Here is a 57671-nt window from a genome sequence, read left to right as displayed (position 1 = left end):
ACATTTTCTAGAAAATCTACTGATGATGAATCAGGAGTAGAAGAATTTATTAGCACATTTCGTTATTGTCAATTAAATACAGCGAATATAGAGGACTATCAAGATTTGTTGAGCCTTGTAAAGAGGCGTGAAACAGAATTAAACAATCCTGAAAACCGCATGTTTTACCTATCTGTTATACCAGAAGTATTTGATGTCATTGCTTTAAATATTAAGGAAAGTGGATTGTGGACTACAAAAGGATTGAACCGTCTTATTATAGAGAAGCCTTTTGGGCATCATATAACATCTGCTCACGAGTTTAACGGGGAATTAATTGAAGATTTTGATGAAACTGATATTTATTATATCGATCATTATCTTTGAAAATGAATGGTAACTCAGGATAAACTTAGAAAAGTATTACGAAATAAATAGTATTTAATTTAAGACATATTTATTGACGATAATAATTTATGTGGTTAATATACTAGACGTAAGATTATTTAATTACTAAAAGTAATTAGATATAAAATGTTTTGCAAAATTCTATAAATAAGTACGTTGTAGTAGAAACGCTTTGAATTGGCACTATTAATATTGGGGACAATTAGAAAGCGAAAGGTATAAAAGGAATTGGAATTTGATAACTCTTTGTTTTTTTATAAAAACAGGGGCTTCTGTACAATTCATTTTTAAAATATTGACAAGGATTATACAACAAGAGGGGGACTGAAATTGGAATCAATGACCTTTGTTTTATTTGGAGCGACAGGGGACTTAGCGAAACGCAAAATTTACCCCGCACTATATAACTTATATAGAGATCAAAAGCTTCCAAAGCAAATATCCGTTATCGGGCTTGGAAGACGTCAAGTATCTCACGAAGATTTTCAAGAAAGAATAAAAGAATCAATAGAGACGTTTTCTCGTCAGAGGGAAGAAGGTACTCCGGAACTGGAAGGTTTTTTAGATAATTTTCGCTATTGTCCATTAGATGTCAGTAAGCCGGAAGACTATGAGAGATTATTACAAGTCGTTCGTGAAAGGGAAGAAGAACTACATATAAAAGGTAATAGAATGTTCTATCTTTCAGTTGCTCCTGAATTTTTCGAGACGATTGCTTTAAATATTAAGGAAAGCGGACTTGATAAAACAGATGGATGGAAACGCCTGATGATTGAGAAACCGTTTGGGCACGACCTTGCATCTGCTCGTGAGCTGAATGATAAGCTTAGTCGCACGTTTGAAGAAGACGAGATATACCGTATTGATCATTATTTAGGTAAACCGATGATTCAAAACCTTGAAGCGCTAGAATTTGCAAATCCTGTTCTCCAGTCGATTTGGAATAAAGAACATATAGCGAATGTACAAATCACAGCTAGTGAAACAGTTGGGGTTGAAGAAAGGGCAGGATATTATGACCAGGCAGGAGCCATTCGAGATATGGTTCAAAATCATATGTTACAAATATTAATGATGACTGCTATGAATCTGCCGGAAAAGGTTAATGCATGTGAAATTCGAGAGGAAAAGCGAAAGGTAATGGAGACGCTTCGTAAAGTGAAAAAAGAAGACGTTCAAAACCATATCGTTCGCGGTCAATACGTTTCAGGAGAAATAAAAGGCGGACAAGTTGTAGCGTATAAAGAGGAGCCAGGAGTAAACCCTTCTTCTAACATAGACACATTTGTTGCTGCTCGCCTGTGGATCGATAATCCATTTTGGACTGGCGTTCCATTTTATATACGAACAGGAAAACGAATGAAAGAAAAGTCTACTCGTATTGTAATCGAATTTAAAAATACGTTAAAACAGCAATATCAAGATAGTAATCCAAATGCAGCACCTAACTTATTAATAATTGAAATTAGTCCAGGTGAGAACGTTTCATTACAGTTAAATAGTAAAAATCCATTGAAAAATGGAGAAATTGAACCGATGCGTATTAACTTTACTTGTGAGCAAGCGGATGTGGGAGTACCTGAAGCGTATGAAAGACTCATTCATGATGCGGTGAGTGGAGACGCTACATTCTTTGCACATTGGAGAGAAGTTGAATTGTCATGGGAATGGGTACAACCAATTCTTGAAGCATTCGAGGAGAACTTATTACCACTTCATGAATATGAGTCTGGTTCATATGGTCCAGATGCGTCTAATGAATTATTGCAAGAAAGTGGATTTAAATGGTGGTTAGATCAAGAGACGGAAAAATAAGTACTTTCTTTCATGAAAGCATGTAGGGGGACGATTACTATGACACAAAACATAAATCAATTAGCAGTGAATACAATTCGTACATTATCAATTGATGCTATTAATGCGGCAAATTCAGGTCATCCAGGTCTTCCGATGGGAGCAGCACCGATGGCTTATGCATTATGGGCGAATCATTTAAATCACAATCCTAATCACCCAGAATGGTTTAACCGTGATCGATTCGTTTTATCAGCGGGACACGGATCGAGCCTACTGTATAGCTTACTTCATTTAGCTGGATATGACGTTTCAATTGATGACTTGAAAAACTTCAGAAAGTTAAATAGTAAAACACCAGGACATCCTGAGTTTGGTCATACTCCTGGAGTTGAAGCGACGACAGGCCCGTTAGGACAAGGGATTGCTAATGCTGTCGGAATGGCAATGGCAGAAGCGCATTTAGCAGCGAAGTTCAATAAGGATGGTCACTCTATTATAGATCACAATACGTACGCTTTAGTCGGAGATGGTGACTTAATGGAGGGTGTCGCTTATGAAGCGATGTCAATGGCAGGACATATGAAACTTGGCAAGTTAATTGTACTGTATGATTCAAATGAAATTTCACTTGATGGTGAATTAGGCATTGCTTTCTCTGAAGATATGCAGAAAAGGGCAGAATCTGTACATTGGCAATATGTAAGAGTTGAAGATGGAAACGATGTCGATGCTATTACAAAAGCTATTCAATTAGCGAAAGAAAATACGGATCAACCTACTCTTATAGAAATTAGAACCATTATAGGTTATGGAAGTCCAAAAGTTGCTGGAACGAACAAAGCACATGGTAACCCGCTTGGAGTAGAAGAAGCGACAGCGACAAAACAAGTGTATGGTTGGCACTATGAGGAAGACTTCTTTGTGCCTGAAGAAGTAACAGCTCATTTTAATGAACTGAAACAAAAAGGTATTGAAAAAGAAAATGACTGGAATGAGCAGTTCAACTCATACAGAGAGTCGAACCCTGCACTAGCAGATGAATTAGAAAAAGCGATTACAGGTGATGTTTTAATTGAAGCGAAAGACATTCTATCTTTTGATACTGAAAAAACGATTTCCACTCGTGTTGCAAGTGGGGAAGCTATTAATCATTATGTGAAATCGATTCCTTCTATTTTCGGTGGAAGTGCGGATCTTTCTCATTCTACGATGACAGATATAAAAGGTGAAGCAGTATATGCAGTAGAATCATATGCTGGACGAAATATATACTTCGGTGTACGTGAACATGCAATGGGCGCGGCAGCGAATGGACTGGCTCTCCACGGAGGAGTAAAACCTTTCGTAAGTACATTCTTTGTATTTAACGATTACCTTCGTCCATCGATTCGACTGGCTGCACTGCAAAATTTACCTGTTACTTACGTATTTACACATGATTCGATTGCTGTAGGAGAAGATGGTCCAACGCATGAACCAATTGAACAATTGGCAGCGCTTCGAGCAATTCCTGGTTTAACAGTTATCCGTCCGTCAGATGCAAATGAAACAGCAAGTGCTTGGGCGTATGCTTTACAGCAAACGGATGGTCCAGTCGTTTTAGTACTGAGCCGTCAAAATTTACCGGTGTTTAATGAAACGAAAGCGAACATAGAGAATCTCTCTAAAGGAGCTTACGTATTAACACAAACAAATGAAAATCCGGATGTAATTTTAATTGCGACAGGTTCTGAAGTATCCTTAGCTGCTAGTGCGAAAGCAAAATTAGAAGAAGAACAAGTTTCTGTTCGCATCGTTGCAATGCCGAGCTGGGAGTTATTCGATCGCCAATCGAACGAATATAAAGAATCCGTTCTTCCGTCTTCTATAACGAAACGAGTATCTCTTGAGATGGGTGTATCTCTCGGGTGGGAACGTTATGTAGGACAAGAAGGAAAAATATTATCGATTGAAACATTTGGAGCTTCAGGAACTGGGGCTGAAGTCATGAATCTATTTGGATTTACGACAGAAAATGTTGTTCAAATTACTAAAAATGTATTGAATTCTTAAGCTATGACTGTGAATACCTTTCCGTACATATCAGTGCTGCAAGGTATTCCAGATTGTAGTGATATGAATTTTTAATAAAAGATGATTTGAGGAGGAATTATATTATGCAAGTAGGATTAATTGGTTTAGGTAAAATGGGATTAAACTTAGGGAAAAATTTAATGGATCATAAACATGAAGTAGCAGCATTTGATTTAAATGCAAGTGCAGTGGAAGAAATGAAAGAGTACGGGGCAACAGGTGCATCTAGTTTAAATGAACTTGTTCAGTCATTACAATCACCAAGAATTCTTTGGGTTATGGTACCACACGCTGTTGTAGATTCTGTTATCGATGAAGTTACACCACTTTTATCAAAAGGAGATATTTTAATTGAAGCGGGTAATTCACATTATAAAGAGTCTATTCGCCGATATGAGCAACTAAAGAAAGATGGCATTCACTTTATGGATGCAGGAACTTCTGGCGGAATGGAAGGCGCTCGTAATGGTGCTTGTTATATGATCGGAGGAGATCAAGAAGCTTGGGACATCGTTGAACCTATCTTCCGCGATACTGCTGTAGAAAATGGATACTTATATGCTGGAAAAGCTGGTAGTGGTCACTTCTTAAAAATGGTTCATAACGGAATTGAATACGGTATGATGGCTGCTATTGGTGAAGGATTTGAGATTCTAGAGAAAAGTGAATTTGACTACGATTATGAAAAAGTATCAAGAGTATGGAACAACGGTTCAGTAATCCGTTCATGGTTAATGGAATTAACAGAAAATGCATTTTCTAAAGATGCAAAACTAGATGAAATTAAGGGTGTTATGCATTCTTCTGGTGAAGGGAAATGGACAGTAGAAACAGCATTAGATCTTCAAACAGCAACTCCTGTTATCGCAATGTCTCTATTAATGCGCTACCGCTCATTAGACAATGATACATTTACAGGAAAAGTTGTAGCAGCTCTGCGCAATGAATTTGGCGGACATGCAGTAGAAAAGAAATAAATATCTTAAAAATTTAACTCATTGACGTTTAAAAAATGGAGGGAATAAATCATGAAGTTTTTTATTGATACTGCAAATCTTGAGGACATAAAAAAAGCATATAAACTTGGAGTTTTAGCTGGTGTTACAACGAATCCTTCTTTAGTAGCAAAAGAGGGCGTTAAGTTTGAAGACCGTATCGCAGAAATTTGTCAGGCAGTACCTAAAGTTGAGTCTGTTTCGGCAGAAGTAACGCCAGATGCTGTTACAGCTGAAGAGATGATTGCTCAAGCAGAGGAACTGATTAAGATTAACGGCGGCGATGAAAAAGTTACAATTAAACTTCCGATGACGTTAGCAGGATTAGAAGCTTGTCGCTACCTTACTGAAAAAGGTGTGAAAACGAACGTTACACTTATTTTCACAGTGAACCAAGCACTTTTAGCTGCTCGAGCAGGTGCAACGTACGTCTCTCCATTTTTAGGACGTTTAGATGATATTTCTGAAGATGGTGTATTATTAGTTGCTAAAATTGCTGAATTATTCGATGTTCATCAATTAGATACACAAATTATTGCGGCGTCTGTTAGACACCCAGATCATGTAACTCGTGTAGCGATGGCAGGGGCTCACATTGCAACAATTCCTTATAAAGTAATTGAACAACTTGCTATGCATCCATTAACAGATCAAGGTATTGAAAAGTTCGCTGCAGATTGGGCGAAAGCACCTAAATTATAATATATAAAAGTGGGGGAGGCTTTTCGAAAATTGCTTTTTATGAGAGGACAGATTCCTAGGTAACTTCATCGTTTAATTAGGATCCCGAGTTTGGCGTCTTACTACGTGAAAATAGCAAGAGAAGAAAGTGTCATTCACTTTTGAAGAAGGAAAATATACTTACGCGTAGCGTTTATCACAATAACATTATAATTATGAAAGAGAAATCCCCTTATCAGAGAGAGTAGGTAACATGTATCTCTGATAAGGGAGATTCTTTTTGTATAAATTATTATTTTGTGAAGATGATTTGTATATCGATATATAAATTCTTACTCATGAAAGAACTATATAGGTTCTCTTAATTGTATAGCAATTTTGAAAGGGTTTACATAGAGGGGTGGAATTGCGTATGAATATGTACCTTTTAATGATTACATTATTATCAATTGTAATTGTTATTTTAGGGGTGTCGTGGTGGAGATGGCATGCGTTTATTAGTTTAACGGTTGCAAGTTTGTTTTTAGCAATTATGTCTGGAATGCCAATGGATAAAATAGTGAGTGCTTATGAAACGGGAGTTGGGAGTGTTCTCGGGCATTTAGTAGGTATTTTAGTTTTAGGTACAATTTTAGGGAAAATGATGGCAGAGTCAGGTGCTGGAATGCAAGTGGCAGAGTTCTTTATTAAATCCTTTGGGATAAAAAACTTACCATGGGCGATGTTAATTGCAGGTTTTATTATTGGAATTCCAGTGTTTTTTGAAGTAGGTATTTTAATATTACTGCCATTAGTAATTTCAATTCATAAAACTACGAAACAAAATATTTTATTGATAGCATTACCAGCAATTGCTGGGCTATCTGTCGTACACGGCCTTGTTCCTCCGCATCCAGGGGCAATTGTTGCAATCGGTATTTATAAAGCGAATCTTGGGAAGGTACTAATGTATTCACTCATTATTACATTTTTTGCAGCGATTATTGCAGGTCCTATATTCGCTAAGTGGATTCACAAACGTGTAATTCCTGAAAATGAGCCAGAATTGATTCGTGTAAATACAAAATCAGCGAAATTACCAGGAATAGGAGTTTCATTTTTAGTTATATTGTTACCTGTTATGTTAATGGTTTTAGCTGCAGCAGCTCCTTATGTGCCTATGTCTAATACTTTGATGAAGATTGTCACATTGATCGGTAGTCCTATCATTGCACTATTGATTGCATGTTTTGCGGCGTTCTATTTTCTTGGATTTCGTCAAGGTATCGATAAAAAAGCTATTAAGAAGATAACAGAAGATAGCTTATTACCAATCGGTTCAATTGTTGCGATTATTGGTGCTGGCGGGGGATTTAAGCAAATTCTTATCGATAGTGGTGTAGGCAATGCTATTGCTCAAATGTCTGAGCATTTAGCTCTATCCCCAATTGTATTAGCATTTATAGTAGCAGGATTAATTCGAATTGCAACAGGGTCAGCGACAGTCGCTTTAACAACAGCAGCGGGTATCGTTTCGCCAATCGTTGAAAATACAACAGGTGTGAACTTAGAGTTACTCGTTATTGCAACAGGTGCAGGAGCATTAATGTTTTCACACGTAAACGATGCTGGTTTTTGGATGGTAAAAGAATACCTAGGTTTAACAGTGAAAGAAACATTTAAAACATGGACAGTATTAGAAACATTACTTTCATTTATCGCTTTTGGAGGAGTTTTACTACTCGATATGTTTGTTTAAGATAAAGATGTTTCTATTTAGATAATTGTGGCATACAAAGTTATCAATAGATAAAAGGAATGTATTTTTATGGTGGGATACTGTAACAATTTTTTGTTAGGAGGAAGAAATGGTGAGCTCAAAATATATGATTGGTGTAGACATTGGGACAACTAGTACAAAATCAGTTCTATTTTCTACTGATGGATCTGTTATTGCTAGTCATGGAATTGAATATCCTTTATATTCTCCTACGCCTGAAACAGCGGAACAAGACCCAGAAGAAATTTTTCGTGCAGTAATACATACGATTAAAGAAACTGTACGAATAAGTAGTGTACAGCCGAATGATATTCTTTGTGTCTCTTTTAGTGCGGCAATGCATAGTATCATTGCCGTAGATGAAAAGGGAGAGCCGTTAACGAGATGTATCACTTGGGCAGATAATAGAAGTGCAAGCTGGGCGGAGAAAATAAAGAATGATATGAATGGTCATGAAATTTACCTTCGTACTGGGACACCAATTCATCCGATGTCACCACTTTCGAAATTAGTTTGGCTACAGAATGAGCAGGCAGAGTTATTCGCAAAAAGTTATAAATTCATTTCTATTAAAGAATATGTTTTTTACAAGTTATATAAAGAGTATGTAATTGATTATTCTATAGCGTCAGCAACAGGTATGTTTAATTTGAAATCTTTAAAATGGGATGAAGAGGCTTTACATGTTGCGGGAATTACAGATGAAAAGCTTTCTAAACTTGTTCCAACAACGCACAGTTTAACAGGATTAGATGAAGAGCTTGCCAAAGAGATGAATGTACTTGTTTCTACGCCTTTTGTAGTAGGAGCGAGTGATGGAGTACTATCTAATTTAGGTGTAAATGCAATAGATCCTGGCGTTGTGGCTGTTACAATTGGTACAAGCGGTGCGATACGTGCTGTAACAAATCGTCCTGTAACAGATCCAAAAGGTAGAATTTTTTGTTATGCGTTAACTGAAGACCATTGGGTAATCGGTGGACCAGTTAATAATGGCGGTATGATTTTCAGATGGGCTCGTGACCAATTGGGTACTTCAGAGATTGAGCTTGCAAAGCGTTTAGGGAAAGATCCATATGAAGTACTTACTGAAATAGCAGCAAAAGTGAATCCTGGATCTGACGGTTTATTGTTTCACCCGTATTTAGCAGGGGAAAGAGCTCCTTTATGGAATGCAAATGCACGAGGATCTTTCTTTGGACTCGGATTGCATCATAAGAAAGAACATCTTATCCGTGCTGTTTTAGAAGGAGTAATTTATAATTTATATACGGTTCTTCTCGCTTTAAAAGAGTTAATTGGCGAACCGAAAAAAATTCAAGCGACAGGCGGCTTTGCAAGGTCGGAACTTTGGAGACAGATGATGGCGGACATCTTCCATCAAGACGTATATGTTCCGGAAAGTTTCGAAAGCTCTTGTTTAGGAGCTGCAATCCTCGGTTTATATAGTTTAGGTGAAATAGATACATTATCTGTAGTTTCTGAAATGGTAGGTGCAGATTTCCATCATGAGCCAAACATGGAAAGTGTGGAAAAATATAAAGATTTAACGCCAATCTATATCCGTCTGTCCCGTCAATTGGAAGAAGAATATGAAAGTATAGCAGCGTATCAAAAAAAGTGGGTTTAAAAGCTATTTACCAAGAAAATATGGTAACGTATAAAGAGGTACTCCGATTTTTTAGGATACTCTTTCAACATAAAATATTTTAAGAAGCATGATGAACGAAAAATATAGGGAGAGAGGGTTATGAAAATGAAGGATAACAAAGAGTTTATTGGATATGTTGGAACTTACACGAAAGAAAATAGCGAAGGAATTTATAAATTTACGCTAGATGTAGAAGCAAAAAAAATTAGTAATGTAACGCTTGCCGCTAAGCTGGATAACCCTACATATGTAACGATTAACCGAAATAATGAATATCTCTATTCCGTTGTTAAGGAAGGCGAATCTGGCGGTGTAGCTGCGTATTCCATTGATAGTCATACTGGAGAACTAAAAGCGAAAAATAGACAAGTAGTAGAAGGTGCTTCTCCTTGTCATATTAGTGTTGATAGTGGAAATCATACAGTAGTTACAGCGAATTACCATAAAGGAACGATTGAGTCTTTTGAAATAAATGAAGAAAATGGAACTGTAAATCCTGCTTCATCTATTATGGCACATGAAGGTTCAGGTCCGAATAAAGAAAGACAAGAAAAACCACATGCACATTACGCGGGGTACACTCCTGATGAAAAATATGTAGTGGGCGTTGATTTAGGGATAGATAAAATAATTACGTATGAAGTAAAAGATAGTACATTAACAGAAGTGAATCGTTTATCTGTAAATCCAGGAAGTGGTCCAAGACATATTACTTTTTATCCGAATGGAAAGTATGCGTATGTGATGACGGAGCTTAGTTCAGAGGTTATTGTGTTAACATATAATCCTACAGAAGGATCCTTTACAGAATTACAGTATATTTCTACTGTTCCAGAAGAGTTTGATGAAAATAATCAAGGAAGTGCGATTCATATTTCTTCTGACGGCTGTTTTGTATATGCAGGTAATCGTGGTCATAATAGTATCGCTGTTTATAGCGTAGATCAAAATTCAGGTCAGCTTACATTCGTTGAACATACATCTACAGAAGGAAATTGGCCAAGAGACTTTGTATTAGATCCTACTGAAAAGTTCCTTGTTGCTACAAATGAAAAGTCACATAATCTTGTGTTATTTTCAAGAGATGAATCTACAGGTAAGTTAACACTTTTACAATCTGATGTTGTTGTGCCAGAGCCTGTTTGTGTGAAGTTTGTAAATGTTTAAGTTGTATTCGATATAATTTCATAAACTCAGAAAATAATAAAAAGCAAAGCGATATCGCTTTGCTTTTTATTGTTTCTTTTTCGGCCTACGTACTAATTCGCCGCCGCAGTTTGGACAAACGTTATGTCTTTCTTCTGTACATGGTGCGCAAAATGTACATTCATATACGCAAATGTATGCTTCAGAATCTTGTTCGAGCGATTGATCGCAAATTTGACAGTTTGTTTTCATTTCTAGTGCCATAATAAGTCTCCTTTTTAGTTAGAAAATTTATAATTTAATTATAATTCATTAAATAGAAATAGTCCTTTTCAATTGAAAGGAAATCGAATGATAAAGTTATGAATTGAAACGAAAGATGCTGGTTTATTTTAAAATTGATTATTTATTACAGTTGGAATATTATGAAATAGTCAAAAGACAACAGGGGGTATAGATTTTGACTAATCATAACGATCATTTAAAAGCAAACTGCGAAAAATGCTTCGGTCTATGTTGCGTTGCATTACCGTTTGCAGCATCGGTAGATTTTGCAGTGAATAAAGATGGTGGTAAACCATGTTCCAACTTACAATCAGATTTTAAATGTAGTATACATAAAAATCTTAGAGGAAAAGGTTATAAAGGTTGTACAGTATTTGAATGTTTCGGTGCTGGGCAGAAGATTTCTCAGGGTACGTTTAAAGGGATTGATTGGAGGAAAGATGCAAAGCATGCAAGAAAAATGTACGATGCTTTTCCGGTTATGCATCAACTTCATGAAATGCTTTGGTATTTGAATGAAGCGATTCTTTTAAAGGCAACACAGCCAATTCATAAAGAGCTAGAGACCGCAATTGAGGAGACAGAGCGACTTTCGAATTTAAATCCAGATGAGTTAATGAAAATAAATGTTCCAATGCATAGGGCAGAGGTGAACATTCTTCTTTTAGAAACGAGCGAATTAGTATGGAAGGAAATGAATACTGCGCGTAAGAAACGAATTATTCACCGCGGAGCAGACCTTATGGGAGCGAATCTGAAAAAGAAAAATTTACAAGGTGCAAATTTAAGAGGAGCTTACTTAATTGCGGCTAACTTAAATGGTGCAGATTTAAGAGGAGCAGATCTCATCGGAGCAGATTTGCGAGATGCAGATATTCGCGGGGCTGATTTTACTAATAGTATTTTTCTGACGCAAGTTCAAGTTAATGCTGCTAGAGGGGACAAACATACGAAATTACCGAAATTATTGTCTCGTCCATCGCATTGGAGTGCGTAAAGAGTGAGGAGTATTTAGTGTGGATATATTTCAGTATTTAGAAGAGATGCAAGAGGATGTCTTTTCGTTAGCAGTAGAGCAAATAGAAGCGAAGTATTATGATATTTGTTGCATGTTGGCGTCTACAGAATATGCAGAACGAATTAAAGTAATTGATGTAGAGTCATATAAGGTAAGTATTCGAGTAGGTTTGGATGCAGCTGTAGAAATGGCTACTAATGAAGAAGCAAAAGCGATTTATTTTGAGTATGACCTTGATAACGAGTGGACTAGTCAGTTTTATATTTGTGAGGAGTATGCTCCACTTGAAGAAGAGGATGATGATTGGGCTTCTGAATGGACATATGATGTTGAGGGACCGGAGTCTGTAGAATTAGCGGATATGTATAATGAAAATGGCTTTGACACAAGTGAAAAAGCAATCGGTATCACTTTATATTTAATTGCTAAAACGCTGTGTAGTTTTATAAGTGTACGTAGTGAAGTGCAAAATAATATACCGATTTGTATTGGTTTTCACGACCAAGATCCAATAATGCGAACAGGCAGAGACTAAGAATCTCTGCCTGCTTTTTATTTCTTTTCAAAAGTAGTAATTAAAACGCTACATATAATAAGAATACCACCAATAAAAAAGTTACTATTTAATGTTTCATTTAATAAGAGCCAACCAAGTAACGATCCAACGATAGGTTGGAAGAAGAAAAATAAGGAACCTATGCTTGCATCCAGTAATTCTAATCCTTTATTCCAAAGGAAAAAGGCACCTGCTGTTGAGACGATTCCTAAATAAAGTATGCCTAATAGTACGTACATATTCATATGTTCAATAGGGTTTGATTGAAATTCCCATATCATAAAAGGTGTAATAAAAAAGAGTGAAAAGAAGATGGCGTACGTTGTAATCACTAAAGATGAAAATTTGGCTGAAGCAATTTTTACATAAATAGATAGTAAAGCCCACGTAATAGCGGCTCCAACTAATATGATTGTACCGATAAAATAGGAGCCAACTTCAATATCCCATCCGATTACGATTATGACACCGATTGTCGCTATTATAGTAGATAAAAGTCTACGAGCGGTTAGTTTTTCTTTCAAAATGAGCGCTGCAAATATAACCATACATGCAGGTGTAGCTGATGTGACTAAAGAGCCTGTATGGGCGTCGGATAATTTTGTTCCGATAAATTGGCATGTGATCGAAATGAAATAGCCGATAAATCCAATCCAAGCGAAGAGGAGCCAATCTTTTTTGCGGATGGTTACTTTTTTCTTTTGCTTTTTCTCAGCTAGTTTTAAAATGCCATACAAAACAACAAAAGCGATAATAAAGCGTAGCCAAACGAGTGTTAGTGGTGGGATAAAATCGAGTACGTATTTGCTAACAACATACATACCGCCCCATATACTTGCTGCTAGTGATAAATATATAGCTCCTAAAATTGTTTGTTTCATGTAAAGTACCTCCGTCTATTTTTAGGGTAATATGAGTTCCCTAAGACGAGGCATGGTGCACGTGTTATAAGCCCGTCTTAGTTTATAGACGGCCTACAGGTTGATCGTTTTCGAATGAAGTGTTGTAGTACATAGGTGCATTCCTCCTTCATATTTTATAATGATATTATAACTTAATTTTCAGTTTATTGGGATGTTTCTTTAGGAAATAGTGGCTGTCTAAGAAAGCGTAGTACATGGTAGAAAAACATATTTTTAAAATAAAAGAAACCAATGACATAGCAGATAAGTATATTAAGAGTAGGATGAAAAAGTAGATTAATAGAGAAAGAGGAGGAGATTGTTATAACTACAACTGTTATTTCTCATTTTTATAACGAAGAGTATTTATTGCCGTGGTGGCTTATACATCATACGAAACTGTTTGATCATGGCATTTTAATTAATAAAGGTTCTACGGATCGTTCGGTTGAGATTTGTAAAAAATTCGCACCGCATTGGGAGGTGCGAGATTCTGTAAATCCAGAGTTTGATGCATATGCGACAGATCATGAAGTGATGAGGATAGAACAAGAAGTACAAGGATGGAAAATGATTTTAAATACGACTGAGTTTCTTTGCGTGCAAGATAAAAATCAGTTTTGGAAATCGCTAAATGAATTGGGGGGGAGGATGTATTGGCTGGAAGGGCTTATTATGGTTGATGATCCTAACTACAACTATCCGGACCTTAACTTTGGAATACCTTTAATGAAACAGCGATTTCATGGTTATTTACCAGAAGATTGGCCGTTATGGAGAAGAGGTAGATTTATTCATAATCATGAGCATGGAAGTTATACGGTTGGAAGACATTTATCTGCGCATGAATCGATGATTTATCCACCTCTTGCCTGTATACTATGGTTTGGGTTTAGTCCGTGGAACGATGCGATGAGAAAGAGAAAGTTACAAATTGGTCCGACTCTTTCTGAAGCTAGTAAGCATGGGGGAATGGGGACGCAACATATTGTTACGTCGGAAAGATTAGAAGAATGGTATAAGGAATTAGCGAGAGGAACGAAGGATTTACGTTTTAATGATGCATATCGTTATGTTTTTGTATAAATGATTTCCACCATAAAATTGTTTCTTCAATTCCTGTATTTAGATCGTATGTTGGTTTCCAGTTTACTTCAGTTTTTAAACGTTCTACACTAACCCCGACAAATAAAGGTTCATCTTTAGAGAAAGGAATCGCGTCTAGTTTAATTAAATGTTCTTTTCCTATTTTTTTAGCGATGATAGAAGTTAGTTCTTTAATTTGTACAGATTGACCTGAAGCGATATTGATGGTGCCTGTAACGCCATGTTCTAATACTGTTACGAGAGCGTCAGCGACGTCACTCACATGGAGGAAATCTCTCGATTGTTTTCCATGTGTACATAGTGCCTCCTCGTTTTTTAATAAGGAAGTGATAATGTTAGAAACGAGCCGATTACCTTGTTCGTGAGGTCCATACATATGAAAAATGCGGCCCCAACACATGCTGAGGCCTGTTTGTTGTGCATACGTTTCTAGCCAGGAGTGCAGTGCATTTTTACATAAAGAATACGGGGTTTTATAGGAAAGGAGCGGTGAATCTTCAAATAATACGCCGTTAAACCATTCGTACTCTGCGCCAGTACCTGCAACGACAACACGCTTTCCACCGCATGTTGTGAAGTGTTGAATCAATGAAATACTAGACTTTAGCCAATAGTAATTATTAATAGATACATAGCATGCTGGTGGCACTGCTTCCCAAGCAAGGTGAATGAGATGGCTAGGCTGAACATCCGAAATGAATTGTTTTACTTCGTCATCGCGAAGCAAGTTTACTTTATGCCAATGGCAAGGGAGGTGAGAGGGTTTATTTTTATTATACGTGGCGTGCACTTCATATCCCTTTTGTATAAGTGAATGTACAACATATTTACCTATCCAGCCACTACCACCTGTTACAACAACTTTCTTCATGGCTCGATCACCTCAACTTCTGGAACCGTCACTAAAAATTTACCGCCCCATTCACGAATGAAAGAGCATTCTTTCATAATTTCGTCTTTCAAATTCCAAGGAAGTATGAAAATGTAATCCGGTTTTGTACGTTTAATTTCTGCTGGAGATTTTACTGGAATACGAGTTCCTGGTAAAAGGAGATTTTGTTTGTGAGGATTTTTATCTACTGTATAAGCTAGAAATTCTTTACCTATCCCGCAATAATTCAAAAGGGTGTTTCCTTTAGCTGGAGCACCGTAACCGATAATTTGTTTGTTTAAAGCTTTCGCTTCAATAAAAAACTTTAAAATATTTAATTTCAATTGTTCCACTTGTTTAGAGAAAAGGAGATAGCAATCTAATGTATCTAACCCGTGGTCAACTTCTTTTTGAATTAATTTTGTAACATTGGAATGGATAGTTGATTGGGCACTTAGATGGTTTACAAAAATCCGTAAGGAACCACCATGCGTTGAAAGTTCTTCCACATCAACAATTTGTAAATGATGATGAGTTAAAACTTTTTGAAGGCTTATAAGTGAGAAGTAGGAGAAGTGTTCATGATAAATAGTATCGAACTGCTTAAAAGATATGAGGTTTAATAGGTGCGGGAATTCAATTGTTATCGTGCCATCTTGTTTTAATAACGTTTTTAAACCTGCTACAAAATCATGTAAGTTCGGAACGTGTGCTAATACGTTATTAGCGATGATTAAATCTGCTTGTGGTAATTTTTTTGCTAAGTCATTACTGAAAAAATTCACATGAGTAGGAATTCCTTTATCGATAGCGATTTCTGCTACGTTTTTCGCGGGTTCAATTCCCAATGCCTCGATATTTTCTTTTTGAAAGTATTGTAATAAGTACCCATCGTTACTTGCAATTTCAATCACTTTTGAATGTTTCGTTAAGTTGAAACGCTTAATCGCTATTTCTACATATTTTTTAGCATGTAGCAGCCAGCTTGAGGAGTAAGAGCTGAAGTATAAGTAGTCATGAAAAATATTGTGCGGAGATTCAAATTCATCTAGCTGCACGAGTAAACAAGAGTGACAAACAAATGTGTGCAGCGGATAAAATGGTTCCATTTTATATAAGTTTTCTGGAGTTACAAATGAATTAGCGAGAGGGGAAACACCTAAATCTAAAAAAGTATTTGTGAGTAATGAGTGACAAAAACGGCATTTTTTCTGTTCCATTTTATAGCCCCCTTATAAATTTTTGAATGCATCGATTTGTTGTCGCGTGAAAGATTCTATATTTTCACCGGATGCATATTTTTTGTACCAATCAACAGTCCAAGCAATAGAATCATCTGTTGATAACTTAGGGGTCCAGCCGAGTTTGTTTACTGCTTTTGTACTGTTGAGTGTTAAAATTGGTGATTCATAAGGAGTTTTCGTAGAGGGAGAATGGATGGTGAGTCGTTTATTCCATAATTTCGTTACGGATTGAATGACATCATTTACGGTTTTGTTAGGTTCATTAATCGGTCCGAAATTCCATGCTTCTGCATATTTAGCATCGTTCCAAAGTTTCTCAGCTAAAAGGATATAGCCATGTAGAGGATCTAAAACATGTTGCCACGGACGGACGGCATATTTGTTTCGAATACACAAAGTATGATTGTGCAAATATGCCCGAATGATATCAGGGAATAATCGATCTTCTGCCCAATCACCACCACCAATAACGTTACCTGCTCTTACAGAAGCAAGCGAAGTAGTATTCGTGTGAAAAAAAGATTTGTGATAAGATGTTGCGACTAATTCAGCGCAAGCTTTACTAGCGCTATAAGGATCGAAACCTCCTAGCCGGTCTTTTTCCACGAACGCTCGGTCGCCACTACCATCATTCTCATAACATTTATCGCTTGTCACATTAATAATGGCACGTACGCTTTCGACGGACTTTGCTGCTTCTAGCACGTGGACAGTACCTAAAACATTCGTTTTGAATGTATCGATAGGATTTTTGTATGAAGCGGTTACGATTGGCTGAGCTGCTAAATGAAATATTATGTCGGGATTATGTTGTTTTAGGGCGTGGAATAAAGAGTCGTAATCAGTAATATCGCCATGAATTGTCATACACTCTTTCGCTACGTTACATTGTTCAAAAAGATTAGGAATGGATGGGGGATGCGAAGAAAAGCCCACTATTTCTGCCCCTAAAGAACTTAAGAAAAGGGTGAGCCAGGAGCCTTTAAATCCAGTATGTCCCGTAATAAATACTTTTTTCTTATTCCAAAAAGATGATGAAGCCATATTACCAAACCTTCCATGGAGCGTTATTACTTTCCCATAGCTCGACTAATTTATTTTTATCACGCAATGTATCCATTGGATGCCAAAAACCAGAATGTTGATATGCGGCCAATTCGTTTTTGTTTACTAACTGAACTAAAGTGTCTGTTTCAAAAACAGACTTATCTCCACTAATGTAATTGAAAACTTCAGGATTTAAAACGAAAAATCCACCGTTAACCCATCCGCCATCACCTAATGGCTTTTCTTGAAAAGATGTTACAGACTGTTTATCTAATATGAGAGAACCAAATCTACCAGGAGGTTGTACGGCAGTAACAGTAGCCATTTTTCCATGTTTTTTATGGAATGTAATAAGTTCTTTTATATTTACATTACTTAATCCATCACCATAAGTGAGACAGAAAGGTTCGTCTCCGACATAATTTTGAATCTTTTTCACTCGGCCACCCGTTTCGGTATTTACACCAGTATCGATTAGTGTAACTTTCCACGGTTCTACACGATGAGAATGGCTAGTAATTGTATTATCATTTAACTGTATTGTGAAATCAGACATGTGTAAGTTGTAATTTAGAAAGAACTCTTTAATTGCATATCCTTTATAGCCTAAGCAAATAATAAACTCAGTAATCCCATAGTGACTATACAAACTCATAATGTGCCATAGAATGGGTTTTGTTCCAATTTCAATCATAGGTTTCGGTTTTAAATGTGTTTCTTCCCCAATTCTTGTACCGTACCCACCAGCAAGAATAACAGCTTTCATTTTTTCCTCCTAAAATAAAAATTTATTATTTATACAGTATTCATGTTTTATGCAAATGAGATTGTTTTTGATTAAGCGAATGAAATTGTTTGAGGCGATGACAATGTAGAAAATATTACGGTTTGAATTTTGGGAATAATTCTTGGTATTCAGGGTTATTACGGAGGTCTTGTGTTAGGTTACTAAGCTCTAAAAAACGTATTTCTAGTACTTCAGGAGATTGACCGTAATGTGTTTGAAGCCCCATTTGAACACCCCTTTTTGAAAGGGTAGGTGTAATTTGTAATTTTCTTGCCTTTGACTGTTCATTCCAAGGGCTAAAATAAAATTTTAAAATAAATGAAGGATAGTCATAAATTATATATCCGTGCCGCGAATGATGTCTACCAGGTAAATATGCACCATCTAGATGATTGTGAATAAATCTCCAAGCACATCCGAGTTGTGGGTTGTAAGGGAAGACACCGTGGTATCGCTGTTCGACTAAGGGGATAGAATATCTAGGCTTTGAATAATTATAATTGTGATTATCTATCATTAAAATCATTCTAATCGCATACATGTTTTGGCCTAGTGTATGAAGAGATGAAAAAAAATCTTCAGTATTATTACAACAAAAGAATTCAGTAGTATTTAAAACGATTTTCCAACCTGAAACTTCTCTTTCAATTTCCATCACTTCAATATCAGTATTAGTTGGATCAAACTCAAGAAATCTGGAATTTCGTACTTCCCAGTGGGGTGCTAATAGTTTACAAATCTCTACGGAACGATCTGTAGACCCTCTATTAATTAAAATGCCGTGATCGAATATTTTCGTGTGATGCATAAGCCACCATGGAAGTAGGTATTCTTCATTATAAAAATGAGAAATGATTGTCTTTTTCATGTTAATTCCCTCCTATACAAGCAATCATTATTAGTAGGATATGCTTTTAAATAAGAAAGGTTAAAAGGTACAGACAATGTAGTGATTAGGTAATAGTTTAGTAATTTTATTGTATGAGTGACTCGTATTGGATAATAGTAGGGTGGAGCTTGGAATTTGGTATAAATCGTCAATAATAAACCGTCACGTTTGACTGTACAGTTTATGTATTGTATGATGTAAGTAATATAAACAAGGGGGGAAGATCGTTGGGAAGGTGTATCGAATCGGACAGTTGGCTCTCATGGCTCACGTGTCGAAACGAACGATTGATTATTATACGAATCTAGGTATCTTAAAAGCGGAGCGATCTCAATCTAATTATCGCTATTACGACGAAACAGCATTTGAGACATTACAATTTATTGAGAAGTGCAAAGAAATGCATATGCCGCTTTGTGAGATTAAAGAGAAAATCGAGGAGAAGAAGAAGCTGCTCGGTATCAATGAACACGTTTCGAAACAAGTGAATGAAGTGACAGACCATATTCATCGATTAGAAGTGGAGCTTACTGAGTTAAAACCGCTTTTAGATGAATTGACTGATTCACAACGTGAAAAAATATCGAAATCTTTATCAGGTCAAACGACAGCTTTAATACAGACACTTGCTCTATTATTATAGAATAAGTGAAATCCGACCTCTTTAATTTTTGTATCGGGCTATGTTTTCTAACAAACAAATAAGAAAACATTATAGTATACAGGAGGTGGACACCTTAGTTTTTTAACTAAGGGGATTCATTGGAAATATTTAATTTAGTCATGGTTGCGATTTTAATCGCATTTACTGGATTTTTCGTAGCAGCAGAGTTTGCGATTGTAAAAGTACGTTCAAGTCGTATTGATCAGCTTGTTGCGGAAGGAAAACGCGGTGCTTTAGCAGCGAAAAAGGTAACAACAAATTTAGATGAATATTTATCTGCTTGTCAATTAGGTATTACAGTTACAGCTATGGGATTAGGTTGGTTAGGTGAACCGACAATTGAAAAGTTATTACACCCGTTATTTGAGAAATGGAACTTAAATCCTTCTATTTCATCAGTATTAACATTTGGTCTTGCTTTTATGTTAATGACGTATTTACACGTTGTAGTTGGGGAATTGGCTCCGAAAACGATGGCAATTCAAAAGGCTGAAAAAGTAACATTATTATTTGCAGCTCCACTAATGATGTTCTATAAAGTGATGTACCCGTTTATTTGGGTATTGAACGGTTCAGCTCGTGTGATAACTGGTTTATTCGGTTTAAAACCGGCTTCTGAACATGAAGTAGCTCATACAGAAGAAGAATTACGTCTTATCCTTTCAGATAGCTATGAAAGTGGCGAAATTAATCAAGCTGAATACAAGTATGTAAATAATATTTTTGAATTTGATAATCGTATTGCAAAAGAGATTATGGTACCGCGAACAGAAATCGTTGGTTTCTACCTGGAAGATTCAGTAGAAGAACACATGAAAGTAATCCAAAATGAGCGATACACACGTTATCCGATTTTTGGAGAAGATAAAGATGATATTATCGGTATGGTCAACGTAAAAGATTTCTTTATTCGATATATGACCGAGGATCAAAAAGATTTATCATCTATTCGCTCGTATATGCGTCCGATTATTGAAGTGATGGAAACGACTCCAATTCACGATTTATTACTTCAAATGCAGAAGAAGCGAATTCCGATGGCTGTTTTATATGATGAGTACGGAGGAACAGCTGGAATTGTAACGCTTGAAGATATCTTGGAGGAAATCGTCGGCGAAATTCGTGACGAATATGATGAAGATGAAGCACCACCAATTCAACATGTGAACGAGCAACATATTATTGTTGATGGAAAAGTGCTTATCTCAGAAGTGAAAGATTTATTTGGATTACACATCGAAGAAGATGATGTGGATACAATCGGTGGATGGATTATGATGCAAAATCATGAAATCGAAGAAGGACAACACGTTGAGGCGGAAGGTTATGAATTTAAAGTGTTAGAAAAAGACGCTTACCAAATTAAACGTGTTGAAATTCGTAAGATGGAACAAGAACAAGAAGAAGAGAAAGCAGCAACTGTGTAAGTTGCTGCTTTTCTTCTAAAGTACAAAAAATGAGAACTTAGGAGCGGATATTTTGATTCAAGAAGCCTTACGTGTATATCGATTACAATTGTATGTGATCTTTAGTGGTTTACTACTTATGTGGACGATTACTCCGTTTGGAAAACAAGTGACAGGGTTCGGTATTGGATTAGCAGTAAGCGCCTATTGTCTTTGGTTATTAGCTCGCAGAGTGGAGAAACTCGGAAAAAGTATCGTAATGAAGAAAAAGGCTCCTGGATTAGGAGTTTTAAACCGATTTGCAGCTGCTATTTTAGGAGCTATCATCATGTATGAAATTGAGCATGAAATGGAAATGTGGGCATTCGGTACAGGTATTTTAGGTGGTCACTTTTTAATGATTGCAAATTTAGCTTATGCAAATATGCAGTTAGTGAAAGAAGAAGAGAAGCAAAGAGAACATGCTTCAAAAAACATAGAGCTATGATGAAAGGGACCTAATCAGGTTCCTTTTTTAGTTTAGCGATATGATACAAGTAATCAAATTAACGACAAATATAATACGCTTCTTTTTTGCGTTTTTCAATAGTATGAAAAATAATAAAAAAAAAATTAAAAACCCATCGATTTCTAAAGGTTATGTATGTTATTATGACAAAAGACTTTTTGAAAGAGGTGGATACCAATGTTACAAGCGCTACTTATTTTTGTGCTTCAAATTATTTACGTTCCAATTTTAACAATCCGTACGATTTTGCTTGTAAAGAATCAAACAAGATCCGCTGCTGGTGTTGGATTGTTAGAAGGAGCTATTTACATTGTCAGTTTAGGTATTGTGTTTCAAGATTTATCAAATTGGATGAACATCGTTGCCTATGTCATTGGCTTTAGTGCGGGACTGTTATTAGGCGGTTATATAGAGAATAAATTAGCAATTGGTTATATTACGTATCAAGTTAGTTTACTAGACCGTTGTAATGAATTAGTAGATGAGTTACGTCACTCTGGATTTGGCGTTACAGTATTTGAAGGCGAAGGTATTAATTCTATACGTTATCGCTTAGATATCGTCGCAAAGCGTTCTAGAGAGAAAGAGCTTTTAGAAATCATTAATGAAATTGCACCGAAAGCGTTTATGTCTTCGTATGAAATTCGCTCGTTTAAGGGTGGATATTTAACGAAGGCGATGAAGAAAAGAGCGTTAATGAAGAAGAAAGATGAACATGCATCGTAAAAAAGAGGAGTAGTGCTGCATTAAAAGTGCAGTATAAGTCCAAATGTAAAAGGGAGGAATCTATTTTGATGTAGATTCCTCTCTTTTTTATTGTTAATTGAAAAACTAAATCGTATAATTATTTTTTCTACTCATCCTCAAATTAATGATTAGCCATATAACTTGAAAAAATACCGGTATGATAAACGCGATTAATATAACGATAAGTGATATGGATTTAATTTCAGGTGTTTGAATAACACCAGCACCATCAACCTCTCGTAACCAAATAATAGCGGCCCATATTCCAAAAACGATAATCCAAAATAGGTTACCAATCCACCAAGAAATCCATCGTTTTTTCATGTTAGCACCCCTTACATTTATCTACTGTTAAAAGTATATTTTCGTTCGTTACATTTATAATGAAACAACTTTAAAATTAGTTTTTAACTGTATATCTAACTTGTTTGAAGGTTACTATTTCTCCATCATCATTATCATCTTTCGTTTGCAAAAGTTGAACTTTTGGTTTGTAGTCTGTCCGATGAGCGTGTTCGATATCTTTAATGTTAAGCTTGTAGGATTCACCATTCTTTAGCTTTTGTTCTAACACTTTTTTATTAGCAACATAAATAAAAGTTACTTTATTTTCATCAATGCCTTTAGTTTTAATTTCTAATTCATTATCTTTTGCTGTGATCGTTGGTGTTAATAATTCCATACTGCCTTTCCCGCTTTCTAAAGAATTCTCTGCTATAGTTGAACATCCTGATAATATGATTCCAGTGAATAGAAGAACAAGTAATTTCTTTTTCATAACATCCCCTCCATTCTATGTGATTTTTGATTTTGGTATTGCTAGATTACTAGTGTGGAGCGTAAATGTTTAGTTAGTACCCCCTTAATTGTACCATAATATGTAAATTAAAACAGGGTGTATATCCAATTTAAGGGAGATTGAAGAATTTACTGATTGTTGTAAATTCTTGTGTTTTAGCTTCTATTTCAATCGAAATGTAGACGAGAGAAAGAAATTTTTTTATAGAAATTACAATTTTTACATTTTACAATAATGATAGGGAATAGATGAATTCATTCACTTCGGAGGTAGTTATTTGAACATTAATGAGAAGGCAATTGAAATGTTTGAACAAAATAAATATGAGGAAGCAATGGAACTATTTCAACAAGCAGTACATAAATCTAGAGATGTACAATCTCTCAATAATCTGGCTTGGATGTACTTTTATGAGGAAGAGAATGATGAGAAAGCTCTTGAATTAATAAGAGAAGTTGTTAAGTTGAATCCTTCTTCATACTTTCCCTATAACATCTTAGGGGAAATTTATATAAAACAAAAAAAGTGGGAAGAAGCGAAGGAAGTATTACAAAAATCTATTTCGATTCAACCATCGGATGAAGCATATCATAATGTAGCTGTAGCTCATTATAAACTTGGAGAGCTGGAAAAAGCTTCGGAATTTTTTTTACGAGTTGCAGGGGATTCGGACTATATCATGTATAGCTATGTAAAATGTTTAATTGATTTAGAACGAACGACAGAAGCAAAAGAGAAGTTAGATACTTTTAACAGGGAAGCTGATAATTTTTTAGGGGAAATTAATGTAGCAGATTTATATGTTGAGTTGAATTGCTATAAAGAAGCAATTGAATGGTTCGAAAAGGGATACAAAGAATGCTGGAAAAGTCCTAATTGGATTGGTAGATTTGTGTATGCTCTATATAAAACGAATAATTTCTCCCGTATAAATGAAGTTATACGGGAATCTATCGAAGCGAAAACAGCAGAAATAGAAGATGTTCAGAATGAAGAAGTAGAAGAAAACTGGACAGAAAATGATAAGAAAGAGTTAATTGAGGAATATACAGAAGAGAATAATTGTTATAAAACAATGGTAGAACGTATCAAATCTGGATACGTTCCAGGATTAGAGTTTGAAACTGATTATATAGGGGCTTGCTATTTATTTGGTTGTAAAAGACATAATCACCTTGAATATGAAAAATAAAAAGATTCGACTGTCAAAGATGATGGTCGAATCTTTTTATTATAGGTCGCTTGTCTAAAAGTACCTTCTCAATTGTAATGTGTTACAGATGTTTCGTTTCATTACACAGGTATATATCCTCTTTAGAGTCCCCTTGTTTAATATTTAAAATATGAAGAGAAATAAAACCAATAAGTCCTATTCCGCCGAAAATAAGCCATGGTGTAAACATTCTGTTTAAGTTGGATGTAAACGATGTCCCGGTATAGTTACCGATGATAAAACCAAATGCGAGTGATAGTTGATAAAATCCGAAATAAGTAGCTGTATATGATTCATTACTGTAATTCGCAATAGCGATATCAGCGTTTGGTAATACGAGCGTTTCACCAATTGTAAATAAAATTACACAAATAAATAGCCAATATGGTTGTTGAAATAAAGGGATGAGTAAAAAGGAAGATCCCATTAATAAAACACCGTATTTAATAATCGAAAGTGTGTTGTATTTGTGAAATAGTTTGCGAAATAAAACCATGAATATGACGCCTGTTATTGCATTTATCGTAATAACTAATGTAGCAAGCTGATTGCTACTACTAATGTTTTTCATATGAAGTGGAAGTGCGACAGTAAGCTGAGTAAACATAATATAGAAGAAGATCATGATAAATGAAAACAAAAGGAAAGGTTTGTTTTGTAAAATAGCCTGTATTCCTAATGTAATAGATGTATTTTCAGAAGTGACTTGGAATTGATTTTTAAGTAAGTAAAAGATGAAAGCAAATAATAGCATAAGGGATCCTGTTAGAGAGAAAGCATAGATTGGATCGAGTAAGAGTAAGACACCTCCTGCAATTGGTCCGATTATTGCACCGCAATTAAAACTAAGGTTTAAATATGTAAATAAATTTTTTCTTATATGGGCTGGTTGTGAGCCGAAAATGGCGCGGGCAGCAGGTTCGTAAAATGCAGTTCCAAAGCCAATAAGTGCAGAAGAAATAGAAATTGTATAGAAATCAGAGCATATTCCTAAAGCGATAAATCCGATTCCTCTTAAAAATAATCCGACTATCATCATAATGATATAGCCTATTTTATCAGCAATTAATCCTGAGAATAAAGGGATAACTCGTGATGTAATTGTCATAACCGTCAACACTGTTCCTACTTGAACAGCTGAAAAATGGAGAAAGTTTAATAGATAAATAGCTAAAAATGCGTACACTGCAAAATATCCAAAAGACATAAAAAATGAAGAAATAAGCATGAAACGTATCGGTGTTGAGAAACTTTTCACAGAAACCCTCCTAATTATGTAACCAATAAAATAATTTGATGGTTAACGATTTTATACTATAATTATACATAAAGTCAGAAAAAAGTAAATTTTAAGAAGAAGGTGGAAGGAATTGAACCAGAACGCACCAGGTGAATTAGAGTATATTCGAGAATTTTTAAATACATGGAGAATACCAAATGATACGAGAGAAGCAATTGATTTGCTACAAACAGAAGATAATATAAAGCAATTTATGAATAAATATTTTCATGAAGAGTTTCCGTTTCATACGATAGAGGAATTAAGAGATTTTCGAGAAGATATTCGGATGACAATTGAAGGCGAAGGATCATTGCAAAAATGGTTAGAGAAATACCCATTTCATGTACATATAAAGGATGATATGAAAGGTATTACATATGAACCAGTATATGAAGAGAATGTGTATACAAAAGTGTTAAGCATTGTGTTAATGTCAATTCAAGAAAATGTGTGGGGAAGGTTAAAAGCATGTCCAGATTGTCGCTGGGTATTTTATGATCATTCGCGAAATGGAAGTAAAAGATGGTGCGGTATGTATGCTGGAGAAGAAGGAGGAAGAGCATGCGGTACGATTGCGAAAGTGAAAAACTACCGGGCGAAGAGAAAAGGGCGATCTGGTTATGATATGTAATTAATATTAGAGAAAGAAAAATGGATGGGGGAATGTAGAATATGAAAGGTACGCAAATGTTAGCTATAAATAAAAATTGTTGGGATACAGTTGCCCCTTATTTCTTTCAAGTGGATTGTTTACCTAAATATGGTCCGTATACAGCGTCTGAAGATGAGATTCATTTATCCGATTCAATTAGAAAGAAAAAGGTTCTTGATATTGGGTGTGGAAGTGGACATTCGTTGCAGTATATGGCGGAACAGGCGGCAGAGGAATTATGGGGGCTTGATCTTTCGAGTGCACAAATTGAAATAGCGAATAAGACGTTAAAGGGTTGGAATCCAAAGTTAGTATGCGGAGCAATGGAAGAAGAAGGAGATATTCCGAAAGGATATTTTGATATTGTATATTCCAGTTATGCATTAGGTTGGACTTCGGATTTAAGAAAAACGTTGGAACTGATTTATTCATATGTAAAGCCAGGAGGAAGTTTTATTTGAGTTGGGAGCACCCAGTATATTCAAACTTACAGTATGGTACAGAAGAAGTTGCTATAAAGTCTTCTTATCATGAGGAAACGCCCATTACGTTTGAAACATTTAAAGGAGAAAATGTACAAGCGACATTATATAAGAGAAAAATAAGTACATACATAAATGAGTTAAATAGAGCGGGATTTAAAATTGAGAGAATAGAAGAGCCTGAACCATCAAGCTCGTTTGGTGGAGAACTAGCTGAGCCGTCTACGAAGTATTATTCTTTATATAAAGCTAGAATGGTGCCGACTACTTTTATTATTAAAGCTAGAAAGTAAACTGTTTTTATAAAAGAAGCCTATCATTTCAAACAAATGATAGGCTTCTTTATTTTAATAAAATTGAGGTTAAATGTGTACTTTTGTTATAAAAACGCATTTCATATAAAAAGTGTAATTATTTTTGGGGAGGGGGGTTGTTGTGCGTCATCATAGAAATTACAAAAAATTCGGAGTGGCACTGCCTCTTCCGCTTATAGGAGCAACTGGTCCGACAGGTAATAGTGGTCCAATCGGTCCAACTGGAGGGCATGAAGGTCCTGTTGGTCCTACAGGGGTGGCTGGACCGACGGGAGCGATTGGGCCCCAAGGTCCTCAAGGTATCAGCGGGATACAAGGTCCCCGAGGGACAACAGGAGCACAAGGAATACAAGGAGCTATTGGTGATACAGGAGAGCAAGGTATAACTGGCCCAACTGGTCTCCAAGGTGCTCAAGGATTAATCGGAAACCAAGGTTTAATTGGTGATGTTGGAGTACAAGGATTAGAAGGAATACAAGGAGCTACGGGTCCTGCTGGTAGTCAAGGAATACAAGGTACACAAGGAATACAAGGGGAAATAGGTGAGCGAGGACAAACAGGGGCACAAGGAATGCAAGGAGAGAGAGGCGTAACTGGAGTCTCGGGTGTAACTGGTTCACAAGGTCCTCAAGGTGTTCAAGGAATACAAGGAGAGCGAGGGGCTACTGGTATACAAGGAGAAGACGGCTTCCAAGGGATACAAGGAATTACTGGAGAGGAAGGCTCGCAAGGAGCACAAGGAATACAAGGTGAAGTGGGTCCAACTGGTTCTACTGGAATGCAAGGTGCCCAAGGTATAAGTGGAATAAAGGGGATAACAGGTGCGATAGGTTTACAAGGACCACAAGGTGTGCAAGGAATACAAGGTATAACGGGAGCAACAGGCTTTCAAGGGGTAAAGGGAATAAGAGGTATAACAGGAGCGACGGGTAGCATTGGTATTCAAGGCTCAGAAGGACCACCGGGCGGTCCGACGGGAACAACCGGTCCAATTGGCCCTTCTAGTGGGGTGACTGGACCAGCTGGTCCACCTGGTCCACCAGGAGGTCCAACAGGTCCAACGGGTGCGACTGGTTCAACAGGTGTAAGGGGAGGGACAGGACCAATTGGAGCGCAAGGAGTGCAAGGAATTACGGGAATACAAGGAATAACGGGAACGACAGGCAATACAGGCGCAACGGGTCCGCAAGGAATACAAGGTATACAAGGAGTTCAAGGTTTGCAAGGCCCAATTGGAGCAAGTGGAGTGACAGGTGCTAGTGGTAGTATAGGTCCAGTTGGAGCACAAGGTAGTCAGGGACAAAACGGAGCGGTTGGACCTACAGGCGCAACTGGTAGTGTAGGAGCAATAGGCTTCTCGGGAATAGTAGGAGTGACTGGAGCGACTGGTTTACCTAGTGGGGGCGGTTATTTCTTTTCCACTGCAACGAGTGCAATTGCAGCGAATGCGCTAATACCAATCAATTCTGGTTCTACAATTTTTGGATCAGGAATTAGTTTAACAAGTGCAACAACTGTAACGTTGAGTACGCCGGGAATATATTTAGTAAGTTATTATTTTCAAGGGGATCCAACTAGTGGGAATGAAACAATTTCAGTAAGGCTGACGTTAAACGGAACACAAGTCGCAGGGAGTTTTATTTTTTATGTTACAGCAGGTTTTGTATTGGAACCAGCGATTTCTAATACGATGATAATTCAAGTTACTTCTTCAAATTCCACCTTGTCATTACAAAATGGTCCATTAGCTATCGGGCATGTAACGACATTATCTGGTGTGATAACAGCTAGTTTAAATATATTAAAAATAGTTTGATACGTTAGTTATAACGGGGGAGATGCTTGTGAAGAATCAAGATAAGTGTAGTAAGTTTCAAGCACCTATTCCTTTTCCACCGCCAGGTATTACGGGGCCCACTGGACCAACCGGTCCAACCGGTGCTTTAGGTGGACCAACTGGCCCTCAAGGAATACAAGGCGTACAAGGTCCAATCGGTCCAACCGGCCCTCAAGGAATACAAGGAGTGCAAGGGGTACAAGGAGAAAATGGTCCGACCGGCCCAACTGGTTTAACTGGACCACAAGGTTCTCAAGGTAATCAAGGGCCTATGGGAGAACGAGGTCCACAGGGAATACAAGGTGTTCAAGGAATACAAGGCGAAAGAGGTCCGACTGGTCCAACTGGTATTCAAGGGATACAAGGAATTCCTGGTCCAATCGGTCCAACAGGTCCAACAGGAATACAAGGCATACAAGGAATGCAAGGAGAAATCGGTCCAACCGGCCCAACAGGAATACAAGGAATACAAGGAGTGCAAGGGGAAATTGGTCCGACTGGACCAACTGGAAATACTGGTATACAAGGTGTGCAAGGGAATTTAGGAGGTAGTGGTTTACAAGGTGTAACCGGAATACAAGGAATACAGGGTCCGATTGGTCCAACAGGGCCAACTGGTTCTCAAGGAATTCAAGGGGAGCAAGGACCAATGGGTCCACAAGGGATAACTGGTGTTCAAGGTTTACAAGGTCCCCAGGGAGAAATGGGGCAGGTAGGTCCAACAGGAATACAAGGAATACAAGGAGTGCAAGGTGTAATGGGTCCGACTGGTCCAACCGGTTTACAAGGTGATCCAGGTCCAACCGGCCCAACAGGAGCCACCGGGATAACTGGTCCGACAGGTTCTGCAACTGGCCCGACTGGAGCAACTGGTCCAACTGGTCCACCAGGAGGTCCAACTGGTCCAACCGGCCCAGCAGGGTCACCAGGAGGTCCAACCGGTCCGACGGGAGCAACCGGGGCAACCGGGGCGTCCGGAGCAACAGGAGCGACTGGGATTCAAGGAGTGCAAGGAATACAGGGTCCAACAGGAGCAACCGGTTTAACAGGTTTGCAAGGAGTGCAGGGACCAATGGGGGCAACAGGTCCAACGGGTGATCAAGGTATTCAAGGTCCACAAGGGATACAAGGAGTAACCGGCCCGACAGGTCCCCAAGGTCTACAAGGAATCCAAGGCCCAATCGGCCCAACCGGTCCGACTGGGCCACAAGGAGTGCAAGGGGCACAGGGGCCAATCGGTCCAACCGGCCCTCAAGGGATACAAGGCATACAAGGTGAGCAAGGAGTAAGGGGAGCGACAGGTCCAACTGGTTTACAGGGGCTACAAGGAATCCAAGGTCCTCAAGGCCCAACCGGACCTCAAGGAGTGCAAGGCGTACAAGGTCCGAGTGGTATAACAGGTGCAACGGGTCCTCAAGGAATACAAGGTATTCAAGGACCACAAGGAAGTATAGGCCCAACCGGTCCTCAAGGAATACAAGGGGTGCAAGGTCCACAGGGCCCGACTGGTACAACAGGTGCAACTGGCCCACAAGGAATTCAAGGTATACAAGGGATACAAGGTCCAACCGGCCCACAGGGTATTCAAGGGATACAAGGAATCCAAGGTCCGATTGGTCCAACCGGCCCGACTGGACCTCAAGGAATCCAAGGGGTAACCGGCTCGACAGGTCCAACGGGGCAGGTGGGAGCAACAGGTCCAACTGGAGAAACGGGTCCCCAAGGTCCTCAAGGAATTCAAGGACCACAAGGAGAAACGGGTCCAACGGGAGCAACAGGCGAGGCGGGAGTAACCGGTCCCCAAGGTCTACAAGGAATCCAAGGTCTCCAAGGGATAACAGGGCAGGCGGGAGCAACCGGCCCGACGGGAGAAACGGGTCCCCAAGGTCTACAAGGAATTCAAGGTCCCCAAGGGATAACAGGGCAGGCGGGAGCAACCGGCCCGACGGGAGTGACTGGTGCAACTGGACCGACCGGAATACAAGGCATACAAGGAATAACTGGAGCAACAGGGGGAACGGGAGTAACAGGCCCAACAGGTGCCACGGGTCCTACTGGCTTGACAGGGGCAACAGGATCATCTGCTATATCGACAGGTGGCGGATATTTCTTTTCTACATCAACAAGTACAATTGCGGCAAATGCCACTATCCCAATTAATTCTGGATCCACTGTATATGGAACTGGTGTATCGTTAACTAGTGCTACGACAGTCACAGTAGCGACGCCAGGAATATATTTAGTAAGCTACTATTTCCAAGGGGACGCGACTGGTGGGAATGAGACAGTATCTGTGAGATTGCTATTAAATGGAACGCAACTAACAGGGAGTTTTATACAAAACGTAACGACATCAACTGTAGTAATCGAACCAGCCATTTCAAATACACTTCTTGTGAATGTAACGAGTGCTAATTCAACGTTAGTATTACAAAATGGTCCATTAGGTGTAGGGCATGTAACGACCATAGCAGGTGCAATTACGGCAAGTTTAAATGTAGTGAGAATATTATAAGAAAAATAAAAAACACAAGGAATGTCTTTTTAGACACACCTTGTGTTTTTAATGTTAAATGAACCGTTTCTTTATCTTTTCGGTTGAAAAATATGCTGAAAGAAGTATTTGTGATGTAAGTTATCTACAACTTTATTTGCTTGATATGTGCGTTGTTTTTCAATCCGGAGTCTTTGCTCCATCATTTTAATTGCGTGATCAGATAAACGTAACATAATACATTCTCCTTTTCTATAAATATAGGTGACTATTTGATATCGATCCCATATTTATAATTAAGGAGGCAAAATGTGTAACATAGGCAAAAAGCACCTTCCTCTCCCATTACGCTTACGAGGTTAGCTGTCGGACTCGGGAAGTGAGAGTTTCCCTACTTAAAAAAGATTCGCCCCAAGTAGCATAGCTACAAAAATGGTTCCCCCGCTCCAAAATTTGGACTCAGCAAAAGGTTTTATAAAGTAAAAGATAACATAAAGGAGCGAACGAGTCAAATTATTTTGTGTATTCTGTCTTTTTTAATTGCGTAAGAATCATACCGTCAGGAAGTATTGTATCTGATACTGTAATGAATCCGTGTTTTTTATATAAAGTAATAGCAGGGGTATTCGCTTTACCTGTTTGTACAATGTATGTCATTGAAGAGGGAAACATGTTAAATATATAAATTAGGAGTTTCGTTGCGATTCCTTTTTGAAAAAAATCGGGCGATACAACTAACCTGTGGATATCGATTAGTTTTTCTTCTTGTACAAAAGAAATAAAACCGACAAGTTTATTTTCAGAAAAATATCCATAGAATGTTTCAACGCAATTTTGAATATCGTTTACAGTATCATATAAACGAGGTATGGCAGTACTATTCAAGTAGTCTGCTTCAACTTTATAAGCTGGAATTTGAACCTGTAAAATGGAGGTTGCTACTTCAAAAGAAGTGGAATTTAACTTAAGAATCATAGATAATGAAGCCTCCTTTAAATATGGTATATGAATATAATTGCTTTATGGGTTAGTTTGACAATATTTTTCTTTTTTGCATATAATATATGTATCTCCATATGTAAAATAGTAGTAAATATATTTCTATAGTGAAATATGATTAGCAATGATAAATACATATGTTTGTATTGAATCATACAAACTATAATAGAAATGGAGGACTAAAAATGGGATGGATTATCACATTAATAGTTGGTGCTATTATAGGTGCAATTGCTAGTTCTATAACCGGTAAAAATTTCCCAGGTGGTATGTTCGGAAATATTATCGCAGGTCTATTAGGTGCTTCGTTAGGTGGTAGATTATTTGGATCCTTTGGGCCATCATTTGGTGGGATTCATGTCGTGCCGGCATTATTAGGTGCAATCGTGTTAATTCTTATTGTATCATTTGTAGTGAAAGCTGCAAAGAAATAGAGATATAGATTATGATGAAGAGCCCTGAATAAGGGCTTTTCATCATTCGAAGAGGTGGTTTCATTGGAGAAAATAAATATAAGAAAAAGAGATAAGTTAAGAAAGTTTTTTAGAGAACAAAATTATTTGGCGGTATTACTTGGATTTGCGTTATTGTTCATTAATATTTTATTGCTAACAAAAATATCATTTGTTTTTACACCGTTTATCGTATTTTTAAAAACAATTTTCTTCCCAGTACTATTAGCAGGCGTGCTATTTTATATTTTGCATCCATTCGTTTCGCTTTTAGAAAAGAAAGGTGTTTCAAGAATCGTATCGATAGCTTCCATATATTTAATCGTACTAGGATTATTTGTATTTTTAGTTGTAACGGTTATCCCTATTATTAAAGATCAAATTGATGCATTAATTGATAACTTACCGTATTTTGGCCATGAGATTGAACAAGCAGCACGTAGATTCGGGGAAAGTAATTTACTCGGTAAAATTCAGGAGAATTTAAATATTAATGTTGCGAATATGGTAAAAGAATACACAGTTGATTTTACAAAGTCATTATCATCAGTAACTGGGAATGTAACTGGATTTTTGAGTACTGTTACAGAGGTTGTTTTGACATTTGTAATGGTTCCATTTATATTGTTCTATCTTTTAAAAGATGGTGAGCAATTGCCGAATCACTTTTTAAAGTTTATTTCAGAGCAAAGACAACCAGCAGCAATGAGAATACTAGATGATATGCATTATGCGATTAGCTCGTATATTAGAGGACAAATTATCGTGAGCTTGTTTATCGGTATTATGCTATTAATTGGTTATCTTATTATTGGTATTAAATATGCGGTATTACTTGCGATTTTAGCGATGATTGTAAATATCGTTCCGTACGTAGGACCAATTATCGCGATTACACCAGCGTTAATTATCGCATTTATCGACTCGCCAGCAATGGTGTTAAAAGTAATTATCGTTATGATGGTTGTACAATTAGCAGAAGGTAAATTTATTTCTCCGCAAGTCATGGGTAAAAAGTTAGATATTCACCCGATTACTATCATTTTTATCATTTTAACTGCCGGAAACTTATTCGGGATTATGGGCATTATTTTAGCCATTCCAGGATATGCGATATTAAAAGTATTAGTTACGCACGGTTATAGATTTGTTAAGTTGAATACGTGAAAAAAAGCGCTAAAACAGTGGGAACTGTTTTAGCGCTTTTTTATTAACAATTCATTTGCATATTGGCGCGCCCATTGATCCGCTTCTAATATAGCATCTAGTGAAGGATCTTTTACGTTATGATGAGCTTCAACTGTTTTGTAAATTGTTTTTTCAATATCGAAAAAGGCAATTTCATTTTTTAAGAATAGCGCATTCGCAATTTCATTTGCTGCATTTAATACAGCGGGAGTAGTACCACCGATTTTGCCACATTCATATGCGTATTGTAGACAAGGGAACTTCTCTAAATCTGGTTTTTCAAAATGTAAACTACCGATTTCTAATAAATTTAATTTTTCATAGGAAGAAGGTAGCCGAGTAGGATAGTGAAACGCATATTGAATCGGCATTCTCATATCAGGAGCACCGAGCTGTGCCATAACTGATCCATCAATAAATTCTACTAAAGAATGAATGATACTTTCTTTATGAATCATTACATTAATTTTTTCATATGGAATATCAAATAGCCATCTCGCTTCCATTACTTCGAACCCTTTATTCATTAATGTGGCAGAATCAATCGTTAGTTTTGCGCCCATTAACCAGTTTGGGTGCTTTAAAGCATCTTTTGCTTGTAATGTTTGCATTTCATCACGTGTTTTATCACGGAAAGCACCACCGGAAGCTGTTACAATTAACTTCTCAATCTCTTTATTATTTTCTCCGTTTAAACATTGGAAAATAGCTGAATGCTCACTATCTACTGGAATTAAGCGACATCCGTTTTTTTTCGCTAGTTCAGTTACGATATGTCCAGCTGCAACCAAAGTTTCTTTATTAGCAATAGCGATATCTTTCTTCGCTTTTAATGCTTCAATTGTTGGAAGTAATCCTGAAACACCTACAACAGAGCTTAATACAAGATTTGAATCAGGGTGAGTAGCTACTGCAATTAAGCTATCAGTCCCGTGTGTGATTTTTGTATTTGCTGAAATACGCGTACGAAGCTTGTCTGCTAAGTCTTTTGTCGCAACGCTTACAATACGAGGTTGAAACGTTTTGATTTGTTGCTCAAGAAGATCGATATTATAATTTGTGGTTAAACCGACGATTTTAAAATGTTCAGGATGAGCTGAAACGACATCTAATGCAGATGTGCCGATGGATCCTGTTGAACCTAAAATTGATATATATTTTACCATGAAAAAACCTCCAAAGTTGTTTCGAATATTTCAACAAACCTATATAACATTAGACAATTGAAGTGGAAATTCCTGCTATATAAAATAGAAAATTAGGGTTTGTTTGGAAGTGAAATGTGATAAACTGTAAAAAATAACGAAAAAGCAATGAAAGAGAAGAGTACATATTCGAAACTTTTCAGAGAGCTGATATGTGGTGGAAATCAGTAAGGGATGAATATGGAATGGACTCTGGAGCTTCTAACTGAAATGAGTAGGTAAAGACGGTTACTTCACGTTATTGAAGTATGAAGTGAGCTAATGATAGCTAATTAAGGTGGTACCGCGGGAGTCTCTCGTCCTTTTTTAAGGATGAGGGGCTCTTTTTATTTTGCGAAAGGAGGAGTTAGTGTGAGTGAAAAAATAATGTTAACAGGAATTAAGCCGACAGGTTATCCGCATTTAGGGAATTATATTGGTGCGATTAAACCTGCATTACAAATGTCAAAGAATAATGAAGGAAAAGCATTGTACTTTATAGCTGATTATCATGCATTAAATGCTGTGCATGATTCAGAAAAGTTCAGCAGTTATACGAAAGAGGTAGCAGCTACTTGGTTATCACTTGGACTTGGTGAAGATGTTGTTTTTTATCGGCAAACAGAAGTACCGGAAATTCTAGAATTAGCTTGGATTTTAGCTTGCCTAACTCCGAAAGGTCTTATGAACCGTGCTCATGCGTATAAAGCGAAGGTGGAGCAAAATAAAGAAGCAGGGTTAGAGGTCGATGCAGGAGTGAATATGGGGGTATATACGTACCCGATCTTAATGGCAGCCGACATATTACTATTTCAAGCTACACATGTACCTGTCGGAAAAGACCAAATTCAGCATATTGAAATTGCGCGTGATATTGCGACGTATTTTAATCATACATTTGGCACGACATTTACACTACCGGAGTATGTAGTGCAAGAAGAAGGAGCTATTTTACCTGGTCTTGATGGAAGGAAGATGAGTAAAAGTTACGGAAATGTAATCCCATTATTTGCAGAGCAAGAAAAACTACGAAAATTAATATTTAAAATCAAAACAGATTCTTCACTTCCAAATGAACCGAAAGAACTAGAAACCTTATTTACAATTTATAAAGAATTTGCGACAGAAGACGAAGTACAGTCATTACGTGAAAAATATGAGACTGGAATCGGATGGGGCGATGTGAAAAAAGCGTTGTTTCGCGTTGTAGATCGAGAGTTAGCTGGACCTCGTGAAAAGTACGCAATGTATATGAATGAGCCGGATTTATTATATGAAGCATTAGAAAACGGTGCTGAGAAGGCACGCGCTATTGCGAAGATAAATTTAGCAGAAATTAAAAAACGGATTGGATTTGAGAGGGAACGTTAAGCGTTCCCTTATTTTTTTAGATAATCTGTAATAATCTTCTCGATAACAGGAGGAAGATTATTAGGTAATTCATCAAGTGAAAAGAAGCGTAGTTCTTTTGATTCACTTTGATCGCATACAAGTTCACCATAAAATTCTCGGCAAATATAAACAACGAGTACACCGTGTACTTGATCGCCGTTTGGATAGATTTGAAAGTAATCTGGTCCAGAGTATGTACGGAATAGTTCTGGATTTTTAATAATAAGTCCAGTTTCTTCAAACACTTCTCGCTTTAAAGCGTCTTCTAATGTTTCGTTATATTCTAAGGCACCGCCAATAATGCCCCAGCGGTTAAAATCTGTACGGAGTTGCAGCAATACTTCACCTTTTTCATTTACTATAATGGCGTGTGATCCTATTAGAATAAGTGGATGATTTCCTACTAGATTTCTCATATCTTCAATATAACCCATGTCATTGCTCCTTGTATTTAATAATAGTTAGGAAGTTCTTTTAACATTCTTTCTGTTTTACGTGCTGTAAAGGCTAAGTTATGGTCATCTTTCGTTCTGAAAAATAATGTGCGTAAAAAGGTTTTAATATTAGCACATAAAATACAATACTCATTAAGCGAAAGGCGTTTTCTAATTTGAGGAAGCCTTTTTATTTTTTTATGAATAATAGAAATTAAATCGTTCTGAGGAAAATCATGATACAGCATTGCTAGTAATGGAGTAACGATGCGCTCATCTTCGTTATTATGAAAAAGATCAGATGGAATAAAGATTTTATTTAATAAACAATGAATTAACTCCTCGTACCATTCAAAAGTTGTATACGTATTATGAACAATTTCAGTAAAGGCATCAGATACGTGAGCAAGACAATGAGCCCATCCTTTATTTTCAATATAGCCCCGAAAATCCGTTTCTAAGTTTGTGTATGTAATGAGTTTATTTTTTATTTCTTCAATATCCTCCTCTGTACAAAAGTAGTGCGAATTAGCGAATTGGAGTATTAACGCAATTAACGAAACAGTGTAAGAACGTGTGAAAACCCCATCTGTATGTGGGGAGTAAATGTCACAATATAAATACTCATCACTTAAACAAGTTTGCAGAAGTAATTTCAGCTGATCGTCCATAAGGAATTCATGATGAATGAAATGCGCAAAACATTTATATATAAGTTGGTAACGAACGTAGCTATCAGTCGTTCCGATATACTGAAGCATGTTCAAAGTTAACTCATTTACGTCTATATGTTGCAGTTGCGTATAGTCATTTTGTTGTATAAGCTCTAACTGTTGTTGCAATGCTGTAATATCCAATGGAGAACCTCCTCCGCACTTTAAAGATGCGATCTTTTCTAGTATTCTATATATTCAAGGACAATCCTGCTCATGCAAGGAGAACGATTAGAAATTCGAGTATGATATAGATGAGGGAAGAATATGACGACGATAGAACAGTTAGAAAAACATTTTAAAATAAGAAGAAGTGCTTCTTCTATTATGATAAAAGAAAATAATGCAGAGGTTTTTACAGAAGAGCAATTAGAAGAGATGGTGCAATATTACGTTGCTGAAGCTGAAAAAGATGGATTAGAAAAACTACATTTTGAAATCTCTTCAAAAAGTCCAAATTATGATGTGTATAAAAAATGTTTTGAAACGTATTCATTTGAATATGTTACTGAAAACATGATTGTATTTAAAGATATATACGAAGTAGAAGATGTAGAAAGTGAAATTGATTTTAAGCTTATTGAAGAAGTTGGAGAAGAGGCTTTTTATTCACTGTGGAATGAAGCGACGGGAGAACCAGTCGCTCATGATCAATTTGTGCACATGATGCTACAAGAAATTGGTGAGCAATGGAAAGAACATTGCTTAACAGCGAGTGTCGATGAAAAGCCGATAGGAATTGTAATCCCGCATATTGAAAGAGGTACGTTAGAAGAAGGAAAACTTATGTACTTCGCAGTTACTCCAAATGTGCGTAATAAGGGATATGAAGCCGCATTATTTGCAGGTGCGATGTTTGTCTTAAAGGAAATAGGTGCATCTTATTATATTGGTGAGACAAATATGCAAAATGAGTGGATGAAGGATGTTTTTGAAAAGAATGGATGTCAGTTGTTTAGTTCAACTGAGAGATATGTAAGAAAGTTTTAGGAGGATGAATGATGTATACTCTCGAACTCGTATAGCGGGAGGGGACTATATATGTTAAAGCAATCCATGCATTCATTCGTGTTATTGTATCCAAATGTATTGTTAGAAGGCTGGAATGTTGAAAAAGTTTCAGAACGTTATGAAGGTGAAAAGTGGGGAACTTTTTGGTTTCAGGTTGTTACTCCAACTGGGATGTTTCGAGTAAAGGAATTTTTTCTCGATATAATGGAACCAGTATTTCCGGATAGCTGTATTTCTCAAGCAAAAGGAGATTGTTTTCAATATAAAGGGCTTGTGTATTGGAAAGGTATAAATTATAAAGGAAAAGAAAGTTACGTTACATCTATATGGAAAACACAAGTTGAAATTTCTGTTGATCATGGATATGTAAACCAAGACGAAATGGAACGATTTCTATTTGAATTACAACCAGTAAATATGGAGCTTGGGAAAACGATATTACATACATCATTTCACTTATTAAGCTTTCAAGCGAAGAGAAGTGAAATGGGTGAGATAGGAAGATGTAGAGAGTGGAATGCTCCAGATGACGTATCCTATGTAAATTTGTTAATTCATGAAAAACTAAATTGGAAACTTGAATCGGTCGGTTTCGGAAATGACGAAACGCAGTATGTATACTGGGACGAAGTTAATAAACTATATGCACTTTGGGTTTGTAGACATAAAAACAAAGCGTATTATCCTATTTCTTCATGGACAATGAACTATGGCCCAAAACAAATTATAAACGGGTTAGAGTTTTATTCGCACCCTAATCGCGGAACAGTTGTATACGAAGATTTAGGTAATGAACAAATCGCATACGTATTTCGCGGTAATCCATGTACAAATTTTGAACAAGTAAAAGAACTTTTCGCCTGTTTGTAAGATAAAAAGAAAAATGAGAACGACAAAATGGATATTCCCATAATACAATAGGGTAAGATTCGATTATAAGAGAAAGCGTTGGTGAAAGAATGGAGCAGCAAAGACATTGGCTACAAGCAACTGTAGAAAGAAATGAAGACAATACGTTACAAATAAAGTGGGAAAATAATATAGAAGAAGTTCGCATTTATTGGAGTACTTCACCAGATCATATTGAAGAAAATGGAGAGTTACTTGCAACTGTAAATGGAGGATTATCATATACAATTGAAAACCCGAGTGAAAATGAACGTCCATATTTTAGACTAGTAGGAAGTAATGGACAAGCAGTGTCAGTAGCTGAGCGTAGATTGCCATTACAAGGTGCGTTTAACTTCCGTGATATGGGTGGATATGAAACGACAGATGGACGTAAAGTGAAATGGGGCAAATTATACCGTTCTGAAGAATTAGCAGGACTAACAGAGTGGGATATCGACTATTTACAAAAGTCTGGTTTAAAGTTAATTTGTGACTATCGTACAGACTTTGAGGTAAAGCATAAGCCAAATCCTGAGATTACAGGTGCTCGTCAAGTGTGCTTACCAGTTATGCAAGACTTAGCGAAAGACTTAAATATAAATGAGTTTTTCCAAGTTGGTGACCTTTCTATGTTAGGAAAACCAGGTGAGTATCTTGTGAAAATGAATCAAGATTTCGTAAGTGGTAACGAGGCATTCGTAAGCTTCTTAAACTTAGCGCAAAACCCGGAAAACTTACCGTTAGTAAACCACTGTACAGCTGGAAAAGATCGTACTGGATTTGGTTCAGCATTATTACTACTTTTACTAGGTGTACCAGAAAAAACAGTAATGGAAGACTACTTACTAAGTAACGGATTCCGTGAAAAGCTAAATGAAAAAATGATGGCCTTTTTAGGTGCGAAATTACAAAACGATGAGAGCAGAGCGATATTAGGTGCAATGTTTGAAGCACGTGCTGAATACTTGCAAGCTGCGATTGGTGAAATTCAAAAGCAATACGGATCAGTTGAAGCATACGCTGAAAGGGCCCTTGGCTTTACGAAAGAGTCGTTAGAGGAAATGAAAGAGTTATTACTAGAAGACTAATAAGTAAAAGGAGGCTGAGCGGATTAGCCTCCTTTTACTATTGTTGCTATAATTTTGTTAATGAGGATGTTGTGCACCGAGGAGAAAATGGATGAAAAGAACTTAAGAATCGGGGGATAAAATGATTTATACACGTGTAAAAGCAGAGGGGTTAAGAGAAAAGCTGGCAACAATACTAAGTCAAGAGTATAAGGAACTAGCTATTCAAGATTTAAAGGTGATTGGAACGGGAGTGCAAAATATTGTTTTTCAAGGAGATTCAGAAAAGGGGTCTTTAGCATTTCGAGTACCGTGGGAAAGAGAAGTGGAAAATATAAATGAAGACTTATTTAACAGTCGGATTTCGTTGCAAAAGGAAGCGGAGCTGTCTAAGTATTGTCATTCAAAGGGTATTCCAGTACCAAGGATACACGGATTGCATCTTTCAACCGAACTTGATTTTTTAATTTCGGATTGTGTGTATGCTGATCGTACGCCAATTTCCGCATGCAAAATAGGGGAGTTAGTGAGCAAGCTTCATAGTATGCCAATTGATGGTTTGTATTACAAACAAAATATTAGAGAGCCCATTAGTAAGTATATAGCAGAACGAATTGTGAAACGGATAGAAGGGTTTAATACAATCACGAACTGTAAAATCAATCTTCCGAATACAAAAACAATTGAATATATTCTTAGTACAGCAGATCATGTAAAATGTTTATTACATATGGACATTCGACCAGCCAATTTAATCGGGTATAATGGAGAAGTTAAAGCAATATTTGATTGGGATAACGCTTTAATTGGTCATCCATTGCTGGAGCTTATGAGAATAGCTGAAACAAATGAGGTTAGTTGGGATGAATTTAAAGATGGATATAAGAATGATAGTATCTTTAATGTTACTCCTCATATTGTTAGTTTATTTTATAGACTAGATACAGCAGTCATGCTAGCAAACTTATTTATAGCACATTTGAAAATAAAAGATAAAGGTGTATTCTATAAAGAGCGGGTTAAAGCGCTTCATCACGAAATATATAAAAATTTATAAGCAATGAGAACGAAGCTTTTAAAATAGGAATTGAGGAGAACATCATGAAATACAAAGTTATATTATTCGACGTAGATGATACATTATTAGATTTCCCTGAAACGGAAAGACACGCATTGCATAATGCGTTTGTACAGTTTGATATGCCTACAGGGTATAATGATTATCTTGCAAGCTATAAAGAGATTAGTAATGGATTATGGAGAGATTTAGAAAATAAAATGATTACGCTAAGTGAATTAGCCGTAGAGCGATTTAGACAATTATTTGCAATGCATAATATAGACGTAGATGCGCAGCAATTTAGTGATGTATACCTTGAAAATTTAGGGAAGGAAGTACATCTTATAGAAGGCGCAGTACAATTATGTGAAAATCTACAAGATTGCAAGTTAGGTATTATTACGAATGGATATACGAAGGTGCAACAATCAAGAATCGGAAATTCGCCTTTATGTAATTTCTTTGATCACATTATTATTTCTGAAGAAGTTGGTCATCAAAAACCAGCACGTGAGATTTTTGATTATGCGTTTGAGAAGTTTGGGATTACTGATAAATCAAGCGTACTAATGGTTGGAGATTCGTTAACTTCTGATATGAAAGGCGGAGAAGATTACGGCATTGATACGTGTTGGTATAATCCGAGTTTGAAAGAAAACGGGACAGATGTTAACCCGACTTATGAAGTGGAGAGTCTGCTACAAATTTTAGAAATTGTAGAAGTGGCGGAAGAAAAGGTAGCTTCATTTTAATTGTGCTGATATTTGTCGAAAAATCGATATATTGAAAAAATCGTTGATATATTGTAAGTTGTGATAGATATATTTGAAAAATCGTTGATATATTGTAAGTTGTGATAGATATATTTGAAAAATCGTTGATATATTGTAAGTTGCGATAGATATATTTGAAAAATTGCTCATATAAATTCATATACTAAGATATAGAACAAAAAAATAGAGCTACTATACAAGGTCATTCACGTGTTATAATGCGTGAATTAAATATGCGTATATAAATAGTTTCCTAGCGTGATGCGATGTCATGTATGATTAGTGTAACAACTAGAGGTGAATAAAGGATGTTAACGTTTTTATTTGAGTTAGACAAGAATCTCCCGCAGAAGGATGAGCCACGGTATGATGCTTATTCAAAGGGCTTTATCGAAGGAGATGTAACGATTTGCGCGAGTGACAGCGTATTTTTTCAAAAATCATGTATGAAGGTTGCAGAGCTGGGGATTTATTTAGGTCAGTGGATGGAACAAGTTCAACATGGGCAGAACGTGCCTATGAAATATGAAACGGCTGACCGTGAAGAGGTAATTCTTAGTTTCTTCTACGAAGAGGATCATAATCAATGGAATGTTTTTTCCAGCTGGCAAGAATTTGAACTTCAAGAGCGTATAGCTACTATAACATTAATAGAGAGTGTTCAACGCTATTTGTATGAGTTAAATAAAGAACTGCGCATGATAGAATATCCTGTGACGTTTGATCAGTACTTAAGAGGAGAGCGAATGATGCAGCTCTCTTACAAACGACCGTGTGATAGCAAAGCAGATACGACGCCGATAGAGTTTTATAATGGAAGTGAGCAAGTAGGCGTAGTACGGGGTTATTATAAAAATACGTTGATGAGAGTGCTGGACTTCATTCCGAAAATTGGTAGTAATATCATTTATGAAATAAAGGATAGTAAGGGCAATATTCGCGTCATTGCAAAGGATGTAAGTAGGCAGCGCCAAAGAAAGATTTTAGTAACGTACAAAGATAATCATGATGCAGAGCATGAAATACTTGTATGTGACGGAAAGTTATTGGATGCAAATTTCTTATTTACCTTTACATATAAGGCAGAAGAATATGTTGTTCATAAAACTTCATTTGGAATGGGAAAATTATTACGAAAGGGCTATGTAATTGCAGATTGGAATATTCGTCTTGAGGAAGATATGTATTACATCGAGATGAATGCATATGATGGAGATTACATGGAGGATCAATACTTACTATTAGGCGTATTTCATGCGGTTTTATATGGATAATCAATGAGAAATACCGTCATTCTTCTTGGAAAGAATGACGGTATTTTTTATTTATCCTCAAAAATAAAAATCTCATCAATCGTACTATGTAGTGCCTTCGCTATATCGTGAGCAAGTTGTAAGGAAGGATTGTATTTACCTTTTTCGAGATGACTAATTGTTTCACGTCGCACACTAACGCTCTTCGCTAAATCTTCTTGTGTCATGTTCAATTTTGCGCGGTATTCTTTTATCTTCGTTACGAACGCCATGGTGCATCTTCCATTTCATCAACAGGTTTATCATAAAAGAACATAGAAAAACCGAATGTAAGAATGAGTGTGCCGAAAATAAGAGCGATATCAATTTCTTGTAGCGCCGGGTTTGGAAATAACATTTCAATAAACATAATGATTGCGGTAGTTAGTAACGTAACGATAAATGCATTGCGGCACGATTTATTGACAATTTGTTCAAACAGTTCATCGTGTTGAACTGTTCTATACGATGTGAAAAAGGAGAAGAAACAGAACATAGTAAACAATCCTTTTTCATAAAAAAATCCGAGGAAACCGAAGAAACCGAGAAATCCTAAATATTTTATCCAAGTTGTTTTCATGATAGGTCCTCCTTACGTTGTTAGAAATAAGTCACGTTATGTTACAAATATATCACAATTGGATAGGAATGGTAATAATAGTTTTCCAGTTTGCTTCATAATAATAGTAAAAAGAGGAAATATGCTGCGAAACAAAGAGGATAATATTGTAAAATGGTTGTAAGGAGGGGGAGGAAGGTATGCTAAATTGGATTATGATCGTTGTATTACTTGTAGTCATTACTGTAGTCGCGACGGTGTTAATTGGGCGAAAGGGTGATGCAAACTATAGTAAAGCGACAAAGGGGAATATTAGAAGGCTTACGATGATTTATATTATACTAGCTGTCGTTTTGATTGTTGGATTAGGTCTGTATATTTATTTCAAAGGTTAAAAAACTGAAAAATACAAAAATCTAAAAATAGAAGTATGCTATAATATCAATATAGTTATTTGGTAATTAAGGAAAGGATTGGATGGAATGATTGAAATTACGAATGTGTCAAAAAGTTATAATGGGTCTACCTATGCAGTAAAAGACTTAAGTTTATCTGTACCTAGCGGCGAAATCTTTGGATTTTTAGGACCGAATGGTGCGGGTAAATCAACGACAATTAAGATGATTACTGGCATTCACGGGGTGGACAAAGGGACTATTACGATTAACGGAAAAAATATTATGGAAGAGCCGATGGAAGCGAAGAAGACGTTTGGTTATGTACCAGATAGTCCAGATATGTTTTTACGATTAAAAGGAATTGAATATTTAAACTTTATGGCCGATATGTATGAAGTGCCGAAAGAAGTACGACAAGAACGAATAGAGTCTTTAGCGAAGAAGTTTGATCTTTATAATGCTTTATCTGATCAAATTCAAAGTTATTCGCACGGTATGAGACAAAAAATCGTTATTATTGGTGTGCTCGTACATGAGCCAGATGTATGGATTTTAGATGAACCATTAACTGGGCTTGATCCGAAATCTGCATATATTTTAAAAGAAATGATGAGAGAGCATGCGGATAAAGGAAAGATTGTATTTTTCTCTACACACGTATTAGAAGTAGCGGAAAAAATATGTGACCGGGTTGCTATTATTAATAAGGGGAATTTGCAGTTTAAAGGAAATTTAGATGAAATGAGAGATCATTTTAAATCCAATGAATCACTTGAAAAAATGTTCTTGGAGATGACGGGCAATGAGTAAAATTTGGACGTTAACGAAAGTATTATTGAAATTAAATTATGCAGATTTTATAACAGATAAGAAGAAGCGATGGGCGTATGTATTTTCATTTGCAGCTATTTTATTTGTCGGCTTTTTACTGTTTGGTTCTATCACGCATGCAATGTATGAGGGAATGATACATTTAGGGCAAGATCCAGGAATGATTATCGCAATGGGACTTGCGATTGCGAGTATATGGGTATTTTTAATGAGTATAACGAACATTTTAACTGTATTTTACTACAGCAATGACATTGAAATGTTATTACCATTACCATTAAAACCAGCGCAAATTATTTCGGCAAAATTTTTAACGGTATTAATTACACAATACGTAATGAGTTCATTTATTTTATTACCAATCTTCATTACGTACGGTTTAAAAAGTGGCGCATTTATTACATATTATATATATATGATTTTTATTTACTTACTCTTCCCAATTGTGCCGTTAGTACTAGCTTCGTTACTGATGACAGTTATTATGAGGTATACAAATATAGCGAAAAATAAAGACCGAGGAAATATATTTATTGGAATCGTAAGTATACTATTTATTGTAGGAATTAACGTATTTTTGCAGTGGAAAAATAAAAGTTCGTTTTCTGAAGATGCAATTGCGGATTACCTTGCAAACAACCAGTCTTCTCTTTTAGTACAAATGACAAACTATTTTCCAACTACATATTTTGGAGCAGTAGCATTAGTAGAAAATGCAAATTGGAAGGGACCTTTATATGTAATAATCTTTGCAGTTATTTCATTTGTATTTTTTGTGTTGTTTTATTACATTGCAGAGCGTACATATTTAAAAGGGGTTATTGGACTTTCAACGAGTACAGCAAAGAAACAAGTTATTTCGGCGGAAGGTTTACAGAAATCAACAGTACAAAGTTCGCATTTAAAAGCGTATGTGAAAAAAGAATTTAAAACGTTATTCCGTACACCACAATTTTTCTTAAATTGCATTGTACAAACTTTCGTTATGCCAATTATGTTGTTCTTTATTTTATTTGTGCAAGATGGAAACTTAAAGTTTATTACAGAGTATATTAACAATCCAAAGACAACAGGATTTGCAATTGGTGTTGGCCTTTGTGCATCGTTATTTTTAATGGGTAGTAACGTCATTGCAACAACGTCATTTTCGCGAGATGGAAGCTCTTGGTTTGTGAATCGTTATTTACCAGTAAAGGCTTCGGATATCTTTTTTGCGAAAGCAATCACTGCTTGGTTAATTAATGTAATCATTTTAGCAGTATTCGGTATTACGATGGCAGTTGTAGCTGGGATTTCTCCAGTCTTTATGATACTGTGGTTTTTACTAAGTGCGAACGGGTTGTTATTAATTAATTTAATCGGAACACGCTGGGACGCACAAACTGCAGATATTCATTGGGATACAGAGCAGAAATTATTTAAAAGTCGATATACAACTTTGTGGAATTTTTTAGCTAATATTTTAATAGCTTTAATTATTGTGGGGGGAGTAAGTGTATTATACTTCTTCCTTCATGTCGGACTGTGGGTTATGTTTATCGTTTTATTTGTAATGTTTACGATTGTAAATTATATCTTTATTAAAATGTTAAAATTAGGTGCTGAACGTATACTGTCAAATATTCAATAAGAAGATAGATCCTCTGTATTCATGCAGGGGATCTGTGTATAGATGGAGGAGAAAAAGGTGAAGAAAATAGCAATTGTAACAGGGGCAACTCGTCTGAATGGAATTGGTGCAGCTGTATGCAAGGTGCTTGCTCAAAAGGGGATAGATATTTTTTTCACGTACTGGCCAAAGTATGATAAAGCGATGCCATGGGGAATGAGTGATCAAGAACCCTTTTTGCTGAAAAAGGAAATTGAAAGTTACGATGTTCGATGTGAAATGGCAGAAATCAATTTATCGCAGTCTTATTCGCCAACTCGTTTGTTTTATATGGTATCAGAACGGTTAGGTGATCCATCTATTCTAGTTAATAATGCAGTATATTCTACTCATACGAGAATTGAGGAATTAGATGTAGAGCAGTTGGATAAACATTATACAGTTAATGTTCGGGCTACTATGCTATTAAGTTCATTGTTTATAAAACATTATTCACTTAAAACGGGCGGGAGTATTATTAATCTTACTTCAGGACAGTCAGTAGGTCCAATGCCAGATGAACTAGCATATGCAGCAACGAAAGGGGCAATTGAAGCATTTACAAAGTCAGTAGCACCAGTTGCGATGGAGAAGGGGATTACAGTGAATGCTGTAGATCCAGGACCGACGAATACAGGATGGATTACAGAGGAGCTGAAGCATCATTTAGTATGGAAGTTCCCACAAGGTAAAGTAGGAGAACCGGTGGATGCTGCGCGCTTAATTTCTTTTTTAGTAAGTGAAGAAGCGAAATGGGTTACTGGGCAAGTCATTCACTCGAATGGTGGTTATTCATAAAAATATTATGTTAACAAATGTTGAGAAACAAAAAACGAAAGAAAATTTTATTTTTTTGTATAAATAAAATGTCAAGAAAGATAAAAATTTGATAGAAGAGTATATCGTCATATGAAGATAGTAATTCTTAATGTGACAATATACTCTTTTTCTTTTACTTGCGAGTAGAAAAATGAAGTAGAAGAAACTCGAATATTAAAATGAGTTTATCAGTTTTTGTACGTATTATTATGAAGATTACTGTCGGAAAGATGATAATTCGTATGAAAAGGGATTTTTTAAGGGGGAATCGAATCGTAAAGGGGAGGATAAATTATGTAAAACATAGGGGGATTTATATGAAAATGAAAAAGGTCGCTATCGCATCGATAACAATTGGTACAATGCTTACTATGGCAGCTTGTAGTCCTTCAGCAGATAAAGAAACGGAAAAGAAAGAGCAAGTAACTGCGCAAAATGATGGAGAAGCAAAAACGACAAGTGCAGATGAAGCGTCAAAAACAACGAAAGATACTGAAAAAGAAACAAATACTTCTTCAAATGAAAAAACAGATAAGGATGCAAAAAATACGAAAGAATCATCAGGGACAGAAAGTAACGGCAAAACGTCAACTCAAAACGAAAATGTAAAAACAAAAGAAAAAGAGACGACAGGAAAAACGAATGATCAAACGACTAGCGGGAAAACAACAGATCAAAGCACAAGTACAAATTCAGATGGAAAGACAACGAAAGATCCGAAGAAAAGTGTTGCTGTGAAAACGAACGTTAAAGAAGTTGTGGCATTAATTGATAGCTTGGACAAGCAGTTAGCTGCTAATCCAAAATTAGAAACAGTGAATAAGCTTGGTAAACAAATTAATGAAAAGTGGGATGTAATTGAGAAAGAGCTAGAAGCATCACATCCGACGGATTCTAAAACGATCGGTCAAAGTATGTATCCGTTAATTGTAGGAGCGGAGAAAGAAAAAATTGATATTAATAAAATGAAATCTTTAACGACGAAAACGAAAAAAGATTTAAATCAGTTATTGACGAAACTTTCGTAGTTTCAAAAGCCTACTCGTGTGAGTAGGCCTTTTTTGGTTGTTGTAATGTGCACAGTATAACTTATTTATTTTCATTTTCAATTACGATGCGAAAGGAACTGAATGCTTGTTGACTGATATAATCTTCTTCGCTAACTTTATAAGGAAATGGAAAAGCGACGAGTTGCAAATTACTTTCCTGATCCACTGAAGGCAATGTGAAATTAAAGATTTGCCTCGTTTCAGGTGCAACCTTAGTATAAACGACTTTTCTATTGTTAAATATTTCAACTTGTTTCCAATCTTTAAAAGCCACGATTGCGTAAGTCATTTCATCATTTGTTTCATTACCGTTTGATAAAATTAATTGCTTGCCTTCCTTTTCAAAGAAGACAGTTTGTAAGTTCTCTTCACGGTTCGTAACAAATAATGGTTCGTAAAGACCATCTTTTAAAATAGCATCTGGATCTATAAGGGAGAGTTTTATTTTTTCGTTTTCTTTTTGAAGAGGATGCATTGAATATCGCATACTTAGAATATCTTCTAAAATAGCTGCTTTATTTAAGTTATTATCTTTTAATTTGTATTCAGGTTTTTTAATTATTAAAAAGGTTAATTCACTTGCATTAGGAGAAGTGTGTAAAGAGATTTTCGTAGTAATTGAACTGTTTGGTTTCATATCAAAAAAATAGTGTGATATTTCATTAGTAGTATCTTCTATTTTAAAAGGTTTTTGTTCGTAATCTTCTAGAACAATTAATCCATATTTTCGGTTTTCATTAATAGTATGTACGAATGATAATGTTACATTAATTTTATTATCCTCACTAGTAATTGTACTACCATTGTTAATATGTTGGCCTTGATTATCCTTCAATCCGTAAGAAACAGTATTGGTTTGTTGCTCTCGTTTATTTTCTATGGAAGGTGGATGAGGTTGTATGAATGAAGTATTGAACAAAATATAAATTGTAAGTAATGAAATAAGTAAAACACCGCAAATAATATATATTTGTTTCATAAATAGCACCTCAATATATGTAAAATATTAGAGAAAAAAGATATGCAAGATGCATATCTTTTTTCTCTTTCTTACCAGAAAGCTTTTGTTTCGTGATTCACATCATTATAACCACTTAATTTATAGGTATGATTACCGATAGCGTAATCATCTCCATAATAAATGCTTGTGTTGGTCGCTGTAGCACTTACAAAGGATGATTTTTTTGCACTATTACTTTTCGTATTCACTAATGACCCATCGCCATTGAAAGTTCTTGCTTTTGCATAAACATAGTCTTCGGTCGTAGTTGATTTCGATTTAGCAACTGCATATGGGTTACCAAAAAAGGGAGTATATACGCTAATGTTAGAGTCATTCTTAGGTGCAACTGCAACAGTCAAACTAGGAACACTAGATGTTTTTGTTGATTGAATTGTATCAAAGTCAACTAAAACGGGCTGCTTGTCTACAGTATCGACCTCTGAAGCACTTGCGTTATTAGTAAAACCAAAACCTAAAACCGCTAACCCTAAAGTTGTCACCGATAAAGATTTTTTCATATTCACTAATTTTCCCACCTTTTTAAATTTTTGAGTTCGAACTCAATTCATACAATATATGAAAATTTCGAAACTCTCAATGGTTTATCCCATACTTAACTTTTCTTTTACTTTCGATTCAACATGTCTTCATTTGCAAAAAAGCGAATATATCTTCTAATGCTTAGCCAGCAAGGGATACAGGTTTAATTTTATGAAATTCATGTAAATTTAAATCTATTCATGTCAGAATCTCTGTTATTTTTAAGTTCATATGGGAAACTTATTAAAAAAAGGATGGTGACAAAAATGACAATCGATCGAATTTGTACAATTGGACCCGCAAGTAATAATAAAGAAACGTTAGCACAGTTAATAAAGAATGGTATGAAAATTGTTCGACTGAATTTATCGCATGGCACGCATGAAAGTCATAAAGACATCATTCGTTTAGTGAAATCATTAGATGACTCTATTAAATTTTTGGGTGATGTACAAGGTCCTAAAATAAGATTAGGTGAAGTGAAGGGAGAGCAAATTACACTTCAGGCAGGAGATTCTTTTATTTTACATACACAATCAGTTACAGGGAGTAATACAGAAGCGAGTGTTGATTATGAAGGAATTGCGAATGATGTAAAAGTAGGCAGTAGAATTTTAATTAATGATGGAGAAGTTGAATTAATTGTTGAAAAGATAAGTACGGATAAAATAGAAACGAAGGTAAAAACAGGTGGCAATATCTCATCTCATAAAGGAGTTAATTTACCAGATGCGGCTGTTCGTTTACCAGCTATTACAGAGAAAGATAAAAAAGATATTCAGTTTCTTTTAGAAGAGAATGTTGATTTTATCGCGTGTTCTTTCGTAAGAAAACCTAGTCATATAAAAGAAATACGAGATTTTATACAACAGTATAAAGAAACGTCACCTAATGTAATTGCAAAAATAGAAACGATGGAAGCAATCGAGAATTTTCAAGATATATGTAAAGAAGCAGATGGAATTATGATTGCAAGGGGCGATTTAGGAGTAGAGTTACCGTATCAATGCATTCCGCTTTTACAGAAAATGATGATTCAGGAATGTAATCGAACGAATACATATGTCATTACAGCAACACAAATGCTTCAATCTATGGTAGATCATTCTATTCCAACAAGGGCAGAGGTGACTGATGTGTTTCAAGCTGTACTGGACGGGACGAATGCAGTTATGCTTTCAGCTGAAAGTGCATCAGGAGAGCATCCAATCGAAAGTGTGAGAACATTACGTCTCGTTTCAGAATTTGCGGAACATGTTAAAAAAGATGGACCTTTTGCGATGAAAGATGTACTGCAATTACTGCGTGAGTCTCTGGATGAGTAATAAATAAAAAGAGGGCGGATATACATCCGTCCTCGTGTTTTTCATTCATACTATTCTTGCTCTTGCTCATCCAAAATCTTTTCAAACGCAGCAGATACTTTATCAAACTCTTCATCATTTTCAATGTATGAAAACTCATTATCTTCTTCTACTTTTAAAAAGAAAATATCAATGTCTTCCTCAGTTTCTGTTTGGATATCTTCAACAAAGGCAACTGCAATATATTCTGCACCTTCGACATCCATCGCTCCAAGTACTTCTACTTCTTGCTCTTCGTTATTCTCATCACTAAGAGTAAACACTTCGCCAACTTCAATATCAGACATATTCATTCTCCTCCTGTTCGACTCTAAAAATAGAACACTCAAACTGTATACATACTAACATATCTTTCCATGAAAAACCAAATTCATACATAAGAAAAACGACTGATAGTTCTTTTGTATAAGTATCCAGCTAGTAGGAGCATTATTTGTCTGTGCTATATTACTTAATCCATTCAACAATTGTATCCATAGTCTGTCTTGTTTTATCACGCTTTGGCTCTTCTTTACGGTAACCAAAGGCAACCATAACTGATACTTCGAGATTATCGCCTTGTATAATGCCTTCTTGACGAAGTAAAGAATCTACTTCCTCTTTATCAAATCCTTCTATTGGACAAGAATCAATACCGATTTGAGCTGCGCTCGTCATCATATTACCTAAAGCGATATAAGATTGCTTGGATGCCCAATCAAATACAGCGCGATCGGATTGTAATAAGTTAAAATCTGTTTCCTGGAACTTTTTGAAGAATTCATATCTAATTTTTTGAGTGTCTTCAGACAATCCAATAATATCGTTCATCATATATTTAATATACTCTGCATCATAATGCATATCTTTAATGTTTCTTGAAAGAACAATAACAAAATGACTAGCTGTTGCAAGTTGCCCACCAGCGCCCCATGAATACGGTTGTAGTTTTTCTCTTAATTCTTTATTTTGTACGACAATAAATTTCCAAGGCTCATATCCAAAAGAAGAAGGAGATAATCTGCCTGTTTCTAAAATGAATTTGAAATCCTCTTCTGAAATTTTGTGCATAGGATCGAATTCTTTACATGCATGTCTGAAATGAAAAGCCTCCATAATCTTTTCTTTTGTAATTTCGTTTGTATTTGTCATAAAAGTTCCTCTTTTCATGAATTTATTTTTGTAAGTAAATTATATTTTTAAAGTAACATAGATACAAGTACGCACATTTATGTGGTATAGTATCAAAAAAGATACTATTGATAAGGGAAGGGATTTATTATGGATTGTCCAAACGAAAATAATATAAATTACCCATTTTTAAATAAATATTCTTGTCCAGTTGAAGCTATGGTTGAGGTGATTGGAGGGAAATGGAAAGGGGTAATTTTGTATCATTTATTAGATGGTACAAAGCGGTTTAATGAATTAAAAAGATTAAAACCAAATATCACACAAAGAATGTTAACGCTGCAGCTGAGAGAACTTGAAGCTGATGGCATTATACATCGTGAAGTATACCGTGAAGTGCCACCTAAAGTTGAATATTCGTTAACTGAGCTTGGTGAATCACTACGTCCAGTGATTCTATTAATGATGGAATGGGCAACTCATAATATGGAGAAAGTTTTGGAGAGTAGGAATACGAAAAATAATAGTTAAGAGTTGAAATTGGTATAGACGAGTTATGTGAAATAGTTGTAGAAATAAAAGGTGTTTCCATACGTGAAAACACCTTTTATTTCTATGTTTTTTACTTTTTAACTTCAACTGCTGAAGTTGGAAAGTTATTTAAGTTTGCAGTTTGACCATACCAATCAGCATGTTTAAAAACAACACCTTTTCCATATCCGTCAGTTGAAGTACGTTCCCATAGTGTTGTTGAATAACTAGCAGTAGGAGCTGCTGTACGTACAGAAACAATTTGATTTTGCCAACTAGCAGACAAGTTTTTATAACCACTACTTAGAGAAAAATACTCGCTACCTTGATTTGTGCGTTTATAGAAGTCTGTACTACCAGGTCCGCTTCCTCCAACACCAAGGGGAGTGATTGGATTATTCAACCTTTGTTTATCTTTTTCAATAAAAGACTCTAAACTTTCTTTGCTCGAAAATCCATAAGATAACCAGTCTCCATTTTGATTTTGTTTCGGTAGAACTAACGTTATTTTTACGTCTTCCTTTGATGGAGCACTCAATTTGTTAGACGAATCAACAGTCTTTTCATCTACAGTTACATATTCGAAAGAGGAAATCGTATAATTTTTTTCGGTACTAGCTGATACTGATCCCAGTCCTCCAGTTAACGACGAAACAGTTAATAATGCACCTGCTACCAACTTTTTCAGCATGGATTCATCTCCTTAAAACTTAGATTTTTTACATAATTAAAATGTATGTTAATTTGAATGTTTTATAAATGTTTAGAAATTTATAAAATTTAAACAGAATATTCTTTTATTGGTCGGGAGTAAGGAGGGGAATTTAAAAAAGGGTTTACTTAAAAAGTAAACCCTTTTTGCTGACCTATTTCAAAACTCAATGGATGAAAGTTTCATTTTATCCATCTATGAATCATACACTTCTTTTGCATTCGTAGAAGCAGCATCTAATAAAAGGAAAATGGCTGCTATCATATGTAGAAAGATGTCTATATAAGGAAAGAAGGCAACTAGAGTAACGATAATACCGATATAATGAGGGTACGTATTCATGCCTTCTTTTTTAGCTAATAAAATAGTATTGATATGTAAAACAATCAATAGTAGTAAAGGTAACCCATATAGGTTAACAAGACTTGGAAGTACATAATAACAAGGAAATAATAAAAGATGATAGATCCCTGTAGTCCACTTTAGTGCTTGAATGTAGGTTTTCAAAGTGAATCCTCCTAAAACAATTCATATCTATATATTACCAAAAATAATAGGTAATTGGATATTTTTTATTTGTATTTTTAATATATTATAATAATTTTATGTAAACTAATTGTTAGGTATCTATAAAATAGAAAAACCACCCAAACGAGGGTGGTTCGTATTATAAATAATTACTTAAAGAAGAAATCGGAACCTTCACCTCACTACCTTCCTTCATATTCCGCAACACAACAGTGTTTGTACTAAATTCATCTTCCCCAATAATAAGCACATAAGGGATATTCTCTTTATTGGCATAATTAAGGGCACGTTTTAATTTGCGTCCTGCTAGTTCTAGTTCGACTTTTAAGGAAGTGGTAGAACGTAATTGCTGGGCAATTTGTAAGCATTGTAACTCTGTCCCGAGTGGGATGATAAATAGATCCGCTGTAGATGAGATTGTTTCTTTCTGCGATAGTGCTGTATAAATAACGTCTAAACCGAATGAAATACCGACTGTTGGATAGTTCATATTATCACCACGGAATGCTCCGATAATGTTATCGTAACGGCCGCCGCTACCGATGCTAGATGTAATCGATCTATCTTTTAAAAAGATTTCATATACAGTACCTGTATACATTGTGAGTCCTCGCGCTAAAAACGGGTTGAATATCGTATTTTCATTTATTCCAAGGGCGATTAAATATTGCTGTAATTGTTGTAATTCGTTTACTCCATCGGCAACGAGTGGATTATTGAAAGCTTCTTTAAAGTCAGCGATAGTAAGCTTTAGACAAGATAATACGGTATTACATATCGTATTAGCCATTTCTTCAGAAATCCCGCGCTCTAATACATCTTTTCGTACACCATCAATCCCAATCTTTTCGATTTTATCTAATGACAAAATGACGTCACTCGTTAACTCAGTAGGGATGTTAATGGCCTGAAGAATACCATTTAACAATTTTCGGTTATTATATTGGATCGTTATCTCTAAGTTTAACGTTCGGAACAGTTCAAACGCCATACCCATAAGTTCAGCTTCTGCCATGACAGACTCAACACCGACTATATCAACGTCGCATTGTATAAATTCACGAAATCTTCCTTGTTTAATTGGCCCATCTCGAAATACTTTCCCAATCTCATAACGTTTAAAAGGGAGGCGGAGGTTCGGATTCATTGCCACAACCTTTGCGAATGGAATAGTTAAATCGTATCGTAAGGCGAGCTCACGTTTTCCTTGATCCTGAAGTGTATATATTTCTTTTAATATTTCATCGCCACCGCCGTACTTGTAAGACATAAGCTCATACATATTTAACGTCGGCGTTTCTAAAGGTTTGCATCCGTATCGTTCAAACGTATCTTCACAAGCTCTTTTAATTTTATTTCGCAGCACTTGCTCCTCTGGTAAATAGTCTTTCGTTCCTTTTACATTTCTCATTTCCATCATAATCACTCCTTTTTCAAATTAAAAAAAGCTATGCAGGTATAAAAATACCCACATAGCTTTATGAACGCTTCGTGGGTCAACAGGAAAAGCCCTGTACCCACGAAGAAAAATTTTTCTTCGGATACACGGCGTTACGTATGATGATGAAGTTGGAAAGAAGTATTAAAATTTCGCATTACAAATCTCTCCTTAACGTAAGTTTTTCCAAATTATATCAGATGATTTTTGAATTATCAATATTTTTAGTTTTGAAATATACGTGAAGTTATGTAGGAGAAATGGAAAAGGGTGTATAATAAAACTTAATAATATGAAATAACCTTTTAAGGAGATCACTATGAAAAAAGATAAAACAAATGCGATGCGAATATTAGATAAAGAAAAAATTGAATATTCGATGATATCATATGACCCAGAAGATGGGAAAATTGATGGCGTATCAGTAGCCGAGAAAATTGGACGAGAAGTGAGAGAAGTATATAAAACGCTAATCGCTCAAGGAAATAGTGAAAATTATCATGTGTTTATTATTCCGGTAGATGAGGAACTGAATTTAAAAGCTGCCGCAAAAGTAGTAAGTGAAAAGAAAATTGAAATGATTCCTGTAAAAGATATTACGAAAGTTTCAGGATATATTCGCGGCGGTTGTTCACCAGTTGGGATGAAGAAGTTATTTTCAACATGCATTGATGAGAGTGCTCAATCGCTTGAAACGATCATTGTAAGTGGCGGGAAAATTGGCGTGCAAATTGAGCTGAAAGTGGATGACTTGGCGAAAGTGACGAGAGCGCAGTTTGGTGAGATAACGAAATAAATAGTGAGACTTGAAGGGATTTAGAATCCTTTTACAAATGGGAATGAAAAAAAGGGATGTGTGAGACACATTCTTTTTTTATTTGTAGAGAAAAGAATTCATATTAGCATCGGATTTTTAATTTCTATATTAAATTTTATATATTTGAGCACAGTTTTCTTTAAATGCTTTTGAACAAATTATCAAATATGCATTATTGCATAAATAAATTTAAATTTATAAGTTAATATTAAACTACTTTTTAGTTGTAAAGAATATGTTAATAATCTTTATAAGAGAAGGATATTCCTTGTAAA

Annotated in this window: 59 protein-coding genes, 2 pseudogenes, 1 riboswitch and 1 other annotated feature (1 of these 63 only partly in view); of the genes and pseudogenes, 37 read left to right on the top strand and 24 right to left on the bottom strand. The window is 36.0% G+C overall.

The genetic code is table 11. The features are described 5' to 3' along the window. The 8 genes and pseudogenes from ACTFO4_RS14175 to ACTFO4_RS14140 all read left to right on the top strand — a co-directional run. Nucleotides 1-366: pseudogene (locus tag ACTFO4_RS14175) on the top strand (glucose-6-phosphate dehydrogenase) (its annotated part extends 171 nt beyond the left edge of the window); the annotation flags it as partial. A 351-nt stretch (nt 367-717) separates the two neighbouring features. After that, nucleotides 718-2202, top strand: coding sequence for a glucose-6-phosphate dehydrogenase (gene zwf / locus ACTFO4_RS14170; RefSeq protein ID WP_017673871.1), 1485 nt, complete (start codon nt 718-720; stop codon nt 2200-2202). A gap of 39 nt (nt 2203-2241) precedes the next feature. Then, nucleotides 2242-4236, top strand: a complete 1995-nt coding sequence (gene tkt, locus ACTFO4_RS14165; RefSeq protein WP_078421347.1) for a transketolase — start codon at nt 2242-2244, stop codon at nt 4234-4236. A gap of 104 nt (nt 4237-4340) precedes the next feature. Beyond that, the gene (gene gnd, locus ACTFO4_RS14160) at nt 4341-5234 is read left to right on the top strand and encodes a phosphogluconate dehydrogenase (NAD(+)-dependent, decarboxylating) (protein ID WP_001994033.1); all 894 of its coding nucleotides are present in this window, start codon (nt 4341-4343) and stop codon (nt 5232-5234) included. Nucleotides 5235-5285: 51 nt separating this feature from the next. After that, on the top strand, nt 5286-5954 hold the full coding sequence (fsa, locus tag ACTFO4_RS14155) for a fructose-6-phosphate aldolase (protein WP_063675558.1): 669 nt from the start codon (nt 5286-5288) through the stop codon (nt 5952-5954). Nucleotides 5955-6345: 391 nt separating this feature from the next. After that, nucleotides 6346-7671, top strand: coding sequence for a gluconate permease GntP (gntP, locus tag ACTFO4_RS14150; protein WP_440014362.1), 1326 nt, complete (start codon nt 6346-6348; stop codon nt 7669-7671). A gap of 109 nt (nt 7672-7780) precedes the next feature. Further along, nucleotides 7781-9322 (top strand): gluconokinase, encoded by a 1542-nt coding sequence (gntK, locus tag ACTFO4_RS14145; protein WP_440014361.1) that lies wholly within the window; start codon nt 7781-7783, stop codon nt 9320-9322. Between the two features lie 120 nt (nt 9323-9442). Then, nucleotides 9443-10510, top strand: coding sequence for a lactonase family protein (locus tag ACTFO4_RS14140; protein WP_103622637.1), 1068 nt, complete (start codon nt 9443-9445; stop codon nt 10508-10510). 66 nt (nt 10511-10576) lie between these two features. On the opposite strand, the gene ACTFO4_RS14135 is transcribed toward ACTFO4_RS14140, so the two are convergent. Beyond that, complete coding sequence (locus ACTFO4_RS14135) at nt 10577-10753, bottom strand: DUF1272 domain-containing protein (RefSeq protein WP_001162789.1); 177 nt, start codon at nt 10751-10753, stop codon at nt 10577-10579. 196 nt (nt 10754-10949) lie between these two features. Here ACTFO4_RS14135 and ACTFO4_RS14130 point away from each other — a divergent pair, with 196 nt between their 5' ends. Both ACTFO4_RS14130 and ACTFO4_RS14125 read left to right on the top strand, forming a co-directional pair. Then, nucleotides 10950-11771, top strand: a complete 822-nt coding sequence (locus ACTFO4_RS14130) for a pentapeptide repeat-containing protein (protein ID WP_000181430.1) — start codon at nt 10950-10952, stop codon at nt 11769-11771. Nucleotides 11772-11790: 19 nt separating this feature from the next. Next, nucleotides 11791-12327, top strand: a complete 537-nt coding sequence (locus ACTFO4_RS14125; RefSeq protein WP_000350943.1) for a hypothetical protein — start codon at nt 11791-11793, stop codon at nt 12325-12327. Between the two features lie 17 nt (nt 12328-12344). On the opposite strand, the gene ACTFO4_RS14120 is transcribed toward ACTFO4_RS14125, so the two are convergent. Further along, complete coding sequence (locus ACTFO4_RS14120; protein WP_410988152.1) at nt 12345-13229, bottom strand: DMT family transporter; 885 nt, start codon at nt 13227-13229, stop codon at nt 12345-12347. A gap of 321 nt (nt 13230-13550) precedes the next feature. Between ACTFO4_RS14120 and ACTFO4_RS14115 the strand changes: the two genes are divergently transcribed. Next, complete coding sequence (locus ACTFO4_RS14115) at nt 13551-14336, top strand: glycosyltransferase family 2 protein (protein WP_078421344.1); 786 nt, start codon at nt 13551-13553, stop codon at nt 14334-14336. Here ACTFO4_RS14115 and ACTFO4_RS14110 read toward each other — a convergent pair. The 5 genes from ACTFO4_RS14110 to ACTFO4_RS14090 form a co-directional block, all read right to left on the bottom strand. Then, a complete protein-coding gene (locus tag ACTFO4_RS14110; protein ID WP_017673876.1) occupies nt 14305-15228 on the bottom strand; it encodes an NAD-dependent epimerase/dehydratase family protein in 924 nt (307 codons plus the stop codon). The two genes, ACTFO4_RS14115 and ACTFO4_RS14110, sit on opposite strands and share 32 nt — an antisense overlap. Continuing rightward, nucleotides 15225-16448, bottom strand: a complete 1224-nt coding sequence (locus ACTFO4_RS14105; protein ID WP_061457497.1) for a class I SAM-dependent methyltransferase — start codon at nt 16446-16448, stop codon at nt 15225-15227. The genes ACTFO4_RS14110 and ACTFO4_RS14105 overlap by 4 nt, the downstream gene beginning before the upstream one ends. A 12-nt stretch (nt 16449-16460) precedes the next feature. Next, nucleotides 16461-17516, bottom strand: coding sequence for a CDP-glucose 4,6-dehydratase (gene rfbG / locus ACTFO4_RS14100; protein WP_078421343.1), 1056 nt, complete (start codon nt 17514-17516; stop codon nt 16461-16463). 1 nt (nt 17517) lies between these two features. Next, complete coding sequence (gene rfbF, locus ACTFO4_RS14095) at nt 17518-18285, bottom strand: glucose-1-phosphate cytidylyltransferase (RefSeq protein WP_000648807.1); 768 nt, start codon at nt 18283-18285, stop codon at nt 17518-17520. A 115-nt stretch (nt 18286-18400) separates the two neighbouring features. Further along, nucleotides 18401-19174 carry a glycosyltransferase family 2 protein gene (locus tag ACTFO4_RS14090; RefSeq protein WP_000750969.1) on the bottom strand — a complete coding sequence of 258 codons (774 nt, stop codon included), beginning with the start codon at nt 19172-19174 and terminating at the stop codon, nt 18401-18403. A 256-nt stretch (nt 19175-19430) separates the two neighbouring features. Between ACTFO4_RS14090 and ACTFO4_RS14085 the strand changes: the two genes are divergently transcribed. The 4 genes from ACTFO4_RS14085 (at nt 19431) to ACTFO4_RS14070 (ending at nt 22499) form a co-directional block, all read left to right on the top strand. Next, entirely contained in the window at nt 19431-19838 is a 408-nt protein-coding gene (locus ACTFO4_RS14085) for a MerR family transcriptional regulator (RefSeq protein ID WP_000285639.1), read from the top strand. A gap of 119 nt (nt 19839-19957) precedes the next feature. Beyond that, nucleotides 19958-21286, top strand: coding sequence for a hemolysin family protein (locus tag ACTFO4_RS14080; protein ID WP_000402275.1), 1329 nt, complete (start codon nt 19958-19960; stop codon nt 21284-21286). Nucleotides 21287-21338: 52 nt separating this feature from the next. Continuing rightward, complete coding sequence (locus ACTFO4_RS14075) at nt 21339-21752, top strand: ATP synthase subunit I (protein ID WP_000613883.1); 414 nt, start codon at nt 21339-21341, stop codon at nt 21750-21752. A 198-nt stretch (nt 21753-21950) separates the two neighbouring features. After that, the gene (locus tag ACTFO4_RS14070) at nt 21951-22499 is read left to right on the top strand and encodes a DUF2179 domain-containing protein (protein WP_000938438.1); all 549 of its coding nucleotides are present in this window, start codon (nt 21951-21953) and stop codon (nt 22497-22499) included. Between the two features lie 105 nt (nt 22500-22604). Here ACTFO4_RS14070 and ACTFO4_RS14065 read toward each other — a convergent pair whose 3' ends face one another. Continuing rightward, nucleotides 22605-22844 (bottom strand): DUF3923 family protein, encoded by a 240-nt coding sequence (locus ACTFO4_RS14065; protein WP_000747695.1) that lies wholly within the window; start codon nt 22842-22844, stop codon nt 22605-22607. 76 nt (nt 22845-22920) lie between these two features. Beyond that, on the bottom strand, nt 22921-23298 hold the full coding sequence (locus ACTFO4_RS14060; RefSeq protein ID WP_000728047.1) for a hypothetical protein: 378 nt from the start codon (nt 23296-23298) through the stop codon (nt 22921-22923). A gap of 298 nt (nt 23299-23596) precedes the next feature. Between ACTFO4_RS14060 and ACTFO4_RS14055 the strand changes: the two genes are divergently transcribed. Further along, nucleotides 23597-24511 carry a tetratricopeptide repeat protein gene (locus ACTFO4_RS14055; protein WP_061457495.1) on the top strand — a complete coding sequence of 305 codons (915 nt, stop codon included), beginning with the start codon at nt 23597-23599 and terminating at the stop codon, nt 24509-24511. A gap of 82 nt (nt 24512-24593) precedes the next feature. On the opposite strand, the gene ACTFO4_RS14050 is transcribed toward ACTFO4_RS14055, so the two are convergent. Further along, nucleotides 24594-25790 carry an MDR family MFS transporter gene (locus tag ACTFO4_RS14050; protein ID WP_410988155.1) on the bottom strand — a complete coding sequence of 399 codons (1197 nt, stop codon included), beginning with the start codon at nt 25788-25790 and terminating at the stop codon, nt 24594-24596. Nucleotides 25791-25902: 112 nt separating this feature from the next. Here ACTFO4_RS14050 and ACTFO4_RS14045 point away from each other — a divergent pair, with 112 nt between their 5' ends. From ACTFO4_RS14045 to ACTFO4_RS14030, 4 genes and pseudogenes are all read left to right on the top strand, one after another. Beyond that, nucleotides 25903-26445, top strand: coding sequence for a CGNR zinc finger domain-containing protein (locus tag ACTFO4_RS14045; RefSeq protein ID WP_017673878.1), 543 nt, complete (start codon nt 25903-25905; stop codon nt 26443-26445). Nucleotides 26446-26486: 41 nt separating this feature from the next. Beyond that, a pseudogene (locus ACTFO4_RS14040) lies at nt 26487-27241 on the top strand (class I SAM-dependent methyltransferase). Between the two features lie 142 nt (nt 27242-27383). Continuing rightward, nucleotides 27384-29078 (top strand): collagen-like protein, encoded by a 1695-nt coding sequence (locus tag ACTFO4_RS14035; RefSeq protein WP_440014360.1) that lies wholly within the window; start codon nt 27384-27386, stop codon nt 29076-29078. A 22-nt stretch (nt 29079-29100) separates the two neighbouring features. After that, a complete protein-coding gene (locus tag ACTFO4_RS14030) occupies nt 29101-31614 on the top strand; it encodes a BC_3345 family exosporium-associated protein (protein ID WP_440014359.1) in 2514 nt (837 codons plus the stop codon). A 71-nt stretch (nt 31615-31685) separates the two neighbouring features. Here ACTFO4_RS14030 and ACTFO4_RS14025 read toward each other — a convergent pair whose 3' ends face one another. Together ACTFO4_RS14025 and ACTFO4_RS14020 are read right to left on the bottom strand one after the other, a co-directional pair. Beyond that, a complete protein-coding gene (locus ACTFO4_RS14025) occupies nt 31686-31829 on the bottom strand; it encodes a hypothetical protein (protein ID WP_000945243.1) in 144 nt (47 codons plus the stop codon). Between the two features lie 96 nt (nt 31830-31925). Continuing rightward, a riboswitch (cyclic di-AMP (ydaO/yuaA leader) is annotated at nt 31926-32068 on the bottom strand. A 38-nt stretch (nt 32069-32106) separates the two neighbouring features. Then, entirely contained in the window at nt 32107-32568 is a 462-nt protein-coding gene (locus ACTFO4_RS14020) for a GNAT family N-acetyltransferase (protein ID WP_000601229.1), read from the bottom strand. A gap of 209 nt (nt 32569-32777) precedes the next feature. Here ACTFO4_RS14020 and ACTFO4_RS14015 point away from each other — a divergent pair, with 209 nt between their 5' ends. Then, nucleotides 32778-33026 (top strand): GlsB/YeaQ/YmgE family stress response membrane protein, encoded by a 249-nt coding sequence (locus ACTFO4_RS14015; protein WP_000539732.1) that lies wholly within the window; start codon nt 32778-32780, stop codon nt 33024-33026. A gap of 63 nt (nt 33027-33089) precedes the next feature. Further along, nucleotides 33090-34211, top strand: a complete 1122-nt coding sequence (locus tag ACTFO4_RS14010; protein ID WP_000411484.1) for an AI-2E family transporter — start codon at nt 33090-33092, stop codon at nt 34209-34211. A gap of 29 nt (nt 34212-34240) precedes the next feature. Here the strand turns inward: ACTFO4_RS14010 and ACTFO4_RS14005 are convergent, their stop codons facing one another. Beyond that, nucleotides 34241-35398, bottom strand: coding sequence for a 1-deoxy-D-xylulose-5-phosphate reductoisomerase (locus ACTFO4_RS14005; RefSeq protein ID WP_440014358.1), 1158 nt, complete (start codon nt 35396-35398; stop codon nt 34241-34243). 138 nt (nt 35399-35536) lie between these two features. Then, nucleotides 35537-35744 (top strand) — a binding site (T-box leader). 44 nt (nt 35745-35788) lie between these two features. Here ACTFO4_RS14005 and ACTFO4_RS14000 point away from each other — a divergent pair. Beyond that, nucleotides 35789-36787 carry a tryptophan--tRNA ligase gene (locus tag ACTFO4_RS14000; protein WP_440014357.1) on the top strand — a complete coding sequence of 333 codons (999 nt, stop codon included), beginning with the start codon at nt 35789-35791 and terminating at the stop codon, nt 36785-36787. 8 nt (nt 36788-36795) lie between these two features. On the opposite strand, the gene ACTFO4_RS13995 is transcribed toward ACTFO4_RS14000, so the two are convergent. Together ACTFO4_RS13995 and ACTFO4_RS13990 are read right to left on the bottom strand one after the other, a co-directional pair. Beyond that, the gene (locus tag ACTFO4_RS13995; RefSeq protein ID WP_017673882.1) at nt 36796-37242 is read right to left on the bottom strand and encodes an NUDIX hydrolase; all 447 of its coding nucleotides are present in this window, start codon (nt 37240-37242) and stop codon (nt 36796-36798) included. Nucleotides 37243-37259: 17 nt separating this feature from the next. Then, nucleotides 37260-38099 carry a DUF2785 domain-containing protein gene (locus tag ACTFO4_RS13990; RefSeq protein ID WP_000355451.1) on the bottom strand — a complete coding sequence of 280 codons (840 nt, stop codon included), beginning with the start codon at nt 38097-38099 and terminating at the stop codon, nt 37260-37262. Nucleotides 38100-38222: 123 nt separating this feature from the next. Between ACTFO4_RS13990 and ACTFO4_RS13985 the strand changes: the two genes are divergently transcribed. The 6 genes from ACTFO4_RS13985 to ACTFO4_RS13960 all read left to right on the top strand — a co-directional run bounded on the left by ACTFO4_RS13985 (nt 38223) and on the right by ACTFO4_RS13960 (nt 44031). Next, nucleotides 38223-38945, top strand: a complete 723-nt coding sequence (locus tag ACTFO4_RS13985) for a GNAT family N-acetyltransferase (RefSeq protein ID WP_000207418.1) — start codon at nt 38223-38225, stop codon at nt 38943-38945. 51 nt (nt 38946-38996) lie between these two features. Beyond that, a complete protein-coding gene (locus tag ACTFO4_RS13980) occupies nt 38997-39836 on the top strand; it encodes a hypothetical protein (protein ID WP_011110255.1) in 840 nt (279 codons plus the stop codon). Between the two features lie 89 nt (nt 39837-39925). Beyond that, complete coding sequence (locus tag ACTFO4_RS13975) at nt 39926-40945, top strand: tyrosine-protein phosphatase (RefSeq protein ID WP_440014356.1); 1020 nt, start codon at nt 39926-39928, stop codon at nt 40943-40945. A gap of 121 nt (nt 40946-41066) precedes the next feature. Continuing rightward, nucleotides 41067-41981 carry a phosphotransferase gene (locus ACTFO4_RS13970; RefSeq protein WP_326038443.1) on the top strand — a complete coding sequence of 305 codons (915 nt, stop codon included), beginning with the start codon at nt 41067-41069 and terminating at the stop codon, nt 41979-41981. A 44-nt stretch (nt 41982-42025) separates the two neighbouring features. Next, the gene (locus ACTFO4_RS13965; RefSeq protein ID WP_137396899.1) at nt 42026-42736 is read left to right on the top strand and encodes a YjjG family noncanonical pyrimidine nucleotidase; all 711 of its coding nucleotides are present in this window, start codon (nt 42026-42028) and stop codon (nt 42734-42736) included. A gap of 329 nt (nt 42737-43065) precedes the next feature. Next, the gene (locus ACTFO4_RS13960; protein ID WP_016124940.1) at nt 43066-44031 is read left to right on the top strand and encodes a tubby C-terminal domain-like protein; all 966 of its coding nucleotides are present in this window, start codon (nt 43066-43068) and stop codon (nt 44029-44031) included. Between the two features lie 47 nt (nt 44032-44078). On the opposite strand, the gene ACTFO4_RS13955 is transcribed toward ACTFO4_RS13960, so the two are convergent. After that, nucleotides 44079-44282, bottom strand: coding sequence for a helix-turn-helix transcriptional regulator (locus ACTFO4_RS13955; RefSeq protein WP_000896308.1), 204 nt, complete (start codon nt 44280-44282; stop codon nt 44079-44081). Further along, the gene (locus ACTFO4_RS13950) at nt 44270-44629 is read right to left on the bottom strand and encodes a DUF3796 domain-containing protein (protein WP_000859213.1); all 360 of its coding nucleotides are present in this window, start codon (nt 44627-44629) and stop codon (nt 44270-44272) included. Before ACTFO4_RS13950 ends, ACTFO4_RS13955 begins: the two co-directional genes overlap by 13 nt. Before the next feature lie 179 nt (nt 44630-44808). Here ACTFO4_RS13950 and ACTFO4_RS13945 point away from each other — a divergent pair, with 179 nt between their 5' ends. From ACTFO4_RS13945 to ACTFO4_RS13925, 5 genes are all read left to right on the top strand, one after another. Further along, complete coding sequence (locus tag ACTFO4_RS13945; RefSeq protein ID WP_000935861.1) at nt 44809-45003, top strand: hypothetical protein; 195 nt, start codon at nt 44809-44811, stop codon at nt 45001-45003. Between the two features lie 87 nt (nt 45004-45090). Beyond that, nucleotides 45091-45816, top strand: a complete 726-nt coding sequence (locus ACTFO4_RS13940; RefSeq protein ID WP_000570204.1) for an ABC transporter ATP-binding protein — start codon at nt 45091-45093, stop codon at nt 45814-45816. Then, entirely contained in the window at nt 45809-47467 is a 1659-nt protein-coding gene (locus ACTFO4_RS13935) for a putative ABC transporter permease subunit (RefSeq protein ID WP_000036885.1), read from the top strand. The genes ACTFO4_RS13940 and ACTFO4_RS13935 overlap by 8 nt, the downstream gene beginning before the upstream one ends. A gap of 57 nt (nt 47468-47524) precedes the next feature. Beyond that, nucleotides 47525-48283 (top strand): SDR family oxidoreductase, encoded by a 759-nt coding sequence (locus ACTFO4_RS13930; protein WP_002178542.1) that lies wholly within the window; start codon nt 47525-47527, stop codon nt 48281-48283. Nucleotides 48284-48621: 338 nt separating this feature from the next. Further along, nucleotides 48622-49332 carry a hypothetical protein gene (locus tag ACTFO4_RS13925; RefSeq protein ID WP_000782543.1) on the top strand — a complete coding sequence of 237 codons (711 nt, stop codon included), beginning with the start codon at nt 48622-48624 and terminating at the stop codon, nt 49330-49332. Nucleotides 49333-49393: 61 nt separating this feature from the next. On the opposite strand, the gene ACTFO4_RS13920 is transcribed toward ACTFO4_RS13925, so the two are convergent. Next, on the bottom strand, nt 49394-50332 hold the full coding sequence (locus ACTFO4_RS13920; RefSeq protein WP_017673888.1) for a hypothetical protein: 939 nt from the start codon (nt 50330-50332) through the stop codon (nt 49394-49396). A gap of 71 nt (nt 50333-50403) precedes the next feature. Next, a complete protein-coding gene (locus ACTFO4_RS13915) occupies nt 50404-50880 on the bottom strand; it encodes a hypothetical protein (RefSeq protein WP_001056357.1) in 477 nt (158 codons plus the stop codon). Between the two features lie 282 nt (nt 50881-51162). On the opposite strand from ACTFO4_RS13915, the gene ACTFO4_RS13910 reads away from it, so the two are divergent. Continuing rightward, on the top strand, nt 51163-52221 hold the full coding sequence (locus ACTFO4_RS13910; RefSeq protein ID WP_139245366.1) for a pyruvate kinase: 1059 nt from the start codon (nt 51163-51165) through the stop codon (nt 52219-52221). 50 nt (nt 52222-52271) lie between these two features. On the opposite strand, the gene ACTFO4_RS13905 is transcribed toward ACTFO4_RS13910, so the two are convergent. Then, nucleotides 52272-52553, bottom strand: coding sequence for a DUF1292 domain-containing protein (locus ACTFO4_RS13905; protein ID WP_002005464.1), 282 nt, complete (start codon nt 52551-52553; stop codon nt 52272-52274). A 154-nt stretch (nt 52554-52707) separates the two neighbouring features. After that, nucleotides 52708-53391 carry an NAD(P)H-dependent oxidoreductase gene (locus tag ACTFO4_RS13900; RefSeq protein ID WP_017673890.1) on the bottom strand — a complete coding sequence of 228 codons (684 nt, stop codon included), beginning with the start codon at nt 53389-53391 and terminating at the stop codon, nt 52708-52710. A 129-nt stretch (nt 53392-53520) separates the two neighbouring features. Between ACTFO4_RS13900 and ACTFO4_RS13895 the strand changes: the two genes are divergently transcribed. Next, on the top strand, nt 53521-53901 hold the full coding sequence (locus tag ACTFO4_RS13895) for a winged helix-turn-helix transcriptional regulator (RefSeq protein ID WP_000340581.1): 381 nt from the start codon (nt 53521-53523) through the stop codon (nt 53899-53901). 91 nt (nt 53902-53992) lie between these two features. Here ACTFO4_RS13895 and ACTFO4_RS13890 read toward each other — a convergent pair whose 3' ends face one another. From ACTFO4_RS13890 to ACTFO4_RS13880, 3 genes are all read right to left on the bottom strand, one after another. Next, nucleotides 53993-54592, bottom strand: coding sequence for a hypothetical protein (locus ACTFO4_RS13890; RefSeq protein WP_000914423.1), 600 nt, complete (start codon nt 54590-54592; stop codon nt 53993-53995). A gap of 216 nt (nt 54593-54808) precedes the next feature. After that, the gene (locus ACTFO4_RS13885) at nt 54809-55120 is read right to left on the bottom strand and encodes a hypothetical protein (RefSeq protein WP_000860707.1); all 312 of its coding nucleotides are present in this window, start codon (nt 55118-55120) and stop codon (nt 54809-54811) included. A gap of 160 nt (nt 55121-55280) precedes the next feature. Beyond that, entirely contained in the window at nt 55281-56561 is a 1281-nt protein-coding gene (locus tag ACTFO4_RS13880; protein WP_002178535.1) for a histidine--tRNA ligase, read from the bottom strand. 337 nt (nt 56562-56898) lie between these two features. Between ACTFO4_RS13880 and ybaK the strand changes: the two genes are divergently transcribed. Next, nucleotides 56899-57375 carry a Cys-tRNA(Pro) deacylase gene (gene ybaK / locus ACTFO4_RS13875; RefSeq protein ID WP_440014355.1) on the top strand — a complete coding sequence of 159 codons (477 nt, stop codon included), beginning with the start codon at nt 56899-56901 and terminating at the stop codon, nt 57373-57375. Nucleotides 57376-57671 lie beyond the last annotated feature (296 nt).

The organism is Bacillus cereus group sp. MYBKT14-1 (genome assembly GCF_051915185.1).
Classification (GTDB): Bacteria; Bacillota; Bacilli; order Bacillales; family Bacillaceae_G; genus Bacillus_A; species Bacillus_A cereus.
This window is presented reverse-complemented; position numbering and strand designations above follow the sequence as displayed.

Bases quoted from the DNA above. Each gene is read 5' to 3' on its own strand.
- ACTFO4_RS14070 (WP_000938438.1), top strand. From the start codon at position 21,951: ATGTTACAAGCGCTACTTATTTTTGTGCTTCAAATTATTTACGTTCCA.
- rfbF (WP_000648807.1), bottom strand. From the start codon at position 18,285: ATGAAAGCTGTTATTCTTGCTGGTGGGTACGGTACAAGAATTGGGGAA.
- ACTFO4_RS14030 (WP_440014359.1), top strand. From the start codon at position 29,101: ATGCTTGTGAAGAATCAAGATAAGTGTAGTAAGTTTCAAGCACCTATT.
- ACTFO4_RS13975 (WP_440014356.1), top strand. From the start codon at position 39,926: ATGGAGCAGCAAAGACATTGGCTACAAGCAACTGTAGAAAGAAATGAA.
- rfbG (WP_078421343.1), bottom strand. From the start codon at position 17,516: ATGGCTTCATCATCTTTTTGGAATAAGAAAAAAGTATTTATTACGGGA.
- gntP (WP_440014362.1), top strand. From the start codon at position 6,346: ATGAATATGTACCTTTTAATGATTACATTATTATCAATTGTAATTGTT.
- gntK (WP_440014361.1), top strand. From the start codon at position 7,781: ATGGTGAGCTCAAAATATATGATTGGTGTAGACATTGGGACAACTAGT.
- ACTFO4_RS14105 (WP_061457497.1), bottom strand. From the start codon at position 16,448: ATGGAACAGAAAAAATGCCGTTTTTGTCACTCATTACTCACAAATACT.
- ACTFO4_RS13945 (WP_000935861.1), top strand. From the start codon at position 44,809: ATGCTAAATTGGATTATGATCGTTGTATTACTTGTAGTCATTACTGTA.
- ACTFO4_RS14005 (WP_440014358.1), bottom strand. From the start codon at position 35,398: ATGGTAAAATATATATCAATTTTAGGTTCAACAGGATCCATCGGCACA.
- tkt (WP_078421347.1), top strand. From the start codon at position 2,242: ATGACACAAAACATAAATCAATTAGCAGTGAATACAATTCGTACATTA.
- ACTFO4_RS14110 (WP_017673876.1), bottom strand. From the start codon at position 15,228: ATGAAGAAAGTTGTTGTAACAGGTGGTAGTGGCTGGATAGGTAAATAT.
- ACTFO4_RS13965 (WP_137396899.1), top strand. From the start codon at position 42,026: ATGAAATACAAAGTTATATTATTCGACGTAGATGATACATTATTAGAT.
- ACTFO4_RS13890 (WP_000914423.1), bottom strand. From the start codon at position 54,592: ATGCTGAAAAAGTTGGTAGCAGGTGCATTATTAACTGTTTCGTCGTTA.
- ACTFO4_RS13985 (WP_000207418.1), top strand. From the start codon at position 38,223: ATGACGACGATAGAACAGTTAGAAAAACATTTTAAAATAAGAAGAAGT.
- ACTFO4_RS14020 (WP_000601229.1), bottom strand. From the start codon at position 32,568: ATGATTCTTAAGTTAAATTCCACTTCTTTTGAAGTAGCAACCTCCATT.
- gnd (WP_001994033.1), top strand. From the start codon at position 4,341: ATGCAAGTAGGATTAATTGGTTTAGGTAAAATGGGATTAAACTTAGGG.
- ACTFO4_RS13905 (WP_002005464.1), bottom strand. From the start codon at position 52,553: ATGAATATGTCTGATATTGAAGTTGGCGAAGTGTTTACTCTTAGTGAT.
- ACTFO4_RS14060 (WP_000728047.1), bottom strand. From the start codon at position 23,298: ATGAAAAAGAAATTACTTGTTCTTCTATTCACTGGAATCATATTATCA.
- ACTFO4_RS13960 (WP_016124940.1), top strand. From the start codon at position 43,066: ATGTTAACGTTTTTATTTGAGTTAGACAAGAATCTCCCGCAGAAGGAT.
- ACTFO4_RS13925 (WP_000782543.1), top strand. From the start codon at position 48,622: ATGAAAATGAAAAAGGTCGCTATCGCATCGATAACAATTGGTACAATG.
- ACTFO4_RS14140 (WP_103622637.1), top strand. From the start codon at position 9,443: ATGAAAATGAAGGATAACAAAGAGTTTATTGGATATGTTGGAACTTAC.
- ACTFO4_RS13900 (WP_017673890.1), bottom strand. From the start codon at position 53,391: ATGACAAATACAAACGAAATTACAAAAGAAAAGATTATGGAGGCTTTT.
- ACTFO4_RS13895 (WP_000340581.1), top strand. From the start codon at position 53,521: ATGGATTGTCCAAACGAAAATAATATAAATTACCCATTTTTAAATAAA.
- ACTFO4_RS13980 (WP_011110255.1), top strand. From the start codon at position 38,997: ATGTTAAAGCAATCCATGCATTCATTCGTGTTATTGTATCCAAATGTA.
- ACTFO4_RS13910 (WP_139245366.1), top strand. From the start codon at position 51,163: ATGACAATCGATCGAATTTGTACAATTGGACCCGCAAGTAATAATAAA.
- ACTFO4_RS13995 (WP_017673882.1), bottom strand. From the start codon at position 37,242: ATGGGTTATATTGAAGATATGAGAAATCTAGTAGGAAATCATCCACTT.
- fsa (WP_063675558.1), top strand. From the start codon at position 5,286: ATGAAGTTTTTTATTGATACTGCAAATCTTGAGGACATAAAAAAAGCA.
- ACTFO4_RS13950 (WP_000859213.1), bottom strand. From the start codon at position 44,629: ATGAAAACAACTTGGATAAAATATTTAGGATTTCTCGGTTTCTTCGGT.
- ACTFO4_RS14120 (WP_410988152.1), bottom strand. From the start codon at position 13,229: ATGAAACAAACAATTTTAGGAGCTATATATTTATCACTAGCAGCAAGT.
- ACTFO4_RS13935 (WP_000036885.1), top strand. From the start codon at position 45,809: ATGAGTAAAATTTGGACGTTAACGAAAGTATTATTGAAATTAAATTAT.
- ACTFO4_RS13955 (WP_000896308.1), bottom strand. From the start codon at position 44,282: ATGGCGTTCGTAACGAAGATAAAAGAATACCGCGCAAAATTGAACATG.
- ACTFO4_RS14090 (WP_000750969.1), bottom strand. From the start codon at position 19,174: ATGAAAAAGACAATCATTTCTCATTTTTATAATGAAGAATACCTACTT.
- ACTFO4_RS13940 (WP_000570204.1), top strand. From the start codon at position 45,091: ATGATTGAAATTACGAATGTGTCAAAAAGTTATAATGGGTCTACCTAT.
- ACTFO4_RS14135 (WP_001162789.1), bottom strand. From the start codon at position 10,753: ATGGCACTAGAAATGAAAACAAACTGTCAAATTTGCGATCAATCGCTC.
- ybaK (WP_440014355.1), top strand. From the start codon at position 56,899: ATGAAAAAAGATAAAACAAATGCGATGCGAATATTAGATAAAGAAAAA.
- ACTFO4_RS14065 (WP_000747695.1), bottom strand. From the start codon at position 22,844: ATGAAAAAACGATGGATTTCTTGGTGGATTGGTAACCTATTTTGGATT.
- ACTFO4_RS13920 (WP_017673888.1), bottom strand. From the start codon at position 50,332: ATGAAACAAATATATATTATTTGCGGTGTTTTACTTATTTCATTACTT.
- ACTFO4_RS13970 (WP_326038443.1), top strand. From the start codon at position 41,067: ATGATTTATACACGTGTAAAAGCAGAGGGGTTAAGAGAAAAGCTGGCA.
- ACTFO4_RS14015 (WP_000539732.1), top strand. From the start codon at position 32,778: ATGGGATGGATTATCACATTAATAGTTGGTGCTATTATAGGTGCAATT.
- ACTFO4_RS14025 (WP_000945243.1), bottom strand. From the start codon at position 31,829: ATGTTACGTTTATCTGATCACGCAATTAAAATGATGGAGCAAAGACTC.
- ACTFO4_RS13880 (WP_002178535.1), bottom strand. From the start codon at position 56,561: ATGATGGAAATGAGAAATGTAAAAGGAACGAAAGACTATTTACCAGAG.